The 55,912-nt window shown below is 47.7% G+C and carries 66 protein-coding genes (1 of these 66 cut by a window edge); 11 read left to right on the top strand and 55 right to left on the bottom strand.

Going from position 1 to position 55,912, the window contains the following annotated elements; translation table 11 throughout:
• Positions 1-414: the final stretch of an alpha/beta hydrolase gene (locus tag B5X72_RS00330; protein ID WP_079714816.1), read on the top strand. 444 nt of this gene lie to the left of the window's left edge; the window shows 414 of its 858 coding nt (coding positions 445-858); the start codon falls outside the window, past its left edge; the stop codon is at positions 412-414.
• Here B5X72_RS00330 and B5X72_RS00325 read toward each other — a convergent pair.
• From B5X72_RS00325 to B5X72_RS00095, 47 genes are all read right to left on the bottom strand, one after another.
• Positions 404-724: a heavy metal-binding domain-containing protein gene (locus tag B5X72_RS00325; RefSeq protein WP_079714815.1), complete on the bottom strand. Its 321-nt coding sequence runs from the start codon at positions 722-724 to the stop codon at positions 404-406. The genes B5X72_RS00330 and B5X72_RS00325 overlap by 11 nt on opposite strands.
• Positions 725-777: 53 nt before the next feature.
• Positions 778-1,212 carry a PepSY-like domain-containing protein gene (locus tag B5X72_RS00320; RefSeq protein ID WP_079714814.1) on the bottom strand — a complete coding sequence of 145 codons (435 nt, stop codon included), beginning with the start codon at positions 1,210-1,212 and terminating at the stop codon, positions 778-780.
• Positions 1,213-1,289: 77 nt separating this feature from the next.
• Complete coding sequence (locus tag B5X72_RS00315; protein WP_079714813.1) at positions 1,290-2,354, bottom strand: M20 family metallo-hydrolase; 1,065 nt, start codon at positions 2,352-2,354, stop codon at positions 1,290-1,292.
• On the bottom strand, positions 2,347-3,150 hold the full coding sequence (gene proC / locus B5X72_RS00310; RefSeq protein ID WP_079715369.1) for a pyrroline-5-carboxylate reductase: 804 nt from the start codon (positions 3,148-3,150) through the stop codon (positions 2,347-2,349). The genes B5X72_RS00315 and proC overlap by 8 nt, the downstream gene beginning before the upstream one ends.
• A 41-nt stretch (positions 3,151-3,191) precedes the next feature.
• Positions 3,192-3,983 carry an acetylglutamate kinase gene (gene argB / locus B5X72_RS00305; protein WP_079714812.1) on the bottom strand — a complete coding sequence of 264 codons (792 nt, stop codon included), beginning with the start codon at positions 3,981-3,983 and terminating at the stop codon, positions 3,192-3,194.
• Positions 3,984-3,991: 8 nt separating this feature from the next.
• A complete protein-coding gene (locus B5X72_RS00300; RefSeq protein ID WP_079714811.1) occupies positions 3,992-4,966 on the bottom strand; it encodes a Rossmann-fold NAD(P)-binding domain-containing protein in 975 nt (324 codons plus the stop codon).
• 63 nt (positions 4,967-5,029) lie between these two features.
• Positions 5,030-6,166: an aspartate aminotransferase family protein gene (locus B5X72_RS00295; RefSeq protein WP_079714810.1), complete on the bottom strand. Its 1,137-nt coding sequence runs from the start codon at positions 6,164-6,166 to the stop codon at positions 5,030-5,032.
• A 104-nt stretch (positions 6,167-6,270) separates the two neighbouring features.
• Positions 6,271-6,888: a 50S ribosomal protein L17 gene (rplQ, locus tag B5X72_RS00290; RefSeq protein WP_079714809.1), complete on the bottom strand. Its 618-nt coding sequence runs from the start codon at positions 6,886-6,888 to the stop codon at positions 6,271-6,273.
• A 148-nt stretch (positions 6,889-7,036) separates the two neighbouring features.
• On the bottom strand, positions 7,037-8,029 hold the full coding sequence (locus B5X72_RS00285; protein WP_079714808.1) for a DNA-directed RNA polymerase subunit alpha: 993 nt from the start codon (positions 8,027-8,029) through the stop codon (positions 7,037-7,039).
• Positions 8,030-8,115: 86 nt separating this feature from the next.
• The gene (rpsD, locus tag B5X72_RS00280; RefSeq protein ID WP_079714807.1) at positions 8,116-8,724 is read right to left on the bottom strand and encodes a 30S ribosomal protein S4; all 609 of its coding nucleotides are present in this window, start codon (positions 8,722-8,724) and stop codon (positions 8,116-8,118) included.
• 61 nt (positions 8,725-8,785) lie between these two features.
• A complete protein-coding gene (rpsK, locus tag B5X72_RS00275) occupies positions 8,786-9,175 on the bottom strand; it encodes a 30S ribosomal protein S11 (RefSeq protein WP_079714806.1) in 390 nt (129 codons plus the stop codon).
• Positions 9,176-9,191: 16 nt separating this feature from the next.
• Complete coding sequence (gene rpsM / locus B5X72_RS00270; protein ID WP_079714805.1) at positions 9,192-9,569, bottom strand: 30S ribosomal protein S13; 378 nt, start codon at positions 9,567-9,569, stop codon at positions 9,192-9,194.
• Between the two features lie 105 nt (positions 9,570-9,674).
• Positions 9,675-9,791 carry a type B 50S ribosomal protein L36 gene (ykgO, locus tag B5X72_RS00265; RefSeq protein WP_013665024.1) on the bottom strand — a complete coding sequence of 39 codons (117 nt, stop codon included), beginning with the start codon at positions 9,789-9,791 and terminating at the stop codon, positions 9,675-9,677.
• 39 nt (positions 9,792-9,830) lie between these two features.
• The gene (gene infA, locus B5X72_RS00260) at positions 9,831-10,049 is read right to left on the bottom strand and encodes a translation initiation factor IF-1 (protein WP_013665023.1); all 219 of its coding nucleotides are present in this window, start codon (positions 10,047-10,049) and stop codon (positions 9,831-9,833) included.
• 72 nt (positions 10,050-10,121) lie between these two features.
• Positions 10,122-10,907 (bottom strand): type I methionyl aminopeptidase, encoded by a 786-nt coding sequence (gene map / locus B5X72_RS00255; RefSeq protein WP_079714804.1) that lies wholly within the window; start codon positions 10,905-10,907, stop codon positions 10,122-10,124.
• Between the two features lie 8 nt (positions 10,908-10,915).
• Positions 10,916-12,250: a preprotein translocase subunit SecY gene (secY, locus tag B5X72_RS00250; RefSeq protein WP_079714803.1), complete on the bottom strand. Its 1,335-nt coding sequence runs from the start codon at positions 12,248-12,250 to the stop codon at positions 10,916-10,918.
• Between the two features lie 3 nt (positions 12,251-12,253).
• Positions 12,254-12,700 (bottom strand): 50S ribosomal protein L15, encoded by a 447-nt coding sequence (gene rplO / locus B5X72_RS00245; RefSeq protein WP_079714802.1) that lies wholly within the window; start codon positions 12,698-12,700, stop codon positions 12,254-12,256.
• 59 nt (positions 12,701-12,759) lie between these two features.
• Positions 12,760-12,939: a 50S ribosomal protein L30 gene (gene rpmD / locus B5X72_RS00240; protein WP_079714801.1), complete on the bottom strand. Its 180-nt coding sequence runs from the start codon at positions 12,937-12,939 to the stop codon at positions 12,760-12,762.
• 5 nt (positions 12,940-12,944) lie between these two features.
• The gene (gene rpsE / locus B5X72_RS00235) at positions 12,945-13,463 is read right to left on the bottom strand and encodes a 30S ribosomal protein S5 (RefSeq protein WP_079714800.1); all 519 of its coding nucleotides are present in this window, start codon (positions 13,461-13,463) and stop codon (positions 12,945-12,947) included.
• Positions 13,464-13,475: 12 nt separating this feature from the next.
• Positions 13,476-13,829, bottom strand: a complete 354-nt coding sequence (gene rplR, locus B5X72_RS00230) for a 50S ribosomal protein L18 (RefSeq protein ID WP_079714799.1) — start codon at positions 13,827-13,829, stop codon at positions 13,476-13,478.
• Positions 13,830-13,837: 8 nt separating this feature from the next.
• Positions 13,838-14,395 (bottom strand): 50S ribosomal protein L6, encoded by a 558-nt coding sequence (gene rplF, locus B5X72_RS00225; protein WP_079714798.1) that lies wholly within the window; start codon positions 14,393-14,395, stop codon positions 13,838-13,840.
• An 18-nt stretch (positions 14,396-14,413) separates the two neighbouring features.
• Positions 14,414-14,812 carry a 30S ribosomal protein S8 gene (rpsH, locus tag B5X72_RS00220; RefSeq protein WP_079714797.1) on the bottom strand — a complete coding sequence of 133 codons (399 nt, stop codon included), beginning with the start codon at positions 14,810-14,812 and terminating at the stop codon, positions 14,414-14,416.
• A gap of 129 nt (positions 14,813-14,941) precedes the next feature.
• Complete coding sequence (rpsN, locus tag B5X72_RS00215) at positions 14,942-15,211, bottom strand: 30S ribosomal protein S14 (RefSeq protein WP_079714796.1); 270 nt, start codon at positions 15,209-15,211, stop codon at positions 14,942-14,944.
• Positions 15,204-15,773, bottom strand: a complete 570-nt coding sequence (gene rplE, locus B5X72_RS00210) for a 50S ribosomal protein L5 (protein WP_079714795.1) — start codon at positions 15,771-15,773, stop codon at positions 15,204-15,206. Before rplE ends, rpsN begins: the two co-directional genes overlap by 8 nt.
• Positions 15,773-16,123, bottom strand: a complete 351-nt coding sequence (gene rplX / locus B5X72_RS00205; RefSeq protein WP_079714794.1) for a 50S ribosomal protein L24 — start codon at positions 16,121-16,123, stop codon at positions 15,773-15,775. Before rplX ends, rplE begins: the two co-directional genes overlap by 1 nt.
• 2 nt (positions 16,124-16,125) lie before the next feature.
• Complete coding sequence (rplN, locus tag B5X72_RS00200) at positions 16,126-16,494, bottom strand: 50S ribosomal protein L14 (RefSeq protein WP_079714793.1); 369 nt, start codon at positions 16,492-16,494, stop codon at positions 16,126-16,128.
• Between the two features lies 1 nt (position 16,495).
• Complete coding sequence (gene rpsQ, locus B5X72_RS00195) at positions 16,496-16,750, bottom strand: 30S ribosomal protein S17 (RefSeq protein WP_079714792.1); 255 nt, start codon at positions 16,748-16,750, stop codon at positions 16,496-16,498.
• A gap of 14 nt (positions 16,751-16,764) precedes the next feature.
• Complete coding sequence (gene rpmC, locus B5X72_RS00190) at positions 16,765-16,998, bottom strand: 50S ribosomal protein L29 (protein WP_079714791.1); 234 nt, start codon at positions 16,996-16,998, stop codon at positions 16,765-16,767.
• A 118-nt stretch (positions 16,999-17,116) separates the two neighbouring features.
• Complete coding sequence (gene rplP / locus B5X72_RS00185; protein ID WP_079714790.1) at positions 17,117-17,533, bottom strand: 50S ribosomal protein L16; 417 nt, start codon at positions 17,531-17,533, stop codon at positions 17,117-17,119.
• Positions 17,534-17,593: 60 nt separating this feature from the next.
• Positions 17,594-18,442 carry a 30S ribosomal protein S3 gene (gene rpsC / locus B5X72_RS00180; RefSeq protein ID WP_079714789.1) on the bottom strand — a complete coding sequence of 283 codons (849 nt, stop codon included), beginning with the start codon at positions 18,440-18,442 and terminating at the stop codon, positions 17,594-17,596.
• Between the two features lie 11 nt (positions 18,443-18,453).
• Positions 18,454-18,888, bottom strand: a complete 435-nt coding sequence (gene rplV, locus B5X72_RS00175; protein ID WP_079714788.1) for a 50S ribosomal protein L22 — start codon at positions 18,886-18,888, stop codon at positions 18,454-18,456.
• Between the two features lie 7 nt (positions 18,889-18,895).
• A complete protein-coding gene (rpsS, locus tag B5X72_RS00170) occupies positions 18,896-19,162 on the bottom strand; it encodes a 30S ribosomal protein S19 (protein WP_002997495.1) in 267 nt (88 codons plus the stop codon).
• Positions 19,162-19,986 (bottom strand): 50S ribosomal protein L2, encoded by an 825-nt coding sequence (gene rplB, locus B5X72_RS00165; protein ID WP_079714787.1) that lies wholly within the window; start codon positions 19,984-19,986, stop codon positions 19,162-19,164. Before rplB ends, rpsS begins: the two co-directional genes overlap by 1 nt.
• Positions 19,987-19,992: 6 nt before the next feature.
• Positions 19,993-20,283, bottom strand: coding sequence for a 50S ribosomal protein L23 (rplW, locus tag B5X72_RS00160; RefSeq protein WP_079714786.1), 291 nt, complete (start codon positions 20,281-20,283; stop codon positions 19,993-19,995).
• A gap of 1 nt (position 20,284) precedes the next feature.
• The gene (gene rplD, locus B5X72_RS00155; RefSeq protein WP_079714785.1) at positions 20,285-20,914 is read right to left on the bottom strand and encodes a 50S ribosomal protein L4; all 630 of its coding nucleotides are present in this window, start codon (positions 20,912-20,914) and stop codon (positions 20,285-20,287) included.
• A gap of 4 nt (positions 20,915-20,918) precedes the next feature.
• Positions 20,919-21,536: a 50S ribosomal protein L3 gene (rplC, locus tag B5X72_RS00150; protein WP_079714784.1), complete on the bottom strand. Its 618-nt coding sequence runs from the start codon at positions 21,534-21,536 to the stop codon at positions 20,919-20,921.
• Between the two features lie 393 nt (positions 21,537-21,929).
• Positions 21,930-23,171 (bottom strand): glycoside hydrolase family 88 protein, encoded by a 1,242-nt coding sequence (locus B5X72_RS00145; RefSeq protein ID WP_079714783.1) that lies wholly within the window; start codon positions 23,169-23,171, stop codon positions 21,930-21,932.
• A 156-nt stretch (positions 23,172-23,327) separates the two neighbouring features.
• Positions 23,328-24,128: a YoaK family protein gene (locus tag B5X72_RS00140; protein ID WP_079714782.1), complete on the bottom strand. Its 801-nt coding sequence runs from the start codon at positions 24,126-24,128 to the stop codon at positions 23,328-23,330.
• A gap of 45 nt (positions 24,129-24,173) precedes the next feature.
• Positions 24,174-24,620 carry a lipocalin-like domain-containing protein gene (locus B5X72_RS00135; protein ID WP_079714781.1) on the bottom strand — a complete coding sequence of 149 codons (447 nt, stop codon included), beginning with the start codon at positions 24,618-24,620 and terminating at the stop codon, positions 24,174-24,176.
• Between the two features lie 18 nt (positions 24,621-24,638).
• Complete coding sequence (locus tag B5X72_RS00130) at positions 24,639-25,136, bottom strand: hypothetical protein (protein WP_079714780.1); 498 nt, start codon at positions 25,134-25,136, stop codon at positions 24,639-24,641.
• Positions 25,137-25,283: 147 nt separating this feature from the next.
• Positions 25,284-26,669 carry a HAMP domain-containing sensor histidine kinase gene (locus B5X72_RS00125; RefSeq protein WP_079714779.1) on the bottom strand — a complete coding sequence of 462 codons (1,386 nt, stop codon included), beginning with the start codon at positions 26,667-26,669 and terminating at the stop codon, positions 25,284-25,286.
• A 12-nt stretch (positions 26,670-26,681) separates the two neighbouring features.
• Entirely contained in the window at positions 26,682-27,380 is a 699-nt protein-coding gene (locus tag B5X72_RS00120; protein ID WP_079714778.1) for a response regulator transcription factor, read from the bottom strand.
• A gap of 125 nt (positions 27,381-27,505) precedes the next feature.
• Entirely contained in the window at positions 27,506-29,101 is a 1,596-nt protein-coding gene (locus B5X72_RS00115; RefSeq protein ID WP_079714777.1) for a solute:sodium symporter family transporter, read from the bottom strand.
• Between the two features lie 2 nt (positions 29,102-29,103).
• Complete coding sequence (locus B5X72_RS00110; RefSeq protein WP_079714776.1) at positions 29,104-30,141, bottom strand: LacI family DNA-binding transcriptional regulator; 1,038 nt, start codon at positions 30,139-30,141, stop codon at positions 29,104-29,106.
• Between the two features lie 209 nt (positions 30,142-30,350).
• A complete protein-coding gene (locus tag B5X72_RS00105; RefSeq protein WP_079715368.1) occupies positions 30,351-30,716 on the bottom strand; it encodes a CoA-binding protein in 366 nt (121 codons plus the stop codon).
• Positions 30,717-30,743: 27 nt separating this feature from the next.
• On the bottom strand, positions 30,744-31,952 hold the full coding sequence (locus tag B5X72_RS00100) for a serine hydrolase domain-containing protein (protein ID WP_079714775.1): 1,209 nt from the start codon (positions 31,950-31,952) through the stop codon (positions 30,744-30,746).
• Between the two features lie 288 nt (positions 31,953-32,240).
• Entirely contained in the window at positions 32,241-33,356 is a 1,116-nt protein-coding gene (locus B5X72_RS00095) for a putative sensor domain DACNV-containing protein (RefSeq protein ID WP_079714774.1), read from the bottom strand.
• Between the two features lie 172 nt (positions 33,357-33,528).
• On the opposite strand from B5X72_RS00095, the gene B5X72_RS00090 reads away from it, so the two are divergent.
• Positions 33,529-33,891 carry a phage holin family protein gene (locus B5X72_RS00090; RefSeq protein ID WP_317043084.1) on the top strand — a complete coding sequence of 121 codons (363 nt, stop codon included), beginning with the start codon at positions 33,529-33,531 and terminating at the stop codon, positions 33,889-33,891.
• Positions 33,892-33,977: 86 nt separating this feature from the next.
• Here B5X72_RS00090 and B5X72_RS00085 read toward each other — a convergent pair whose 3' ends face one another.
• From B5X72_RS00085 to B5X72_RS00070, 4 genes are all read right to left on the bottom strand, one after another.
• Entirely contained in the window at positions 33,978-34,727 is a 750-nt protein-coding gene (locus B5X72_RS00085; protein WP_079714773.1) for an SDR family NAD(P)-dependent oxidoreductase, read from the bottom strand.
• A gap of 87 nt (positions 34,728-34,814) precedes the next feature.
• Complete coding sequence (locus B5X72_RS00080) at positions 34,815-35,711, bottom strand: helix-turn-helix domain-containing protein (protein ID WP_245826766.1); 897 nt, start codon at positions 35,709-35,711, stop codon at positions 34,815-34,817.
• 21 nt (positions 35,712-35,732) lie between these two features.
• Positions 35,733-36,137 carry a DUF983 domain-containing protein gene (locus tag B5X72_RS00075; RefSeq protein ID WP_079714771.1) on the bottom strand — a complete coding sequence of 135 codons (405 nt, stop codon included), beginning with the start codon at positions 36,135-36,137 and terminating at the stop codon, positions 35,733-35,735.
• Between the two features lie 89 nt (positions 36,138-36,226).
• Positions 36,227-36,850 (bottom strand): DUF4159 domain-containing protein, encoded by a 624-nt coding sequence (locus B5X72_RS00070; RefSeq protein WP_079715366.1) that lies wholly within the window; start codon positions 36,848-36,850, stop codon positions 36,227-36,229.
• Between the two features lie 168 nt (positions 36,851-37,018).
• Between B5X72_RS00070 and B5X72_RS00065 the strand changes: the two genes are divergently transcribed.
• The 8 genes from B5X72_RS00065 (at position 37,019) to B5X72_RS00030 (ending at position 49,214) form a co-directional block, all read left to right on the top strand.
• On the top strand, positions 37,019-38,005 hold the full coding sequence (locus B5X72_RS00065; protein WP_317043096.1) for an AAA family ATPase: 987 nt from the start codon (positions 37,019-37,021) through the stop codon (positions 38,003-38,005).
• 14 nt (positions 38,006-38,019) lie between these two features.
• Positions 38,020-38,901: a DUF58 domain-containing protein gene (locus B5X72_RS00060; RefSeq protein WP_079714769.1), complete on the top strand. Its 882-nt coding sequence runs from the start codon at positions 38,020-38,022 to the stop codon at positions 38,899-38,901.
• A 1-nt stretch (position 38,902) separates the two neighbouring features.
• Positions 38,903-40,387: a BatA domain-containing protein gene (locus tag B5X72_RS00055; protein ID WP_217698067.1), complete on the top strand. Its 1,485-nt coding sequence runs from the start codon at positions 38,903-38,905 to the stop codon at positions 40,385-40,387.
• Positions 40,377-42,644: a DUF4175 domain-containing protein gene (locus B5X72_RS00050; protein WP_139378465.1), complete on the top strand. Its 2,268-nt coding sequence runs from the start codon at positions 40,377-40,379 to the stop codon at positions 42,642-42,644. Before B5X72_RS00055 ends, B5X72_RS00050 begins: the two co-directional genes overlap by 11 nt.
• A gap of 3 nt (positions 42,645-42,647) precedes the next feature.
• Positions 42,648-44,441 (top strand): hypothetical protein, encoded by a 1,794-nt coding sequence (locus tag B5X72_RS00045; protein ID WP_079714766.1) that lies wholly within the window; start codon positions 42,648-42,650, stop codon positions 44,439-44,441.
• 104 nt (positions 44,442-44,545) lie between these two features.
• Entirely contained in the window at positions 44,546-46,186 is a 1,641-nt protein-coding gene (locus B5X72_RS00040) for a TldD/PmbA family protein (RefSeq protein ID WP_079714765.1), read from the top strand.
• A gap of 69 nt (positions 46,187-46,255) precedes the next feature.
• Positions 46,256-47,893, top strand: coding sequence for a TldD/PmbA family protein (locus B5X72_RS00035; RefSeq protein ID WP_079714764.1), 1,638 nt, complete (start codon positions 46,256-46,258; stop codon positions 47,891-47,893).
• Positions 47,894-47,897: 4 nt separating this feature from the next.
• Entirely contained in the window at positions 47,898-49,214 is a 1,317-nt protein-coding gene (locus B5X72_RS00030) for a TldD/PmbA family protein (protein WP_079714763.1), read from the top strand.
• Between the two features lie 81 nt (positions 49,215-49,295).
• Here the strand turns inward: B5X72_RS00030 and nagB are convergent, their stop codons facing one another.
• Positions 49,296-51,224 carry a glucosamine-6-phosphate deaminase gene (nagB, locus tag B5X72_RS00025; protein ID WP_079714762.1) on the bottom strand — a complete coding sequence of 643 codons (1,929 nt, stop codon included), beginning with the start codon at positions 51,222-51,224 and terminating at the stop codon, positions 49,296-49,298.
• A 721-nt stretch (positions 51,225-51,945) separates the two neighbouring features.
• Here nagB and B5X72_RS00020 point away from each other — a divergent pair.
• Positions 51,946-53,364, top strand: a complete 1,419-nt coding sequence (locus tag B5X72_RS00020; RefSeq protein WP_079714761.1) for a Gfo/Idh/MocA family protein — start codon at positions 51,946-51,948, stop codon at positions 53,362-53,364.
• Between the two features lie 40 nt (positions 53,365-53,404).
• Here the strand turns inward: B5X72_RS00020 and B5X72_RS00015 are convergent, their stop codons facing one another.
• The 3 genes from B5X72_RS00015 to B5X72_RS00005 all read right to left on the bottom strand — a co-directional run.
• Positions 53,405-54,559: a methionine aminotransferase gene (locus B5X72_RS00015; protein ID WP_079714760.1), complete on the bottom strand. Its 1,155-nt coding sequence runs from the start codon at positions 54,557-54,559 to the stop codon at positions 53,405-53,407.
• A 54-nt stretch (positions 54,560-54,613) separates the two neighbouring features.
• The gene (locus tag B5X72_RS00010) at positions 54,614-54,967 is read right to left on the bottom strand and encodes a helix-turn-helix domain-containing protein (protein WP_079714759.1); all 354 of its coding nucleotides are present in this window, start codon (positions 54,965-54,967) and stop codon (positions 54,614-54,616) included.
• Positions 54,968-55,584: 617 nt separating this feature from the next.
• Positions 55,585-55,912 (bottom strand): IS66 family transposase (locus B5X72_RS00005; RefSeq protein ID WP_139378464.1); only part of this gene is annotated, 328 nt, incomplete at its 5' end.

Below are 55,912 nucleotides of genomic sequence, written 5' to 3'. Positions count from 1 at the left end.
GATTTACGAGTGGACACTACCCAACGGACACTTTTGGGACATTCATTTGGCGGCTATTTTGCACTTTTTGCATTGCTGCAGCAAACGCAAATGGGGCACCAGATCTTCTCAAACATCGTTTCAGCAAGCCCCTCGCTGTGGTACAATGATTTTTACCTTTATCAATTACCTGAAGAACTGGCCTCAGCTCATCCGAGGGAAAAACTGAATGTCATCATAACGGCCGGCGGACTAGAAAACGAAGAGTGGACGTTAAGCCCCTTACAGAAATTAACAGTGCTGTTTAATCACCAAAGCGTCCCGAACTTATATCTGAACGCATTTATTTATAATTTCCTAGACCACATGGATACCGGTCAGCTTAGTTTTATGAAGGGATTGCAACGTTTTTACAGTCCGGCCGTCACTCAATAATCACAGCCGTACCACTCGCTGTAACCATCAACATACTTCCACCGCTACCCACGGTTTCGTAATCCAAATCAACGCCGACCACTGCGTTGGCTCCCAGTGAAGCGGCATACTGTTGCATTTCATAAATTGCCGTTTCCTTTGCCTCGCGTAGTACCTTTTCATATGAACCCGACCGTCCGCCGACGATATCACGTATCCCGGCAAAAATATCCCTGAAGAAATTGGCGCCAATAATGGTTTCACCACTCACCAAACCGATATACTTTACTATCCGTTTTCCTTCTACCTGAGGTGTTGTCGTAACCAGCATAACTTTTCCGTTTTCAATTGGATGCCATGCAAAGGGAAAAGTTACATGCCTCGTCAGTCAATCCGTAGAAAGTTATCATCTTTGTCGAATTTCAACTCCATGCGATTAGAAAGCTTTATTTCCTGCCCGGCCCCATCCAGCTCCCAGCCCACAACAAAATCATCCGGATATGTGACGTTCACGTAGGCAAGTATTCTGTCGGGAATAACACTGTCGTGCAGTTTATTTGTTCCTTCCACACTTGTTATAGCGCCTTTTTTGTCGAAGTCAAGCTCAAACCCTTCATCGAGAAAGACTTGATATGTCGTTTTTAAATCGTCGCGCTCCTTTACTACCTGGATAATTTCATAATCTGGAAAATGCAGGGCTATGTAAGTCCGGGCGTTGGATGGAAGTTCGTCTGTCTCGATAACACGTTCCTTGTCGCAAGCGGTAAATGACACCAGTGTGATGCCTATGAGCATCGTCAGCTTAATTACTTTTTCCATGTTTGTTTTGTTTGATTTCAGACCAGACAACTTAAGGGCGGCCTACCCTTATACAAACGTGAAAAAATCTCGCCGGACTATCCGTTTACCACTTTATCAAGTATGGCGGTGTATAACCGAACGCCTTCTCCTATTTCATCCAGGTAGATAAACTCATCGGCCATATGTGAGCGCGCGGAGTCGCCAGGTCCGAGCTTAAGCGATGGAATATCCAGCAGTGCCTGATCACTGGTGGTCGGCGATCCGTACGTTTTGCGTCCAAACGCCAGGCCAGCCTGCACGACCGGATGTTCCTTGGGTATCGATGACGGTTTGAGCCGTACAGAACGTGGTTTTACTTCACATTTTACATGCTGACGGATGATATCGAGCACTTCTTCATTGCGATATGCATCCGTTACACGGATGTCCACCACAAATTCGCACGTAGCTGGTACCACGTTATGCTGCGACCCTGCATGAATCACGGTAACACTCATTTTAATCGGACCGAATTCCTCAGACTCCTTAGGGAAGCGGTAACTGATAAACCATTCGATGTCCTTAAGTGCTTTATAGATTGCGTTATCCCCTTCTTCGCGGGCTGCATGCCCGGCAGTGCCGTACGCGGTGCAATCCAGCACCATCAGTCCCCGTTCGGCTACAGCCAGTTGCATAAGCGTAGGCTCTCCTACAATCGCAAAATCCAATGGGCCCAAATCGGGAATGACCAGTTCCAGCCCGTTCGTACCCGATATTTCTTCCTCTGCTGTAGCAGCAAGGCAAAAGTTATAGTGGAGTCCCTCCTGCGGATAAAAATGGAGAAAGGTAGCTATCAACGAAACGAGGCAGCCACCTGCATCGTTACTTCCCAATCCGTATAACTTGCCATCCTCGATATCAGGCGAAAACGGGTTACGTGTGTAACCTGTATTCGGCTTTACTGTGTCGTGGTGGGAATTGAGCAAGATAGTCGGTTTTGCCGGATCAAAAAACTTATTATACGCCCATATATTGTTCATCTTCCGATAAGTGCGTACCCCCCGCTGCTGCAAAAACCGCGCTATGGTATCCCCCGTTTGGTTTTCTTCCTTACTAAACGAAGGGATACGGATGAGGTCACGAAGAAGATTGGTGCTATCGTGTATGAGCTTTTCAATCATTATACAGTCCTCCGGCCTTGAGTGCGGACAGTTTTATGCCTTTAATGAATGCAGAACTGAACCCATTGTGTTCCATCTCATTTAACCCGGCAATGGTACAGCCCTTAGGTGAGGTTACCTTGTCGATTTCACTTTCGGGATGGCTTTGCGTCTGCAACAATAAATCGGCAGCGCCTTTGGCAGTCTGGACAGCCATTTTCAGCGCATCGTGTGCGTGGAATCCGATTTCAACCCCCCCCTGTGAGGCTGCACGAATACTGCGAAGGAAAAAAGCGATACCACAGGCGCATAACGCAGTCGCGGACGTCATGAGATCTTCGTTAATGGTCACAACAGCCCCCACCGTTTCAAACAGCTGTTTCACCCGGTTGAGTTGTTCATCCGAGGCATTATCGGAAGCAATACAGGTCATCGATTGCCCAATAGCGATGGCGGTATTGGGCATAGCACGGATCACTTGCATGTTGTTGCCCAGCTTATCGCGCACGTCGGCACAGGTAACACCGGATACCACCGACACCACAATTTGCTTTTCCGGCGATACTGCTGGGGCAATCTCTTCCAATACTTTTTTGAGCTGTTGTGGCAGCACTGCCAAGACGATGACCTCGGCGTCATAAATGGCCACTTTATTGTTATCACTGACTTTAAACCCATTTGCGGCCTCCTCGCTTAGTGATTTGAGGCTCCGTCGCGTCAAGGTTATGTCGTCTGCTTTACAGTATGCCTTATTTACTAATCCACGGGCCAATGATAGGCCGATGTTACCGCTTCCAATAATGGTTATTTTGCTCATTTTCGTTAAAAAGTTATCAATTGTCCATTGCGGGGATACCATTACCTGATCATTCGCGTACCAAACTGTTGCTCACGCAGTAAGAGCACGTCATCGGCATGGCCGATGCACACCTCGGCTACCCCTTTAGCGATCGCCTCAAATGCGTTATGTAATTTCGGCACCATGCCATCGGCAATGATTCCTGATGATCTTAATTGTTCAAACTCCCCAGCCCGTATTTGAGGTATGACAGACGCCTCATCGTTGATATCACGAAGCACTCCCGGTTTTTCAAAGCAATACACCAATGAGGTTGTATATCGGTCAGACAGGGCCACAGCCAAGGCCGCAGCGATGGTATCAGCATTCGTGTTGAGCAGTTGCCCGTGCCCATCATGTGTAATCGCCGAAAAAACCGGAACAAAACCATGATCCAACAGTGTGGCTATCGCTTCTGCATCGACCGAATTGGGTAGAATATCCCCAACCAACCCATAATCTATCTCCTTCACCGGCCGCTTCACTGCTCTGATAGCGTTGCCATCGGCCCCGCTAAGCCCTATGGCATTGCACTTATGCGATTGCAGCTTAGCCACCAGCTGTTTATTTGTCAACCCAGCATATACCATCGTCACGATGCGCAACATGGCTTCATCCGTAATGCGGCGGCCGTCTACCAGCTTGGCCTCAACACCAAGATCGGCCGCAATCCGAGTTGCAATCTTTCCTCCTCCATGCACCAAAATCTTGTTTCCCTTCAAGTAAGAAAAGCGTTCAAGAAAGCGACTTAACCCTTCGGGATGGTCGATTATATTCCCCCCGATTTTAATTACCCATAATTTCGCGAGCATCGTATTACTTATTTATCCACCGATAATTGTTCGAGCATACGTTTCAATACCGCCTGGGCGGCCCATACGCGGTTACCGGCTTGCTGAATGACTATGGAATGCGGGCTATCTAATACTTCGCTGGCCAGCTCTACGTCCCGGCGCACGGGTAAACAATGCATAATCTTGGCCTGGTTGGTAAGCGCCAACCGGGAATGGTTCAGCATCCATTGACCGCTGACCGGATGGATTTTCCCATAATCTTCATAGGAGGACCAGTTCTTCACATAGACGAAGTCTGCATCAGCTAGTGCGTCATCCAGTACATGGGTGATTGTGGCACCATGGGTAAATTGCTCGGACAATGTATAGCCCGGCGGATGGGCAATCGTGAATTCCGCCATGCCTTCGCCCTGCGCCCTGCACATCCACTCGGCGAACGAATTAGGTACCGCCTGCGGCAAAGCTTTGACATGCGGCGCCCACGCCATCACAACCTTTGGCTTCCGGGATTGGTGCCAATTTTCTCGGATGGTGATAAGGTCGGTGAGGCTTTGCAAAGGGTGACGGGTGGCGCTCTCCAAGCTGACCACCGGCACACCGCTATAAGCGATAAACTTCTGGAATAAATCTTCACTATAATCGGCTTCCCGATCCTGTAGCTTCGGGAATGAACGTATGCCGAGAACGTCACAATACTGTCCCATTACAGCAGCCGCCTCGCGGATATGCTCTACGGTCGTACCATTCATAGCTATGCCATCTCTCGTTTCAAGCGCCCACCCGTCTTTATCCATATTCATAACCATGACATTCATCCCCAAATTGGCGGCTGCTTTCTGTGTACTTAGGCGTGTACGCAGGCTCGGGTTTAGGAAAACCAATCCCAATGTCTTATGCGTCCCCAATTGACCATATACAAAAGGATTGTTTTTTAAGCGCAACGCTTCATCTACAATGTCCGGGAGGTTGGCTACATCAGCCACCGAAAAAAACTGCTTCATCACACTATATTGAAATTGCCGGCCTTATGGCAGGCGAGTATATCAAAAATCGCTAATCTAACGCTAAAAATTTTTAAGCCGCTCGTCAAACGCTTCCAAAAAGCGGTCTGCATGTAGTTTACTCATACTCAAAGCCGGAAGCAGTCGAATCACATTTGGCTTGGCTTCGCCGGTGAAGATACGGTTTTTAACCAATAAATCCCGCTTGACCATATTCAGCTCGGCTGGCAGGTCAATACCAATCATCAGTCCCATGCCCCGCACTTCCTGTATGCGATCAAAGGCACGCAGCTCGTTGATTAAATATGCGCCCACGTCAGCAGCGTTCCGCATCAAGTCCTCCTGTTGCATCACCTCCAAGACGGCCAGTGCTGCAGCGCAAGCAAGGTGATTGCCGCCGAAGGTGGTACCCAACATGCCAAACCACGGTTTAATCTTCGGTGATATGGCAATAGCCCCAATGGGAAAACCATTGCCCATCCCTTTGGCCATGCTATAAATGTCTGCTTCAACCTCGGCATGATCATGAGCGTAGAAATTACCCGTGCGCCCATATCCGCATTGGACGGAATCCGCTATGAATACTGCGCCATATTCCTCGGTCAGCGCACGGATCTTCTTTAAAAACTGCGGAGAAGCCACCTGGATTCCACCAACCCCTTGGATCCCCTCAATGATAACCGAAGCTATTTCCTCGCCAAAGGCCGCGAACGCGCTTTCTAATGCTTCTTCATCATTAAACGGCAGAAAAACAACATTGCTCGTCTCATTTACGGGCGCAATAATCTTCGGATTGTCTGTCGCTGCCACAGCCAGCGAGGTACGTCCATGAAATGCGCCTTTGAAAGCGATGACCTTTTTTCGGCCATTGTGAAACGAAGCCAACTTCAGCGCATTTTCATTGGCCTCGGCGCCCGAATTGCATAGGAACAACTGAAAATCAGATTTGCCCGAAACGCTACCCAGCAAATCGGCCAGCTGCCGCTGCAGCGGTATCTCTATAGAATTCGAATAAAATCCAATTTGATTCAACTGCTCGGTGATTCGCCGGATGTAGTGGGGATGGGTGTGGCCGATGGAGATTACGGCATGGCCGCCATACAAATCAAGGTATTCATTTCCGTCGGCATCCCAGACGATGCTACCTTTCGCTTTGGTGACCGCAATGGGGTTAATTGGATATACGTCAAATAGGTTCATGCCTTATCAAAAGTAAAAATAGTATTCAATGTAGTTGGTTGCAATAAAAAACCCGTTTTTCGTAAACAAAAAACGGGTTCAACTCTTTACACCTGATTAATCGCTTAGTCCTCTTTCTTCTCGTCCTTTGGAGTTTCTTCCGTTTCAGCGGTGTTTTCTTGCGCATCGGTTGCTTCAGCAACCGGCTCTTCCGGCGTTGCAGGGGATTCAGCGTCAACTGGCTCAGCTACCACCTCTTCAGCAGTGCTTTCCGCCACCGACCCGGCAGCGGCTGCTTCGCTGGCTCCTGCTCCGGCCTTTTTCTTACCGCCGCGTCGTCGGGTAGACTTCCGCTCAGTAACAGCACCATCCTTCTTATATACCTCATTGTAGTCGACCAGTTCAATGAATGCCATTTCGGAGTTGTCTCCCAAACGGTTTTCCATCTTGATGATCCGTGTATAGCCCCCTGGGCGATTAGCTACCTTTTCAGATATCTCACGGAAAAGTATAGTCACAGCTTCCTTGTCTTGCAAGTAGCTGAACACTGTACGCCGTGAATGCGTCGTGTCGTTCTTGGATTTGGTGATTAAAGGTTCTACATATTGGCGCAAGGCTTTAGCCTTAGCCAATGTCGTAGTGATACGCTTGTGCCTAATCAGCGAAGTGGCCATGTTGGCTAACATCGCTTTACGATGGCTTGCTGTGCGGCCTAAGTGGTTGATTTTTTTTCCGTGTCTCATTTTTCTTTAAATTTGTGCATACCGTCCTTTTTTCGGAACAGAGATTATGGAACAAGGGCTAAAGACTATGCTGTTTTTCTTTGAACTTTGTTCCTTGGGTCTTTGCTCCCTTCAAGGGGAATTATGCAACAGGTCGCTAACTATTTATTTATTCTTCGTCAAGCTTGTATTTCGACAAATTCATTCCAAATGACAAGCCTTTAGATTTTACTAATTCCTGAATCTCGCTCAACGATTTTTTACCGAAGTTCCTAAACTTAAGCATATCCGCAACATCGTATGTTACCAACTCGGCAAGTGTGCGGATGTCGGCCGCTTTTAAGCAGTTGAGTGCACGCACAGACAAGTCGAGATCCACCAGCTCTGTTTTCAGAATCTTGCGCATGTGCAGGATCTCTTCGTCTACCACCTTCGTTTCCTCCTTAGCCTGCGACTCAAGCAGCATATTTTCATCTGAGAACAACATAAAGTGCTGAATGAGAATTTTGGCAGCCTCCTTTAATGCATCTTCCGGATGAATGGAACCGTCTGTCGATATATCCAACAACAATTTCTCGTAGTCTGTCTTTTGCTCGACCCGGTAGTTTTCGATGGTATATTTTACATTCTTTATCGGCGTGAAAATAGAATCCACAGCAATAAGGCCAACTGGACCGTCAACTACTTTATTTTCTTCAGCATTGACATATCCCCGCCCTTTTGCTACATTGAGTTCTAATTCGAGGGTTACAGAGCTTTCCATATTGCAGATTACCAAATCCGGATTCAATACGGTAAAGTTGTTGGAAAAATTCGTGATATCTCCGGCTGTTAATTGATCTTGCCCATTAACAACCATAAAGATTTTTTCAGAGTCACCCATCTCCCCAGTTTTCTTGAAACGGACCTGCTTAAGGTTCAAAATGATCTCGGTAACGTCTTCCACGACACCCTTTATGGTAGAAAACTCGTGCGATACACCTGAGAAACGAACCGACGTAATTGCATATCCTTCAAGTGAGGACAATAGAATACGGCGTAAAGCATTACCGATGGTCACACCGAAACCCGGCTCTAATGGACGAAATTCAAACGTGCCATCGAAATCCGTTGATTTCTGCATGATAACTTTATCAGGTCTTTGAAATGCTAAGATTGCCATTTACTTATTCTTAATGTTTGTTTACAAAAATTGCTAAACCGCAGGATAGCATAACCCAAAAAGGCTATGCTATCCTCACGTGTTACTTATTTGGAGTACAACTCGACAATTAAGTTTTCCTTGATATTCTCAGGAATCTCAGCGCGTTCCGGATAATTTAGGAATTTGCCGGTCAACTCATTAGCGTCCCACTCCAACCAGCTAAATTTATTTAGCTTACGGCCGGCGACAGCGTTTGCTATCGCTTCAAGGGATTTCGAGCGCTCACGTACCGCAATGACATCTCCTGGGCGAAGGCTGTATGACGGAATATTGACCACCTCGCCGTTTACCGTAATATGCTTGTGGCTCACCAGTTGGCGAGCAGCCGAACGCGTTGCGGCTATACCCAACCGGTACACCGTATTATCCAAACGAGCTTCAAGAAGCTTTAAGAATACTTCACCGGTGATGCCATGTTTAGAAGATGCCTTGGCGAATAAGTTGGCAAACTGACGCTCCAATATACCGTAGGTATATTTCGCTTTTTGCTTCTCAAGCAATTGCACCGCATATTCGGATTGCTTTCCTCTCCGCTTTGAAACCCCGTGCTGGCCGGGAGGGTAGTTTTTACGTTCTAATGCTTTGTCAGGCCCGAAAATAGGTTCTCTAAATTTCCGGGCAATTTTGGACTTTGGTCCTGTATATCTCGCCATATAGTTGTTGGTTTTAAAGTATCATTCAGCCTGTAGCTGAAGAATCTTAGCTTTAAAAAAATTATACTCGTCTACGTTTCGGGGGGCGGCATCCGTTGTGGGGCAGCGGCGTGATGTCTTTGATAGACGTCACCTCAATACCCGAGTTTTGCAACGTCCGAATGGCCGACTCGCGTCCTGCACCCGGCCCTTTCACAAAAACTTCTACCTTACGCAACCCTAAATCGTGCGCTACCTTGCCGCAATCAGAAGCTGCCTGAGAAGCTGCATAAGGGGTGTTTTTCTTAGAACCCTTAAAGCCCATTTTGCCTGCGCTCGACCACGATATGGTCTGCCCTTGGTTGTTAGTAAGCGTAACGATAATATTATTAAAAGTAGCGTTGATATGCGCCTGACCAACCGGCTCAATGACAACAATACGCTTCTTGCTTACCTTTTTAGTCTTAGCCATTGTCTCTTCTCAATTATTATTTAGTAGCTTTTTTCTTATTTGCGACAGTCTTACGCTTCCCTTTGCGGGTACGTGAGTTGTTCTTTGTACGTTGGCCACGAACCGGCAGGTGCTTACGGTGACGAAGGCCACGGTAACAACCGATATCCATCAGGCGTTTAATGTTCAGCTGCACTTCCGAGCGAAGAGCACCTTCCACCTTGATCTCATCGTTGATAACGGTGCGGATAGCCGTCAACTGATCGTCATCCCAATCCTGCACCTTGACATCGAAATCGATGCCTGCCTTTGTCAAAATACGCTGCGCCGTCGAACGGCCAATCCCGTAAATGTATGTGAGGCCTATTTCTCCTCTTTTGTTTTTAGGTAAATCTATACCTGCGATCCGTGCCATATTTTATTTAGTGATTTACGATTTTAGATTTTAGATTTTAGATTGGTGACCTACTACCTATCTTTGTTGGCAATCGTAAATCCAAAATCTAAAACCTAAGATTTCCTATCCCTGACGTTGTTTAAACTTGGGGTTCTTTTTATTAATTACAAATACCTTTCCTTTGCGACGGATAATCTTGCAATCCGCACTACGCTTTTTAATGGATGCTCTGACTTTCATGATCTTATGTTACTGATTAAGCGGCGTCCCTTCCGCTTTTTATTTATATCGATACGTAATTCTTCCTTTGGTCAAATCGTAGGGAGACATTTCCAACTTCACGCGATCCCCCGGCAATATCTTAATGTAATGCATCCGCATTTTTCCCGAGATATGGGCAATAATTTCGTGCCCATTTTCCAACTCCACGCGAAACATGGCGTTTGATAGCGCTTCTTTAATGACTCCGTCTTGCTCGATTGAGGCTTGTTTAGCCATATAGTCTTGATTATTATCCAATTATACCCCTGCACAAACAGGGATGCAAAGATAAGCAAAAAAAACTGAATGTCAACCCTTTTTATTCAAAACTTCTTCAATATAAGCAAAAGTGGTTAGGACATCGGGTACCCCCTTACGTATAGCCACCATATGCTCATAATGTGCCGACGGCTTGCCATCGGCTGTACTCACCGTCCATCCATCATCCCAAAACTTTACCCCAGCCTTACCCATATTGATCATGGGCTCAATACAGATCACAAGCCCCTCTTCAAGTTTTGTCCCTGTGCCGCGTTTGCCATAGTTGGGAATCTCTGGCTTTTCATGAAGCTTGTATCCGACCCCATGGCCAACAAGCTCGCGAACAATACCATAGCCGTATTGACTAACATGCTCCTGCACGGTATAAGCCACGTCTCCGACCCGCTTGCCGGCTACAGCTTGTTTGATGGCTAGATTTAGCGACTCCAATGTCACACGAAGAAGCCGATCTACCTCCGGCGCCACTTCGCCTACCGCGAACGTGTATGCTGAATCACTGATAAAGTTGTTTAATTCGACACCACCATCTACCGAAACGATATCGCCTTCCCGAAGTTCGTAATCGCTCGGGATGCCATGGACAACCTGGTCATTGACCGAGATACATAATGAGTTGGGAAATCCATTATAGTTTAGAAAAGCCGGGCGCCCGCCATGATCATGGATATAATCATAAGCCAATTTATCCAAAGCCAATGTCGTAATCCCTGGCCTAATTTCCCTGGCGATTTCACCAAGCAACTGCGAAAGCACAGTAGCTGACTTTCGCAGTTGCTCAACATCTTCGGCCGACTTATAATATACTTTAGACATGCTAAAGACTATATTACCGATTGGGTGGGTCCCGATGCCACAGGAGTGCGTCCTTTTATGCGGCCGGTCTTCATCAATCCGTCATAATGACGCATCAACAGATGACTTTCGATTTGTTGCAGCGTATCAAGGACAACCCCCACCAAAATGAGCAGGGATGTACCACCGTAAAAATGGGCGAATTGATTATTCACGCCAAAAAGACTTGCTATTGCTGGTAAGATGGCGATGATAGCCAAAAAAATCGCACCAGGTAACGTGATTTTAGATATCACGCTATCAATGTAGAAGTTGGTCGCTTGCCCTGGCTTTACACCCGGGATAAAACCGCCATTCTTCTTCATGTCTTCCGACATCTGCTGCGGATTGACCATGATTGCCGTGTAGAAAAACGTAAATGCAATAATCAAGACAGCAAACGTTACATTATACGCTACCGAAGTATAATTGCTGAGCGACGTCAGGAAAGAAGATTGCAGGTCCGGAAAAAACTGGCTAAGGCTCATGGGTACAAACATGATGGCCTGCGCAAAAATAATCGGCATTACGCCGGCTGCATTCACTTTCAACGGTATATACTGCCTGACACCACCGTACTGCTTATTACCAACAATTTTCTTGGCATACTGTACGGGTATCTTGCGTACGCCCTGCACAATGAGGATAGTAAAAATCACAACGAAAAACAAGGCTACAAACTCCAGTAACAATGGAATCGGGCCTCCGCCACCAGTACTCATCCGGGAAAACCACTCGGCGGTAATACCGCTTGGCAATTGGGCAATGATGCCCGTCATGATGATCAATGAAATACCATTGCCGATACCTTTGTCGGTAATCCGCTCGCCCAACCACATAACGAACAACGTACCTGCCGTCAGTACAAAAGCCGATAGGATAGTAAACATCGGATCAGCTATCATCTTAGCACCACCGTCAATCTGGGTACGTACATAAGCAATAGACTGTACCAACGTAATAGCCAACGTAAGGTAGCGGGTGATCTGATTCATCTTCTTCCGCCCACTCTCACCCTCCTTTTGCATTTTTTGAAAATAGGGTACAGCTATCCCGAGTAATTGAACCACGATGGACGCCGAAATGTAGGGCATTACCCCCAATGCAAATATTGCTGATCGGGAAAATGAACCACCAGCAAACATGTCGAGCAAACCGAGCAACCCTTCTTTTGCTTCGTGCTGAAGTGCAGCGGGGTTGACGCCAGGCAACACGATGTGGCATCCAACACGATAGATCAAGAGAAACAAAATCGTATTCAAGATACGCGTCCTCAGATCATCGATCTTCCAAATATTGGTCAAGGTTGTGATTAACTTCTTCATGTATTAAAGTTTTACAATCGAGCCCCCTGCAGCTTCAATCGCTTGTTGTGCTGTGGCTGAAAATGCATGCGCCTTTACTTCTATCTTAGACGTCAATTCTCCCCTACCCAGAATTTTCACCAAATCATTCTTGGAAACCAATCCATGCGATTTAAGTGTTTCAAAGTCTATGGTAGCCAAGTTAAATTTCTCGACCAATCCCTGCAACACGTCTAAGTTAATCCCAACATACGCTACCCGATTAGGGTTTTTAAAACCAAATTTAGGTACCCGGCGCTGTAATGGCATTTGACCGCCTTCGAAACCGATTTTCGTGCTATGTCCAGCACGGGATTGCGCTCCTTTATGGCCACGTGTAGACGTACCGCCACGACCAGAACCTGTACCACGGCCTATACGCTTCCTGCTTTTGATTGATCCTTCTGCGGGTTTTAGATTACTTAAATTCATCTTTCTGATATTATGTTATACCTTCGCTTTCACTATACAGGTATAACGATTAAACGTAATTATACTTCCTCTATTGCGATAAGGTGATTCACCTTCCGCACCATACCGATGATAGCGGGCGTAGCCTCTACTTCGACAGAATGGTTGATTTTGCGTAGCCCCAACGCCTTCATGGTCTGCTTTTGGCGCTCGCTTCTATCAATGATACTCTTAATCTGGGTAATTCTGATCTTTGCCATGACAGTTATCCGTTAAATACTTTATTCAAATCAACGCCGCGTTGTTGAGCCACCGTATAAGCGTCACGCATCTTCAACAGTGCATCGATAGTTGCTTTTACCACGTTATGCGGGTTGGACGAACCCAGCGATTTGGCCAATACGTCGGTTACGCCGGCACTTTCCAAAACAGCACGCATAGCGCCACCGGCCAATACGCCCGTACCATGTACGGCAGGCTTAATCAAGACATTGCCACCGGAAAACTTTCCGTATTGTTCGTGAGGCACGGTACCTTTGATAATAGGCACCTTGATTAAGTTCTTCTTGGCATCATCGATCCCTTTGGTAATGGCTTCTGTAACCTCCTTGGCTTTCCCAAGGCCATAGCCGACTACACCGTTTTCATCACCTACAACGACAATCGCTGAAAAGCTAAACGTACGGCCGCCTTTCGTTACTTTCGCCACCCGTTGGATACTGACCAAGCGATCCTTCAATTCGATTTCGCTCGATTTAACTCGTTTTATATTGCTTAATGACATGTTCTCGATTGATTAAAAATCCAAACCTGCTTCACGGGCACCCTCGGCAAGCGACTTCACCCGGCCATGGTACAGATATCCGTTACGGTCAAAAACTACTTTATTAATTCCGGCGGCCAATGCCTTCTCAGCGATCAGCTTTCCAACAGCCTTGGATTGCTCCACTTTGTTGCCTGATGCCGAAAAATCCTTAGCCAAGGATGACGCGGAAACCAATGTTACTCCAGCTTGGTCGTCAATCACTTGTGCATAAATGCCTTTATTACTCCTATATACAGACAAGCGTGGGCGCTCAGGTGATCCGGATAAGTGCTTTCTAATCCCCTTTTTGATACGATCCCTACGCGATACTTTTTTTTCTGCCATGATTGTTACTATTTTTTAGCTGCAGATTTTCCTGCTTTTCTCCGCAACTGCTCGCCAACAAACTTAATACCTTTTCCTTTATATGGTTCCGGTGCACGCAATGAGCGGATTTTCGCGGCTACCTGTCCCAACAATTGTTTGTCTATAGACTCCAATGTAATGGTCGGGTTTTTCCCCTTCTCAGCTGTTGTCGTCACCTTTACCTCCTTGGGGAGAATCAGTACAACTTGGTGAGAAAATCCGAGCGTAAGATCAAGGGTCGATCCTTGCGCATTGGCCCGATAACCAACCCCTACCAGTTCCTGTGTAGTCTTATATCCATCGGTAACGCCAACAACCATGTTATTCAACAGGGAACGATACAGGCCGTGAAGGGCTTTATGCCTTTTCTGATCCGTAGGGCGCTTTACCAACAATTGACCGTCCTCCTGCGTTACGGTAATATCCTTATCCACCTGCTGGCTCAATTCACCCTTCGGCCCTTTTACCGTTACCAAGTTTTTATCTGATACAGTAATCGTCACCCCAGCGGGAATGGCGATAGGTGCTTTTCCAATTCTTGACATCTTGTGTGTTCCTCCTGATTAATATACGTAACATAAAACCTCGCCGCCGACATTCTGAAGACGGGCTTCCTTGTCGGTCATTACGCCTTTGGACGTAGAAAGAATGGCGATTCCCAATCCATTCAACACACGTGGCATGGTATCCACTCCTGCATATTTTCTCAGGCCGGGTTTGCTCACACGTTTCAAGGTGCGGATAGCCGGAACTTTACTCACCGGGTGATACTTCAATGCGATTTTGATAGTACCCTGTACGGTGTCTTCATCGAATTTGTAATTCGCGATGTAACCTTTATCGAAGAGCACTTTCGTAATCTCCTTCTTAAGGTTCGATGCAGGAATTTCAACAACCCTGTGGTTGGCCTTAATGGCATTCCTTACTCGGGTAAGGTAATCCGCTATTGGATCTGTATTCATTTATTGTATTATTGTGACAACGGTTTCCTTCGGCCACCATGGCTTCCGGACCTATTATCGGTTAAAAATTCTAATTTGCACTTCTCGGTTCGCCGTATCGACTATCCGTTACCGACCATTGACCATCAATTACCAGGAAGCCTTCTTCACTCCTGGAATCTTCCCTGCCACCGCCATTTCACGGAAAGTCACCCGTGAAATGCCGAACTGGCGCATATAGCCTCTTGGACGCCCCGTCAATTTGCAGCGGTTGTGCAAACGGACAGGTGACGCGTTCTTTGGCAACTTATCAAGCGCAGCATAATCACCTGCAGCCTTTAATGCTGCACGCTTTTCCGCATACTTTGCTACCAATTTAGCGCGTTTTATCTCGCGTGCTTTAATTCCCTCTTTAGCCATTAGTTACTGTATTTTGATTTTTGAATGGTAATCCAAACTGCTTCAACAACTCCAGTGCTTCCACATCGGTCTTTGCACTGGTTACAAAGGTAATATCCATTCCCTGAATTTTATTGATCTTATCGATATCAATCTCTGGGAAAATAATCTGCTCGGTAATACCCAACGTATAGTTACCCCGGCCGTCAAAGCCCTTATCGTTGATGCCCCTGAAATCACGAATACGCGGAAGCGCTACAGCGATCAACCGATCCAGGAACTCATACATCTTGCTGTCGCGAAGCGTCACCCGTACGCCTATCGGCATTCCTTTGCGGAGCTTAAAATTTGAAACGTCTTTTTTCGAGCGCGTTGCAACAGCCTTCTGACCCGTAATGATGGTCATTTCATTGATTGCGTTATCAATCAACTTTTTATCGGCAGTTGCTGCACCGATGCCTTGGCTCACAGCGATTTTCTCGAGTTTCGGCACCTGCATGACGCTTTTATATTGAAATTTTTCTTTCAGCGTGGTACGGATTTCATCCTTGTACTTCGCTTTTAATCTTGGTACATATGCCATTAGTCAATCACCTCCCCTGATTTTTTCGCTATGCGAACGATTTTCTTCTTACCATTTACTTCAGTCACTTTACGCCCAATACGAGTTGGTTTACCACTTTTGGGGTCGATATAAGCGAGATTGGAAATGTGGATAGGCGCTTCCTTCTCGATAATGCCTCCGTTAGGGTTAGCAGCGCTGGGTTTGGCGTGTTTCTTTACCATATTCACTCCTTCAACGATAGCTCTGTTCTCGGCTATCAGTACTTCCAACACCTTCCCTTGGGATCCTTTGGAATTGCCAGAGATGACTTTCACCAAATCCCCAGTACGGATTTTAATCTTATGTGTCGATGTCTTTGTCTGTCCCATGATTATAATACCTCCGGTGCTAATGATACAATTTTCATGAACTGCTTTTCACGCAATTCCCGAGCTACCGGGCCGAAGATACGTGTTCCGCGGGGTTCATCCTGATTATTCAACAATACGGCAGCATTGTCGTCAAAACGGATATAAGACCCATCCTTACGGCGGACTTCTTTTTTCGTCCTTACGACTACTGCTTTGGAAACCGTTCCTTTCTTCACGTTTCCAGAGGGCAAAGCACTTTTTACGGTAACAACGATCTTGTCGCCAATTGATGCATAACGCTTGCCGGTACCGCCCAACACACGGATGACTAATACTTCCTTAGCCCCGCTGTTGTCGGCCACATTAAGTCTTGATTCCTGTTGTACCATGTTACTTAGCCCTTTCTAAAATTTCTACTAAACGCCAATTTTTGGTCTTGCTCAGCGGACGCGTTTCCATAATCAACACCGTGTCGCCGATACCGCAGGTATTGTTTTCGTCGTGAGCTTTAAATTTGGTAGTCTTTTTTACGAACTTGCCATAGATAGGGTGCTTCACTTTACGCTCCACAGCCACCACGATGGATTTGTCCATTTTGTTACTCACTACCAAGCCGATCCTTGTTTTTCTTAAATTTCTTTCCATTTCGACTTTGATTTTTATGCCTCAGCGGCTGTTTCATTAGCTTCGCTGGCCGCTTTCTCGGCCTTCTTGCGTTTCGTCAACTCGGTCATCAAGCGCGCGATAGTCTTACGCGTATACTTGATCCGGTTGGGATTTTCTATCGCCGAAACAGCATGTGCAAACTTCAATTTGGTGAGGGCAGCCTTCTCTTCAGCGATTTTGGCCACTAAGTCCTCTGTTGACAATTCTACGATCTCTGAATTTTTCATTTCTATCTATTATTTTACTGGATGCCTCCATCAGCGTACTTCCACGGTTGGACCCCATGGCGGCTTGCCGGTAACGGCGGCAAAACCAATGGCAGACAGCGCCAGTGTGCGTTTATGTTTATACGTAGTCCCTACGTATCACAAACTTCGTTTGTACGGGCAGTTTCTGTGCAGCAAGGCGCAATGCCTCTTTGGCTACTTCCAAAGGCACACCCTCTGCTTCAAACAGCATACGTCCGGGACGCACTACCGCTACCCAATATTCCGGAGCACCTTTACCTTTACCCATCCGCACCTCGGCCGGCTTCTTGGTTACAGGCTTGTCCGGGAACACGCGGATCCACACTTGGCCTTCACGTTTCATGTAACGGGTTACCGCAATACGCGCCGCTTCAATCTGGCGACTGGTAATCCACGCGGGCTCCATTGATTTGATACCGAAAGAGCCGAAAGCCAACTCCGACCCGCGGGTTGCGTTGCCTTTCATGCGGCCTTTCTGCATCTTCCTGAACTTTGTTCTTTTTGGCTGTAACATGTTCGTATCTTAATTAACACTGCGCTTGGCAGTTGCTATCTAAAAATCTAAAAAACTAACTTAACCTCTCCTTTGACCGCCCCGGTTTCCTCCGCTACGTTGTTGGCCAGGTGCCCCGCCACGACGTTGATCACCGCGACGTTGTTCACCACCACCACGGCGCTGATCACCTCCGCGACGCTCACCGCCACCACGGCGGTTATCACCGCGGAATTCACCCGCTCCGCCATCTGCGCGTTGTTTTACGCCTGATGTCTGCCCTACGTTAGGCGATAAATCCCGCTTGCCATAAACCTCACCTTTACATATCCACACCTTCACGCCGATTTTCCCGTAAGTGGTCAATGCTTCCACCAATGCATAATCGATATCTGCGCGGAATGTATGCAAGGGAATACGTCCTTCCTTATATTGTTCGGTCCGGGCCATTTCAGCCCCTCCTAAACGTCCGGAACACATGATTTTTATGCCCTCAGCGCCCATGCGCATTGTAGATGCAATGGCAGTTTTCATCGCGCGGCGGAAAGAAATACGCGCTTCAAGTTGTTTAGCGACCCCTTCGGCCACCAACTGAGCTTCCAATTCCGGACGTTTAATCTCAAAAATATTGATTTGAACATCCTTCTTCGTCAGCTTCTTCAGCTCTTCCTTGATCTTATCAACCTCCTGCCCACCTTTGCCAATCACGATCCCTGGACGAGCCGTATGGATAGTCACTGTAATGCGTTTCAATGTACGCTCGATAACTATCTTGGCTACCCCGCCCTTGGCGATACGAACCGACAGGTATTTCCTGATCTTCTCGTCTTCAACTAATTTATCGGAATAGTTCTTGCCCCCGAACCAATTGGAATCCCAGCCTTTGATGATTCCTAATCTGTTACCTATTGGATTTGCTTTTTGTCCCATTACTTGATAAATTAGTTTTGTGCTACGTTATTCTTGCTGTCTATCACCAAGGTAACGTGGTTCGAACGTTTACGAATGCGGTATCCCCGGCCTTGCGGTGCTGGACGCAGCCTTTTCAATTGCCGCCCACCATCTACGAAAGCTTCTTTTACATATAAGCCGCTTTCTTCCACAGACTTATCTTCATTCTTTGCTTCCCAGTTTTTAATGGCTGAGAGCAGCAGCTTTTCCACACGGATAGCCGCTTCTTTGTTGGTATGCTTCAAAATGTATAAAGCATGTTCCACCTTTTCGCCACGGATAAGATCAACGACCAAGCGCATTTTGCGCGGCGAGGTAGGGCAGTTTACTAATTTGGCAGTAGAAGCTCCTCCTACCTGAGCCTTTTCCTGCTCTTTGCGCTGTTTAATGATAACAGACTTTTTTAGTTTTCGTGTTGCTTCCATTGCCTAATTATTTTTTCTTTTCTGCGTGGCCCCTGAACGTACGCGTAGGCGCAAATTCACCAAGCTTATGACCTACCATATTTTCCGTTACGTACACGGGAATGAATTTATTGCCGTTGTGCACTGCGAAGGTATGGCCAACAAAATCAGGTGATATCATCGATCTACGAGACCAAGTCTTGATTACTGATTTCTTATTTGTTTCGTTCATAGAAAGAACTTTTCTTTCTAAGTTGTGGTCGATATAAGGACCTTTTTTAATTGAGCGAGCCATTATTTCTTCCTTCTCTCAATGATGTAACGATTCGATGTTTTCTTCTTGCTACGCGTTTTATATCCCTTAGCCAATAAGCCTTTGCGTGAGCGCGGATGCCCACCGGACGCACGGCCCTCGCCACCGCCCATCGGGTGATCGACTGGGTTCATCGCCACGCCACGAACCCTTGGGCGACGGCCCAGCCAGCGTTTCCGGCCTGCTTTACCCAATACCTCGTTGGCCTTTTCGGCGTTAGATACCGAACCGATAGTAGCCAAGCAAGTAGCTAATATCATGCGGCTTTCGCCTGAGGGCAGTTTAATAATGGCGTACTTGCCATCGCGGGCAGAAAGCTGGGCATAGGTGCCAGCACTGCGGGCTATGGTGCCGCCCTGTCCTGGGTTCAATTCAATATTATGAATGATAGAACCCAAGGGAATGTTTTGCAATGGCAAGGTGTTGCCGATTTCGGGAGCAACTGCATCGCCTGACACAAGCATCTGCCCCACTTTCAATCCTTCCGGCGCAATAATATAGCGCTTCTCACCATCGACGTAGTGCAACAACGCAATACGTGCGGAACGGTTTGGATCATATTCTATCGTGGCAACTTTTGCGGGGATATCTTTCTTATCGCGTTTAAAATCTATCAATCGGTATGCTTTTTTATGTCCCCCACCGATGTAACGCATAGTCATTTTACCGGAATTATTCCTACCCCCCGACTTCTTGATTTTTACGACCAATGACTTCTCAGGTACATTGGTGGTGATATCTGAATAGTCTCCTCCTACACGGAAGCGAGTACCAGGGGTAACCGGTTTGAATCTTTTAACTGCCATTTTTAATTATATCGTACTGTAAAAGTCAATCGTTTCGCCATCTTTAATGGTGATGATGGCTTTCTTGTATTTCGGGGTCCTTCCGGATACAAACCCAGCCTTTGTGTAGCGGTTTTTTGCTTTACCAGCCACAACTATCGTATTCACCGCGACTACCGTCACGCCGAACATCTGCTCTACTGCTTGTTTGATTTGTATCTTATTTGCCCTATGGTCCACTTTGAAAGCATAGCGATTCAGCTTTTCTGTGAGCAATGATGCTTTCTCGGTCAATACGGGTTTCTTGATAATTTCCATATTACTTGGCAAATGCCTCCTCCAAGGTTTTAACAGAAGCCGTGGTCAACAAAAGCTTGCCAGCATTCAGCACATCGTAAGTGTTCAGCTCATGAGCAGTGATTACTTTTGCTTTTTTCAGATTTCTGCTTGATAAATAAACGTTGTTATCTTGCGCGGGTAAAACCAACAAAGTTTTTTCGTTAGCGATATTCAAGCTGTTTACCAAGTTTATATAGTTTTTGGTCTTGATGGAATCGAAATTCACCTCATCCAATACTACGACGTTATTCTCCTTGGCTTTGTAGCTCAACGCGGATTTACGCGCCAATGCCTTCAGCTTTTTATTAAGTTTAAAGCTATAGTCGCGGGGCTGTGGGCCGAAGATACGACCACCGCCGTTAAACAACGGGGATTTGATGCTACCTGCACGGGCTCCTCCCGTACCTTTTTGTTTGTGTAGCTTGCGCGTAGAACCTGCGATTTCATTCCGTTGCTTGGACTTGTGCGTACCTTGACGCTGGTTAGCGAGGTATTGCTTTACATCCAAGTAAATCGCATGGTCGTTGGGTTCCACCCCAAACACCGATTCAGGAAGTTGCACCTTGGCACCTGTTTCTTTACCTGATATATTTAAAACGTTAACTTCCATCTCCTTATTTATCTACGATTACGTAAGAACCTTTTGCCCCAGGGATCGAACCACTGACTACGATAAGGTTTTGTTCTTCATAAACCTTCAATACCTGCAGGTTTTGAACCTTCACGCGGTCACCTCCTGTACGGCCAGCCATACGCATGCCCTTGAATACCCGCGACGGCCATGATGAAGCACCTAATGAACCGGGAGCACGCAAGCGGTTGTGCTGACCGTGGGTAGCCCCACCGACGCCACCAAAACCGTGACGTTTCATGACGCCCTGAAAACCTTTTCCTTTGGAGGTACCGACTACATCTACGTATTCGCCTTCTTCAAAAATGGAAACGGTAACCACGTCACCCAACGTCTTTTCATCGGGGAAGGTTTTAAATTCTACCAATTTACGCTTAGGCGTAGTCTTCGCTTTAGCGAAGTGCCCTTTCAAAGCGGCTGTTGTGTTCTTCTCCTTTGCTTCATCGAAAGCAAGTTGAATAGCGGAATAGCCATCTTTTTCTTCCGTGCGTATCTGCGTTACCACGCACGGGCCAGCTTCGATCACCGTACAGGGAATATTCTTCCCGTCAGCGTCATAAATGCTGGTCATTCCTACTTTTTTTCCAATAATTCCTGACATGTTTCTATTAATCTATTAACGTCCATCGAAGCAGTAGGGCTTCGCTCAAGACATACCATCCCCTCAAAAGGGACGGCAAAGATAGGAAACTTACTTTAAGTATCAAATAGTTAGTGAATTATTTTTTTATTTTTCCAGCAAGGTGCCGCTGGCCCCGTGTTCGGCCTCCCCATAGCCCGCTTCTCTGGCCGCCATCCGTGCTTACCTGCTACCGCTCCGGCTATGCCCCTGTCTCCGCTTCAGCAGAAAATACACCAGCAAGGTACTGCCGGGCACGGTGCCTGTACACACAGCGCAGCAGTCAGTGAGCGGATAAAGCAGACAGCGAACGAGACAGCGAACGCACAAGCGCCATCACCGTTTAGCGGAATAAGCGCTTTCCGGTCGCTGCCTTCAATCAAAAAGCGGTTTACCTTCCAGCAGCCGCTTATACCTAATCAATGCCTCAATATAGTAATAATCGGCATAGGTGAGCGGCACATCGATTTCGCTGTCATGCGGAATAGACCCTACGCTGTGCTTCAGGATAAATCCGCCATTGGTACCCTGTTCTGCCTTATAGGGCGCGGCCGACAGGCTTTTCAGCATCTTTTCAGCCGCGTCAAGGTACCGGGCGCTGATTTCCCCCTGCGTATAGGTGTGCAGTTCCAGCAAGGCCGAAGCCAGGATGGAAGCCGTAGACGCATCACGGTTAGTTTTATAACGGCTTGCATAAGGACTGTCATCAGGTAGGTCAGGCGCATTGAAATCCCAATAGGGGATCAAATCTTCCGGCATATTGGGATGGTCCAGGATAAAGGCGGCTATGTTATTGGCAAAATCCAAGTATGTTGGTTCGCCCGTCTCACGGTACATCATCGTGTAGCCGTAGAGCCCCCAAGCCTGTCCGCGTGCCCATGCAGATTCGTCATAAGCACCCTGGGCTGTCTTCTTACCCACAATGCTGCCGTCTTTCGGATTATAGTCAATCACATGATAAGAACTGTAGTCCGGACGATAGTGGTTTTTCATCGTTGTATTGGCATGGGTTATTGCAATGTCACGGTATTGGCGGTCGCCGCTCAACTCGGACGCCTGTGTAAGCAGCTCCAAGTTCATCATGTTGTCAATGATGACGGGATAGGTCCACCCCTCCCATGAGCGAATCGCTTTCACGGTAGGGTTGTAACGGCTTATCAACGATTTGGCTCCCGTGAGCAACACCTCGTTGTAAGCAGCGGTATCACGAGTAAGCCTCAATGCATTGCCAAAACTGCAATACAACATAAAACCCAGATCATGGGTACCTTTATTGTACTTTTCCTTTTCGAGTATACGCAACTTATCTTTCGCCAAGAGAAGCAAACGCTCATCACCGGAATGCTCATAAAGGTATAGCAATGAGCCGGGATAAAACCCCGAGGTCCACCATTTTGTATCCGATGTCACGCTTGTATCACCCTGAAAGGTACGCGGCATGCGTTCTGCCGGTACCCCATCCGCCAACACCGCCATCTGCGCGATGGCTTCATCAAGTTGTTCGTCTATAAAGGCCGCACTGAGTTGCAGTTCATCCTGACGTGCTGCGGATTTACACCCCCATACCATGAGTACCGAACCCATGGCCAGTAGAAAAAAGGTTGATAAGTATTTCATGACATCATTACGTTTATAATAGTAGCCGACCTAACGCGGTGTCCAAAAATAAGTTTTTGCATTAAAACGCGCAAACGTTTACGATCGCCTGCTTTCAAAAAAAAAGAGGCGTGGATAATCGTTCCAACGCCTCAATTTTTTTTGTCATATTGGATCCTATTCCAAATCTTCTACAGGTGCCCCGACCAACCGCTCACGGGCATCCTGGGCTTGTACCTGCTTACATTTCTTCCTGCTCGAATTCCAATAGTAACGTACCACCCTAATTTTGTAGGCATCATGGCCGATGACAACAACCAAAAATGCGCTGATGACATAAAACAGTTTAAATCCGATGTGAAAATAGGCGATCCCGGCGACGATCGCACCGGTAATGTAAGCGGCTGTAATAGCCGACAACAACCAAGCCCGCTTCTTAAGGACAGGGTTAGACCGAAACTCCCGTTTCGTAAACATAGAAAACAAAATACCCAAATCAGTCGTCGTACCGGTCAAGTGTGTTGTTTTCACAGCGAAATTGGAGATACTTGCGGTAAGCCCATTTTGGAGCCCCATCGCAAAGAGCAGAAAGGCAAGCAATAGTTCTGTCTCCGCCAGGGTTTCCCGGTAATAAAATTGCCCGTAAAAACCTACCACAAGCAAACAAAGTATTTCAAGCGAAATAGGCAGCGAGTGGGCGAAATACTTATTCCGTTTGTTGAAATGTATAACCATGAAGTTGGCTACGAAGCCGCCCATGAAAAAAAGGAATATCCAGGCAAAAACTATCGCTGTCTGGTACCAATTGCCTTTCACGAACTCGGCCGCCAGTATCGCATAGTATCCGGTCACGTTAGAGCTAAAGGAAAGGAATAGCAACAACGAGACGACATTGACCATCCCTGCCGAGAATGCGGTAAGTGTACCTAATTTAATATTATCTCCCTGTGTCCTGCTATTGCTGAATTTCCGAAGCATAGTAATACCGATTTTCTATTAACACATAATAATTTAAATATTGGTCTATAACCGATCGAATGTCAGTTTGGCCAGCCCCTTCACCTGTGTATCCAACTCAAAGTTTAGCACTAACTGGTCGTCAGCTAACTGTGAAAGATCGTACTGCTCCTTGTGTCCGTCGTTATATTTGATTTCCAATATATTTCCACGCCCTTTTATAGCCCACCTGATCGTCTCTTCCTCTCCGTCACTCTTCTGGAGCCTCAGTCGCCCGTTCGGCAAAAAGGACCATATCTCCGCTTTATGGAGAACCAACCCGTCCCGAAGGGTTTCCTGCATGTTTACTTTTTCCTCGTCTCCTACTTTATTGAGCCGCTCATACACCCAGCCGGTTTCCTTCCATTGGCCAAGGATGAGCCTCTCCGGGTTAGGGGCCGAACGTATCAGCCAGGTAAATCCCATGAGGATGAACGCAAACACGCTTATATAAACTACCAATAACCGTTTCATCTTTCATTACCTTTTTAACTAAGCTGTGGCTTCATTATAAAATATCTCTGCCAGGCTTCCCTTCTCTGGCAACACAACTTCCATGTTCCAATCAACCGAAATCACCGGTTTTCCACATTTCCGGATATAGGGAAGTACATTCACGCTTTTTTTATTTGACGTACGTAGCCGATACCTTCCGGGGACGTATATCTCATCTATCCGGTTACCCAGTAAATAACCATCAAACGCAGCCTGGGACGAACCGTTGAATAAATCAACGCGCATGGAATTAATACCCGAGGCATATTTGTTCCTTATAACCCCGCAAGCCTCATCGAAATGCCGATTACTCAGCGATTCGAGCATTTTTGCTTTCGAATAAAAAAGCAAATCGGTAATTGAGTCCGACATTTGGACCCCATGCAACAGAATAATGTTGTATCGGCATTCATAAGGCCTGTCATTCAACACCGATTTAACAACATTCAGTGATTCAATAGTGAAATCCGTCGGGATTAAGACATTTTTTTCCATTGCTTTTTGATTTTAATAGACAATTTCATCCAACTCGCCAACAAAAGTACCTCACAGGTATTAGACAGGCTTAAAACAGCCATTAAAACACCATTAGAAATTACCTACAGAAATTAAAAAGAGATGAGAAAAGGAAAAATAGAAAGGCTATTCATCGATCCGGCGCCATGCCGGAATGGTCAGTTGAACGGTTGTGCCACCGCCTTGAAGGGAAGATACGCTTATTTTTCCTTGATGCATTTTTATGATATTTCTTGTCAATGGCAATCCAATGCCGTAACCCGCATAGTTTTTGGTGTTGGATGCACGGAAAAATGGATCATAAATGTATTTTAACTCGTCTGCGGGTATACCGATACCCTTATCCTTCACGACAATGACTACGTGGTCATCAGAAGCCCCCAAAGAAACATTTACCTTCTGATTATCCGAATATTTACATGCATTTGCGATAATATTGGCCAGCGCAAGGTGCAACAGTTGCTCATTGCCTTTGATCATTAGCTTCATTGGATCCTCTGGCAATAAGCTCGTATCGATATGCAGGTTGCACTTGGGGTTTAGCTTCTCCACTGTATTCTTAACATCCCAAATCAACTGATCAATACGCAAACGTTCGAACCGCTGTATTTTGCCATTGAATCCGGTTTGTGCGAGAGACAGCAGCGCATTGGTCTTTGCGTCCAGTTTTTCTGCCTCTTCAAGCATTACCTTTATCGATGTTTTGTACTCCTCCGGCGTCCTGTCCTTAGACAGCGCTACGTCTGCTTCGCCGATGATCGCCGTAAGGGGCGTGCGCAATTCGTGCGATGCGTTGCTGATAAAATTATTCTGTGTTTCAAAAGCCGTTTCAATCCGGTTGAGCATATCATTGAACGTGTGAATCAATTCGTCCATCTCATCGTTACTGTTGCGGCTATCCAGCCTAAGATGCAGGTTTTCCGAGCTGATTTGCTGGACCTTTTCAGTAATCTCCCGCAATGGCTTGAAGATATATTTCGAATAATATACAGCGATGAAAAGCGACACACAGAACGCGATAATAATGGCCGCTACCAATGTCTTTTTTAAGTAAGCTACAAAACTTTCTTCAAAGTAATCCTGTGCTTGGGAAACAATGACGTAGTTCCCTTGCTTACTGGGATAAACCACGGCCACATAAAACAGCTGTTTATCCTGATAACGGGCACCACCCTCATTGAGCGCCGTTTCAAAAAACGACAGAGGTATACCTAAACTATCGGCTTCATTTTTAAAGTCTTTATTCTTTTCGATTTTGAAAAAGTAATCCTGCTCATGCATCAGCTTCTCTGAAAACACGCTTCTCAGATCGTCAAGCCCTCGCTGATCTTTATCCAATTCCATTTTGCCAGCCGCCACGGCACGGATCTCCAATACGTCATAGTAATAATCATGCAAAAAACCCGGTATAGCGAAGTAGACCCACCCACTGAACAACATGATGATCGCCAGGAATGCTACAATGAGCATTACCGCTATCTTGGTCTGGGTATTCATCAGGCTCTTTCTCATAATCGTGACGGGTTAGGGTTCTCGCAACACGTATCCCATGCCGATAACCGTGTGTATGAGTTTCCGGCCAGGCACCTTATCGATTTTTTTTCTAAGGTAATTTACATAAACATCCACGACATTCGTGCCCATATCAAAATTAACGCCCCACACGTTTTCCAATATGTCGGCACGCGACAACACTTTGTTTTTGTGTTTCAGGAAGAAAAGCATCATACGGTATTCCGTTGTGGTTAGCGAAATCGGCTCTTCATTGCGGGTCAATGTCTTCGTATAGTCATTGAGAACGAGGTCTGCCACGCGATAAATATAATCGTCCTGCGGATCCGCCGCTGTACCTCCCGCATGAGCAGCACGTCGCAGGAGTGAACGTACGCGGGCCACTAACTCAATGAATTTAAACGGTTTGACAAGGTAATCGTCGGCTCCGGCCTCCAACCCCATTACCACGTTTTCGGATGTGCCCAGCGCCGTCAAAAAGAGTATAGGAATGTGTGCATCCTCTTCTCGAATGGATTTGCAAACCGCTATGCCATTGGTATCCGGCAACATCACATCCAAAATGATTAAATCAAACGCGGTCGACCGGACCATCTGGAGGCCTGTCTTGCCATCAAAGGCCACGCTGACCTCGAACCCTTCTTCTGAAAGCCCTTTATTTATAAATGAAACAACGTGTGCCTCATCTTCAATCACCATGATTCTTTTCATCGCCTAGCCATTAATTAGCTTTCTGCCTCAAAAATATCAAATTAACTCACATAGGCAAAGGGACTTACTTTATAAGTAGCAAATTGGCCATGTCATACCTCGGCGCATCAACCTCGGAAAGTTGCCTATACATTTCCCAATAAAAGATATATGGCCAATGTGACGATGACAAGCACAACAGCGAAGGGCCGCGTATACCGCCACTCCTCCATGGGCACTGCTGTGCTACCAGTTTCCCCCGCTATTGGCTTTGCAGGATAAAACCTTGATATACCCAGCATCACTGCCATATTCAACAGAAATTCGATACCCCAAATGTGCACAAAATGCAGATTCACCTCGAAAATGAAGGTGCAACTCACATAAAACACCAAGCCGGTAAACAAGGCGGTTTTGGCTCCCTGTGCTGATATACTTTTGAAGAAGAATCCGCCAATCATAATGGACGCTATGGGGATAAAAAAGATTCCATTAAGCTCCTGTAAAAGCTGATAGAGCCCTTCAGGTGCATCCGCCACGAACGGAGCGGCCGTTATGGATGTAGCGGCAAGCAAGGTTGCTACCAAACGCCCCATTTTTACCAACCTCTTTTCTTCCGCATCTTTTTTAATGAGTTGTTGGTAGATATCGATACTGAAAATTGTAGAAGCGCTGTTGAGTACAGCATTAAACGTGCTCAACACAGCCCCTACAATCACGGCAGCAAAAAGCCCCCATAAGGGCATTGGCAGGACGTGCTTGACCAATTCGGGATACACCATGTCTTGGTTGTCATAATAAGCGTCATGAAAATAGTAATACCCGATGACACCCGGCAACACAATGATGAACGGCACCAGTATCTTCAACAATCCGGTATAAAGCAACCCCCGCTGTGCTTCTTTCAGGTTCTTTGCGCCCAATGCCCGCTGTACGATCGTCTGGTTCATGCACCAAAAATAAAGTTGATTGATTATCAATCCCGTAAAAAGTGTGCTAAACGGCAAAACAGAATCTTCTTTACCAATGACATTAAATTTAGCCGGACTGTACTCAAAAACCTTTGTCACCCCTTGTAACGGATTCCCCTCGCCGATATACACCAGTGCAAGCACCGGTATCAGCAAGCCCCCGAACAACAAGCCATACCCGTAAATGACGTCTGAGACCGAGACGGCCTTTAATCCGCCAATAATGGCATATGCAGCCCCTAGACACCCCACGATCACTACCGTAACCCAAAGCCCGGTCCCCCGGTCTACGCCAAGGATACCCGAAATATTAAAAATACTCTCCAGGTTAATCGCGCCCGTATACAAAACGATGGGCAGCAAGGTCACGGCAAACGAGACTAACAGAAACAATGCAATCAGTGAGCGGGTGCCCTTGTCGAATCGCCGCTCAAGATATTCCGGTATTGTGGTCAGCCCCATGCTCAAATATCGCGGCACAAAGTAAACCGCCGCGACAATCAGCGCAAGGGCCGAGGTGACCTCCCAGGCAATGATGACAAATCCATTTTTATACGCCGAACCGTTCATGCCTATCAAGTGCTCCGTCGAGATGTTCGTCATGATCATCGATGCGGCGATCACACCGCCCGTCAGGCTTCGTCCACCTAAAAAGTAACCGTCTTTTGTGCTCAGATTGTCATTGCGCATGCGGATCCAAGCGTAAATCCCCACAAAAAGGGTGAATCCAACAAAGCTTGATGCAGCAATAATAGTTGAAGATAAAGGCATAGTCAGGTGGTCATCCTCCGCACTAAGTCTACCGGACATATCAAGGGTTCGCCGATGGTGTTGGGTGAGGGCGTATGGCGGTGCTGGAGGGCATTGATAAGTGTTTCGGCTACTTTGTCTGCCATGTCATTGGGGTATTGCTCGATAGAAGTGATTGCCGGTGTAATAATCGCTGCCCGCGGGTCATTGGAATAACCGACGATTTTCAGTTCGTCCGGGATGGCAATACCTCGTTCTCTGGCAAACGCTACCGCCGCAATGGCCGTCGTATCGTTTGCAGCGAATAAGCCGTCTGGAATGATATCGCCCTCAAACAGTTTACGTAAGCTGTCCCATGCATTTTCAGCGGTTAGTTCGTGATAATATATCCACTCCTGGCGCAATGGTATGTGGTGTTTTGCAAGGGAATCAACAAAACCACGTGTACGCTCTTGATAAATGCTGCACGATAGCGGCCCACTGATGTAAGCGATGCGTTGGCACCCCGCTTGTATCAAATGATTACCAGCCAGCAATCCACCACGATAGTCATCCCCTTTAATTACATAAGCTTCGGTACGGCGTGTCGGCACGCGATCATAAAAGACCAAAGGTATGCCTTGCCGTAAAAAACCGTCAAAGTGAGCAATATTTTCGGTATAAAGCGTAAGCGATACCACTAACGCATCGACTCTCGCAGAATACAAGGTGTTTGCCAATTCTTTTTCTACACTCACCGAATCATTGGACTGGCAAATCATCAAATTGTATCCAGCAGCCTGCAACTGCCGTTGCAGCGAGGTAATAAAAAAAACGTGAAAGTACATCGATATACGCGGCACAATAAGCCCGATGATATTCGAACGGCGATTACGCAGGGAGGAAGCCATGCTATTATGGCGGTACCCCATTTCCTTCGCCATTTCTTTCACGCGCGCGCGTGTCGCTTCGCTGATGCGTAAATTGTTATTGAGCGCCCTGGATACGGTCGCCGGAGATATTCCAAGCGCTTTAGCGATATCAACGATGCTATTTTCCGACTTCGGCTTTTTGGGTGTCATGGTTTTACAACAAATTCAAAACAACATTAATTTCATGGAAAATGCAAACGGCGGCGCACGGTTTGCTGTCAAAGCGACGAAAAGCTTACGTATTTAAGACAAACGCCCGTTGCATAAACTCAGGATACCGCGCTTTCACATTTCCGCTGTCTATCGTTTGGTCGTTGTTTCGGATAGGTTATGAATAAGGCTCAGATGCGCCGTATCCTTCAATATTGGCCTGTACTTAGCAGTACCAGCGTACAGGCTCGAATCGTATCGATTCCCTGTTCTTTGGCCAATACCTCCAACTCCGAATTCTCGGTACCCGGATTAAAAATAATCCGTTTTGGGTTCGTTTTAAGGATGTAATCGTAATATTGAGGTTGACGCTGCGGACCGACGTATAGCGTGATGGTGTGGACATCAGGCAGTACATCACCCGCAAGCTGTATGGGTGCGCCTGCTACTTCTCCTTGCTTAATGCCGATATTGACGATAGCATGGCCCCCGGCTACCAACCTGTGGGCCGCCAAATAGGCGTACCGTGCAGGGTTATCGGTCGCGCCGAGGATAAGTGTTTTCTTTGATGCCATTACAAGTCGTTTGGTAAACGTCATCAATCATTGGGCCATAAATTCGCCGGTGGCAGAATACGCCGCTTGGCGAATCACCGGCATGTCAAGAATTTGATACAACTCGTCCAGATGAAGTAAGCTGCCATTGGCAAGATTTGTGAGCAATACTATCGTGATATCTTCCTTTAAGTCGCGGATATACAGGTTGCGGAACCCATGCCACCAGCCGGTGTGATACACGACTTTGTGATCTCCCGGATCAAAGGTACGCCATCCATAGCCGTAGTTAAAAAGCTCTTTTGTGGGCTTGCTATAACCAGCATAGGCCGAATCTAACGTCTCTTGCTCAAGCAGGCGCCCCTCCCGCAATGCTCTATCAAACAGGAATAAGTCTTGAACCGTACTATAGATACCTTTGTCTCCCACGGGGCCATCCTGGAAATTCTGTACCACAGAGCGCCTCCACACGCGGTCATGCCCAACAACGTCAGTGGGGATCTTTTCGTATACCGCTTTCGAATACACGGCAGTGTTTTTCATACCCGCCGGGGAAAACACATTTTTCTGCATGTACACCGCGAAATCCTCGCCCGTCACCTTTTCGACGATAGCCGCTAAAATCATGTAGTTGGTGTTGTTGTAGAAAAAACGTCCATCCGGCTTGCCGTATCGATCCGGTTTGTGCTTGGCCAATAAATTCATGACATCGATGTTGGACATGCCCTTGTGTTTATCCGGCCAAATCTCCGTCTGATCAGTAAAGTAAAGGTAATTACTAAGCCCCGAACGATGGGTAAGCAGTTGCTTAATCGTGACATCTGGGTAGGGAAAGTCGGGGAAAAATTCGTCGACCGTCTGCTCGAGCTTAATTTTACCTTTTTCCCAAAGTTTGAGCACACCCGTTGCCGTCAAGGGCTTAGATACAGACGCCAGTTCGAATTGGGAGGTGATTTTCAGGCTGTCCTTCATTAAATAGTCCGCCCATCCAAACGTATTTTGGTAAAGAATTTTCCCTTTTTTAGCTATCAGCACATTGCCGTTAAACCCGGACCGCCTATGCAGTCGCTGCATAAAAGCATCGAGGCGCGGATCGGCTTGTGTGCTATCATAGACCAGTGCCAGGCTATCTTTTTCATGTTGCTTTCGCTCTGCTTTAATTCGCTTCTTTTCTGTTGATGTGCAAGCACCTAAAACAGTTATTAGGAGCGCAAAAATGGTAATATAATGAATCAACGGCTTTCCTGTAATCTTCATTCGGCAGCTTATGCAGGTTTCATTCAAATCATACTGACGTGTACATCACATCAATCAAACACTTCGCCAGGTTGGTTATCAGGAGGCAATGAAGCTGGCAAGAGCAGCGGGATATTTCGCCTGCTGCTTGTCTTCAGTGGCATCCGATAAATCGCTTAGCTCAATTCATGTCTTTCCGTGAATGGTTCACTCATTCAAGTTTCATGGCGCGAAGGTATCGCAATTGACTTGCAATGGCAAGTGCTTTTGTCTTAATTAACGGCCGTTCAACAGAATTATTACGATGCTTTACATCAACAAGGTATCTATGCGGTGGCCGTGCACCATTTGCTGCTTTTCGGACCATACAAATACGGTAAAAGTCCCGTCCTGTGAGGCCACCATGGCCAGTGCATCATGCTGATCATGCACGAATTGGGCAGCGGCCAGATGCCGGGTCCCGCCGATATTGGTGGCGTCCAGCAGTTGAACGGTACTTTCCTCTACCGGCTCCGTAATCATCAATTGCGTTACCGGTAGCGAGTGCGGAGAACGCGCCACCTTTGCACCGAAAGCCAGCAAACAGTGATCTTGGGTAATCACCGTAGCGCCATCAATGGCTGAATACCCCCCTACGGCCCGAATCATTTTGCGTAAGGTGTCTGTAAAGCGATGACCAGGTGATGGATCACGATCATCGGGAGGCAACATCATGTGAGGCTCCACCAAATAGTTTATCGGCTTGACAATCGAATGCAGCCACGCTGAACTGTTCGGGGGCACCACCAAAAGCAGTGCACCTCGCCCGTGGCTGCGCATCGCCAATGCCAGCTGAATTAATATGTTTTCCGACCGCGCTGACGAAGAGTCGGATAGCCCCAATAAAGAAGAAAGCATGCCCGGGCAATCCGTCAACCCCCAATGGTTATCGTCGACAACTTTAATCTGATTGCCTTTTAATACCGCTACATTGATAAACTTACCCGTACCGTCATGATGTTTCTGTTTCACGACCAATAATCCAGCCTCGACCACTTCCACCACCATGCAATGCGCAGGCACATCATGGGTTGTGCCCCAGATATAAAAATTGTCGCCGTCCAGCCATATGCCCAGGTGAATCCCCGGCTGCACGACAGCGGGGGACAGCTTGACGAGGTTGTGCGGGGTAAAGCGTTGTTGATGGTGAAAAACCAAACTGCTGCCCGCCATATCCGGTGGCACAAAGGCCAGCGATATCTTCGGTTCATACCCTTCTTCCCTCCGGAGGCTCGCCCAAAATGCGGTATCAATCAAGCTTTCAACAACCTGTGCATCCGGTGTATGTTTTATCCCCGCGCCAGCACTATTCGCCTGCTTTGAAAAATGTGCGGCTATCCGATGTGATACGATCTTTGCCGCCAAATACGTAGGTTCTGAAATCATTTTTATTATTCGCCAAACAATTTCGTTGGTACTTTACTTTATGAGTTATATTAGCAAACTTAGGTAAACTATATGGACATGCGAAATATATATGAACAGCCACGTGCAAAAGAAAGCTCATGAAGCATTGCCACGCTTAATGACAGATCGAAAACAATAAAAACAAACAGTTATGATGCGATTTATCATTAATATATTATTGACGGGTTTAGCTATTTTCTTAGCGGCCTTGATCCTCCCGGAGTCCGCGGTCCGTATTGCTGGATTCGGCTGGGCGATCTTGGCGGGGCTCATTATCGGTTTTGTGAATGCGACCATCGGCACAATGCTCCGGATTTTCACACTCCCGCTCAACTTGCTCACACTGGGACTCATTTCTTTTATCATAACGGTATTGATGGTCCAACTTACCAGTTATTTTATGGGCAGCAAATTTGACGTGGCCAATTTTTGGTGGGCGGCGGTATTCGCGATTATCGTGGCCTTGATTGAGCTGCTCTTCAACAGTATCTTTGGCTCGAAAGATAGCGACTGACAAAATTATGGTGCCCAAAAGCGATCGTTACTTGATCACGGATGGGCACCAGGTTATGTATAATAATAAAGGTTAACGTAGCTAAGTCATTGGGCCAGGTAGCCACCGTCCACAGCGTAATACGCACCGTTCACGAAGGAAGCCTTGTCGGTACTTAACCAAAGCACCAGCTCTGCGACTTCGCTGGCCTCACCCAGCCGACCAGCGGGATGTTTGGAAACCAGCCAATTGATGGTGTCGTCGTCCATGTCTTTCAATAGCGGCGTATTAATAAACGCAGGGCCTACAGCGTTGGCCCGGATGCCCCCGGCTGCATACTCCAGCGCGATGTTTTTGGTGAGGCCGACGACGCCATGCTTAGCGGCCACATACGCGGCCGAGTTTGCAAACCCTACCTGCCCCAAGATAGAGGCCATATTGACGATAACACCTCCACCAGCTTGCAATAAAGCCGGTATTTGATAGCGGCAGCCATAGAATACGCCCGAGAGGTTGATGGCAATAACCTTATCCCATCCTTCTATGGGATATTCGCCCGTAGGCCCGGAAGGCCCGCCGATACCCGCATTGTTACATGCAATGTGCAGCGCGCCGTATTGTTCAACAGCTTGTTCAACCAAGCGCTCATTATCATCGGGCTTAGCGGTATCCGCGACAATAAAAAACGCGTCCCCTCCAGCATCTTTAATCAGTTTTACCGTTTCCTCGCCACCCCCTACGCTGATATCAGAGACAACCACTTTTGCACCTTCCCGCGCATACGCCTGCGCCACGGCACGGCCAATGCCAGACGCTGCTCCCGTGACGACGGCTACTTTATCCGTTAATGTTCCCATAGTCAATTTCTTTTGTTGGTTTTGATATAACAAAGATAGGGACGTTTTGGTTGGCGAAAAGTGACGACGGTCAGGCGCAAAAATGAGTTAGCCAAAATCAGCAGTCAATGCCTTGCGGAAAGCCTCTGGTGTAGTGCGGGTGTATTTCTTAAAGAACTTGGTGAAATAGGAATTATCTTTAAAATTAAGCGTGTCAGCTACCGCGGCAACAGAAAGCTCGGGATTCACCAGTAATCGCTTAGCTTCCAAAATGATACGTTCACGAATCACTTCGCCAGCTGACTGCCCTAATAGATCGGAACAAATCGCGTTGAGGTGATTGGGCGTGATATACAGTAATGCAGCGTAGTCCTTGGGCAAGCGCAAGGATGCAAAGTGCTTATCCACAAGCTTCTGGAAATTCCGGAGGAGGGTTGCATTATACGAAAGCGGCGCTGGCTTGGCGGGCTCCTGCAACGTGGCCAGCTCCAAGAATAACGTCAAGGCACGAACACGCAATTGGTCGATTCGCAACGTATCAAGGGAAGAGGCCAACGACACCATCTCATCGAACAAGGCGGTCACCCCCGTGCGCATGGATACAGGGATGTCCAGTACAGCCTGTTGTGCCTGACCGCGAAAAAAAGCAAACTCCTCCAAATAATCAGGCCGCAATAAAAATGATTGAAAGAATGAGGCTGTAAAATTGAGCACATATCCATCTACATTTCCCCGAAAATCCCAATGATGCACTTGCCCCGGAATCATCGCATATAATTGAAACGGACGCACTTCAAATCGATGAAAATCAATCGTATGACAGCCACTTCCCGCTGTGAAATACACCATATGGTAAAAGCTATGTCGATGGGGTACATGAAGCTTATGATGCATGTCGATATACGGAGCGAATGGCTGCACCAAAACATCGGGTTGAAAAGTCCCTAAACCCGCAATGTGGTATACCGGATAGCCCTGTTGTGCCATAGGTTGTAAGTATAGCATTTTTCCGCGGGTTTATGACGTTCATTTTTTGTTTTCCGGCTGGTACTGGAGCCCCGGTGTGAGCCAATGTAACAAAATGACCCGCGAATACCGGTAATTAAAAGGTGCGAACACCAGTGCTGTGGCAAATGCCACGATCAGGTAAAGCCAGGGGCCGTCCATATATCCGGTAAGGAAATAAGTACCCACACAAGCTGTCACCAGCTCGGCTACAGCCATGGCATAACTCACAAACATGGCGACATAAAAGTAACCTGGTTCGCGTTCAAAACGCAAACCGCAATGCGGGCAGGTTTCGTTCATCTTTTGCACCTTCAACCCATAAGCTTTGCCCGTAAATATATTTCCTTGACGGCAACGAGGGCATTTGGCATGCGCCACGGCCTTAAACGATGTCATCGTGTCCATTGGTTTTGTTGTATTCATGATGACACAAAGGTATTCTCGTGTAGCGATACGCTTTGGTAATATGTCACCGAATAATGGTACTTTTTACGGAATCGCAACCACGATAATCAGGCGCCCAGGGCATACACAACAATATTCACGGCAAACTGCGTATTGTCTTTGGCCAGAAAACGTTTATTTCGGAAGTCATAGTCCCACTCACAACCATAATCCTTATTGCTGTACAATACGCCGATTTTTCCATTGACCTCGATGGCTTTCAAGTAGTCATGCACCAAATCGTCTCCCCAGCCATTGAGTTCGAAAGAACTCGTAGGCGGTCCTTTTTCAAACGTAAAGAATGATGAATAAAGTGGGTGATCATTGGGGACTTTTTTCATCGCATCCGCACCGAAGAGCACACGCATCTGCTCCTCAAATGATCGGGCGAATAACCCGTCTATATCATGATTACAATCGTCGGCAAAGACAAAACCGCCGAGTTCAACATACTGCTTGAAATGATTGGCTTCCTGTTGATTGAATTGCACCAGTTTATGACCACTTAAATAGCAGAACGGATAATTAAACAATTCGTCACTTGCCAGATCGACTACCTTCTCTTCCATAGATAGGGGTATCGTCGTATATTCCAGCAGCGAGTTCAGGACATTGGATGGCATCCGCTGATCGGTATCCCAATCGCCGGATTGGTACTTCAGCCGCACAAACGTAAACGTTGATCGTAACATCCATCTAAAATAGCATGCTATATCCAAAAAACAATCCGTTTTCAGCCCTTTTATTGTAATTTTCTTGATAAGCATGCGCATACTGTTTTATTTTGACCAAAATTGGCTTTATATTGAGCATGTTTTCCCAAAACGGGTATTTTTTACTTTAATGCTGTTGCTTTGAACGTGTCAGAAACCATGGTAACGGAGTTGGTCTCCAGACTCTCCTTATTGAAAAAAGAAATCCAGAAGGTCATCGTAGGGCAAGATGACGTCATTGATGAAATTCTCGTGGCCTTGATGGCAGGGGGGCATTGCCTGTTGGAAGGCGTACCCGGCCTGGCCAAAACGCTACTGGTGCGGACGATGGCCCAAGCACTTGACCTGCCTTTCCGGCGCATCCAGTTTACACCAGATTTGATGCCAGCAGACATCATCGGCACCGAAATACTGGAAGAGGATAAAGAAACCGGCAAACGTCACTTTAAATTTATCAATGGCCCTTTATTTGCCAACATCATTCTCGCGGACGAGATCAACCGTACCCCGCCGAAAACGCAATCCGCATTGCTGGAGGCTATGCAGGAATTTGAAGTAACTTATGCCGGCAAAACGTATCCCCTCGACAAGCCTTTTTTTATCCTTGCGACGCAAAATCCGATTGAGCAGGCAGGCACCTACCCACTTCCGGAAGCGCAGCTTGATCGATTCCTGCTTTACATCAAAATCGGCTATCCTTCCGCAAACGAAGAAATACAAATACTGCGCAATACCACCGGAACGAAAAAAGAACACGTGAAAAGCATCATCGGCGGTAGTGAGATACAGCATATACAACAATTGGTACGCGAAGTGGAAATCAGTGATCAGCTCGTCAAGTACGTCAGTGAATTCGTCCGGGCGACCCGCCCCGGCGATGGCGCACCGCCGTATGTCAACAAATGGGTGCAATGGGGTGCCGGCCCCAGGGCCGGGCAAGCACTTATACTGACAGCGAAAGCCCGGGCACTACTGCAAGGACGTTTTGCGGCTATTCCTGATGACATCAACCAGATGGCTTTTCCCGTCTTGAGGCATCGCGTGCTGATGAACTTCGCTGCGGAAAGTGAAAAAATAACCAGCGATGATTTAACAAAAGAACTGATTAACATATTGGGCAGCAAGCTTGCCTAACCGCATATAGCGTTATGATGAAACAGCTACCTGATACCAAAACGATGATAGCCATCAAAGATTTATCCTTGGCGGCCAAAACCATCGTGGACGGTTTTATGAGTGGCATAAACAGCAGCAGGCTCAAGGGAGAAGGAGTGAGTTTTAGTCAATACCGCAGCTATTTCCCCGGAGATGATCTGCGAAACCTGGATTGGAAAGTATTCGGACGTACAGGCCGGTATTACATCCGGCAGGCTGAAACGGAAAAGACCATTGCCGTGCATTTGATAGTAGATGCCAGCGCTTCCATGAATCACGACTGTGGCGGCTACCGCAAGATTCAGTACGCCGCGCAACTTGCCTCGGCCCTTGCACTACTTGCTTACCGCCAAGGTGACAAGGTAGGCCTTACCGTTTTCAATGGTGAAGGTGTTCAGCGCATTCCCTCAAAGCAGCATAGCCAACAACTACAACGCATCTACCATGTGCTGGGTAGCATGGAGGCCCAAGGCCGATTTGAAAATCTCGATCGGTATAAGCAATTGTACCAAGCTGCCGGAAGGGATCTGGTCGTGATCATCACCGACTTCTACGAACACCAAGATGAATTAACCAAACTGACGGCATTGCTTCACGCGCAACGACAGGAGGTAATCTTGCTTCACTTAATGGCTGAAAATGAGCTGGAGGGACGATTCAAGGGATATGATGCATTGGAAGACCTGGAGACCGGAGAAGTAATTATGCTCGGTCCGTCCGCAGCATTAGCACCGCAACCACTGAACAACTACTTGGCGGCGACCAAAAAGAAGCTACTCAACAACCAGGTTTATTATACGCTGGTCAATGCAAACGAGCTGCCTGCACAAGCATTAAGAGATTTTTTAGTCCGCAGAAATAAACAATCGCGATAACGTGTTGGTCGATTTTTTATACCCCCTTGGCTTTTTAGCAGCTGCCGGCATTATCATTCCGGTACTCATACACTTATGGCGCAAAGAACGGCGCAATATACTGCAAGTGGGCAGCACCAAGATTTTTGGCGATATTAAAAAAAACCGCATCAACCGCCTGAGGATCAAGAACTGGCCCCTATTGTTGCTGCGTTGCCTAATCATCCTCGTCCTATCTTGTTTATTGGCTGCTCCACATATCGACATGAGCAGGCCGAAAGCAAAGGAGACAGGATGGATATTACTGGGGGCGGCATACCCTGAAAAGCTTGGTGAACGCCAACGGGCCATGATCGATAGTCTGCTCAAAAAGGGGTATGGGGCACGAGCCTTTGAATCCGGATTTCGCGAAATCAGCATACAAGCAGCGGACACCATCGCCCAATCGGCAAATCCATTTGCGCTCGTCAATCGGTTGAATACGATCTTGCCGACTGGATTTCCCGTGGCAATTTTCAGCGACCTACAAATCAGCCGACTAACGGGTGATATGCCCTCGACCGCGGTTGATCTGACCTGGCATGCTTTTGAAAACCAGGATGAAACCCCCGTTCATTGGGCTGCACGGGCGTGGTTCACGGCATCTGACAGCATCGCGGCAATCGTCGCATCATCAAGTACCGAAGGCACCAACTTTGAACGGCTCGTTGTTCAGGCTGATGGCAGCGAACAAGGCCTTCGAGTGAAGGCAGAGCAAGGGCAGACTTTGGTGAAAACGGATGGCCAGTTGGAATGGGTACCCGTAAGCAATCGCAAAATGCGCATCCGGTTTGCCGTAGATACCCCCATACCTGATCAGCGCTACCTCAGCGCACTGTTGGCCGCATACCAACAAACGACAGATTTGCCGATGGAAATGGCGGCATACCAACCGGGGGAGCCGTGTGACATCCTGTTTGACTTTACGGAGGCCGGCCTTTCAGATACGCTTATGACCGTTTCAGTCATTTTTCGTTATGCGCCCGGATTGCCAGAGGAGCAGCAAAACAATTACATCGTGCCGGTAAATGGCCACTTGAACAGTCCGACAGCAAGAGTCTACAAGATGATTGTTGCCGAGGATAACCAGGCGCCGGTCTGGCAGGATGCATATGGCAGACCTTTGCTAACCGTAAGTAGGCAACACGGATATACACTTTTCCGCTGTTACACCCGGTTTAATCCACAATGGACGGATCTAATCTGGTCGGAAGCTTTTATAAACGGCATGATTCCTATCTTGGTCAACGCAAATGAACCGCTCCTTATCAATAGTTTCCATACGTATCCTCAGGACAAACGGCTACTGGCTGGCAGCGTTTCGTTACCTTATCGCACAACGACCGTCCGTGATGCGGGCCGTGTAGCAAGCCAGGCAAACGCGGTACCTTATTTGATCTGGATAGCGTTATTGGCCTTTGCTGCGGAGCGAATCATGACCTATAAGTCGAAACCAAATGATGAATAATACAGAAGGCTTAAAATGGGTACTAAAACGTAAGCAGCATTGGCTGGCCTACCAACTTGCGGCCAAGCTATGTTATGCTATTGCGGCTACATTGGTGATCGGTGCAGTCGTACTGTGTTTTATGCAGCCGCCACTTTGGGTATATCCACTGATATGCGGCATATTATTCTCAAGCCTGGTACATTTCGCTGGAATCGCCAAAATACGCGACAGCCAGATTGCCGACATGCTTGACATCCGTTTCCCTCAGTTGGAGCACAGTACGTCGCTGCTATTGCGGTCGCCCGAGTCCCTGGGCATGCTTCAACGGTTACAGCTTCACCGGCTCTATAAGTCCGTATCCAGTTTGCCGATTCGTGAGTTTGTCAGCTACCGCATACTGAGTAAACCCGCCGGAACCCTAATGGCCGCGGCCATCACCTACTTCATCGTCTCACAATACGTGGCACCTCATTTGAACAGTGGCCAGGCAGACCGTCCACTACAGACCGTCACAAGCCCCAGGGATCCACTCAACTTGCCCCCAGCGATAACCGCAGCGCAAATAAGCATTGTACCGCCAACCTATACCGGTTTGCCGGAAAGCCAACAACATGATTTGGACATTACTGCTCCCGTTGGTTCTACCATTGGCTTACGCATCGCCACCTCCAGCAGCGTCCGCGAAATGGCCATGTTGCTTGATGGGAAAACCATACTCAATATGCACCCCCTTAGCACAGACAGCCTCCAATGGAAGGTCGATTTCAAGCCGCGCAAAAGCGGCTTTTACCAGCTGTCGCTGGATGGCGAGCTGTCCACTCTTTATCCGCTGGAGCTAATTGCCGACCTGCCGGTTGCCATCCGGGTAAGTAGCCCCGAGCAACACACCGTAATCGACTTCGGTTTTCCGGAAGCCGTCAAGCTACAAGCTTCACTGCAAGACGACTACGCAATCCACGGAGCACATATCATGGCTACGGTATCCACGGGCAAAGGGGAAGGCGTGAGCTTCAAATCACATGAAATACCACTCAACGCCGCAGTAAGAGGCAAAAAAGACGCAACAATCGCGCAGACGATTGATCTGAAGAAGTTAGGCATGGGACCAGGCGATGAACTTTATTTTTATATGAAAGCCAGCGACAACGCAGGGCAGGAGAGCCGATCCGATGTATTTGTAGTCGTCTTGCAAGACACGGCTGAACTCTTCAGCATGTCGGGTATGGTGAGCGGCGTCGATCTCGTACCCGAATACTTCAGAAGCCAGCGGCAAATCATTATCGACACGGAAAAGCTCATTGCCGAAATGGACTCGCTCTCCACGCCAGAAGCCCACAACCGAAGCAATAACCTGGGCATTGACCAACAGCTCCTACGCCTGCGGTATGGGCAATTCCTGGGCGAAGAGGCCGAAGATGCCATCGGAGGCCACATAGGCCATGATCATGGCGATGGCGAAAGCCACAGCCATGGGCACCTGCCAAAAGAAGAAGTGGTAAGTCACGCCAAAATCCGGGATTGGAAAAACCACGATCCGAACCATGAAGGCCATGAAGAACATGCAGCAGCGTTTCAAGAGGAACAGCCTTCGGAAGTGCCCGTCAGCGTGGAAGCACTGATCGCCGAAATGTCCCATCAGCACGACCGCGCTGAGGATGCCACCTTTTTTGATGCCGAACAAAAGGCCCACCTTAAAGCAACGCTTACGGAAATGTGGAACACCGAATTACGCCTGCGCACCTACAAGCCCCGAGAAGCCTTACCCTATGCCTATAAGGCCCTTCGCTTGTTAAAAGAACTGCAACAGAAGTCGAGGGTTTACGTGGGTAAAGCGCCTACTAAAACAACGCCGTTGAATCCCGAAAAGCGTCTTACCGGAGAGCTGCTGGAAATCACAGGCGGAAAACAGCATTATAAAGCACCGGCCACACCGGACCGGTTGACGATGCAACAGCAACTGAAACGTGCGCTCGCCTATCTCTCCAACCTCAAAGCTACCCAACAATTGGATGAAGCCGGCCGTCAACTCCTCGTTGAAGCAGAACGTAGCATCATGGATGCAGCCAGCCTGGAGCCTACCCGATACCTTACCGCACTTAAGGCGATACGGCTGCTGGAAGAACATGACGGAAAGAATAGCCTGGCCGAAATTCAGTTGGTTGAAAAAGCCATCCACGAGTTGCTGCCAACGCTTCAGCAACAGCCACAAAAAAAGGGCTTTGCAAGTGAAGGGGCTATTTATCAGCTTTATTTCGAGCAATTAACCATGAATTAAACTATGATGTTGCTCCACGCACTTTTTATTGTTTTTGCACTTGTCCTGTTTTGCTACATCGTCGTGAATGAACGGCGGTCAAAAAGCCGGGTGCCGTACCTCGTCAGGTGCACCGCCGGACTATTGGCAATAGGGGCGCTCACGGGACTGCTATTTCCACTGAGCTATCCATCAAGCTGGTCCTTCTCCCCTAACTCCGATGAACTGGCAATCTTTACTCGGGGAACCCCGGAAACTGCTATCGATATTTCAGTGAGAAACAGCGATGCCGTCACCACAGACAGCATAATCGCTCGCAAATTCCAGATTCCGCTTATTGAAGATTGGGAGGCTTTTCTTCAGCAATATCCCCACACGCCATTTGCCGTCCATGGGTTTGGCCTTACTCCGTATCAATTAAAGGCACTTGACGGCCATCCGATACGTTACCATGCGCCCGAGCGGCCCCACGGATTCATTTTCGGTGAGTGGCCACTGCAACTACCGGCTTCTACGCCGCTTGTCATGCACGGACAATACAACAACCCCTCGGAACAAGAAGCCAAAGTCATCCTATTAAGTGCCGCCCAACCTGTCGATTCCGCGATTATACCACCGCAAAGCACTCACCCATTTACGCTCACTTGCCACCCCAAACAACTGGGGAACAACCTTTTCAGCGTGCTGGCGATAGCTGGACAAGATACCCTGCAACACGAGAAACTACCGGTGACCATTAGGCCCTCGCAACCACTGCATGTGGTGATGCTGGCCGCCTCGCCTTCTTTTGAGTATAAATTCCTGACCAATTGGTTTCAGCAACTGCATTATGGTACGGCCTTCAGGGCCCGCATTTCTACTGGCAAATTTTCGTTCAGCTACAGCGAAGCATCCTCGACATCGCTGGCATACCCACTTGGTGAGTCTACATTCAAGCACACGGACCTATTGATAGCCGATGAAGCCGAATTGGCTGCATGTTCCCGGCATGAACAACAAGTGATAGCCGAAGCCGTCCGCTCGGGGATGGGCCTCCTCCTGTTTATCCATGACGGAAAAACCAGCTCACTGCTGGGCAAACAATTCCGAGCTTCCGCCATTTCAACGAAACATGAGCAAGGTGTCACCATGCGATCTGCAGCCAAAAAGGATTACCCCCGGTTACCGGTTAGCGCCCTCAGCACGATTCAAATCAATCCATCCCAACGCCCCCTACTATACCATAACGAGCAAGTCGTTGCGGCCTCACAGCTTTATGGCAAAGGATTCGTCACGGCGATGACTATCAGCAACAGTTACATTTGGTGGCTAAGGAATCAACAGGCAAGCTATGCCCAATTTTGGTCATTTCTCCTCGACAACACCGCTGCTGGCCGCCGGCAAAACCCGCATTATGTGCAAACGCCGCGTTTTCCAACAGCCCATAAACGGACGGACCTGTCGCTACAACATCCAGACACCCCAATTAGTATAGACGGAACGGCATACCCGCTACTGCAGCATGAGTCTTTACCCGACTTCTTCCAGCTATCATTTTGGCCTCGGCGCACCGGATGGCATTCCATGGAGGTCCCACAAGGCGATAGTACATGGTTTTATGTATATGATAATTCCGATTGGCAAGCGGCAAAAGACTTTGCCGCAATGCAAGCCATGGAATCTTTCGTGACAGAAAACAGCAAAAAACGCCCTGAAGAAGCCAGAAACAAATCCAGATTAAAAAACGAGGTACCGAAATGGCTATTTTTTCTCTTATTTCTAATAGCAGCAAGCATATTGTGGTACGCTTCAAGACAATATAACCAAAATGTTATGTAAATCTTGCAGATTTTGCATTTACAAACCTTATTTTGGTTTCATAATTTAACAGGTGCGGACTACACACGCTTTTTTCTGTCAACACCCTAATAAACAGTACTAAATTGAAAAGAAAAGATTTCCTGAAATTATCGGGTCTGAGCTTTGGAGCTTACCTTTTAGCGGATTTACCTGCTTTTGCAAAGGTCATCGATCCGCAAGCAGCCTTGGATCGCATCGATACGTCGCTCAAAAAGGAGTTGGCCGATGTGGCACTCAACGTAGCCAAAAGCAAGGGCGCCACTTATGCAGATGTACGCATTGGGCGTTACCTCAACCAGACGATTGCGACGCAGGAAAAGCGGGTACGCGGACTGCAAAGTACGGAGTCCTATGGTGTAGGCATTCGAGTCATCGCGGACGGCTGCTGGGGGTTTGCAGCGACAGACAAAGTGGATAAAGACAACATCGCACAAGCGACGGCCCTGGCAATTGCCATCGCCAAAGGCAATGCACGCTTCATGGCTGAACCTGTCCAGTTGGCTCCCCAAAAGGGATTAGGGGAGCAGACATGGGCGACACCGATCGAAAAAAATCCTTTTGAGGTACCCGTGGGCGAAAAAGTCGAACTCCTGCTCGCTGCCAATCAATCCGCATTGGACGGTGGAGCCAATTTTGTCACATCCAACCTGTTCATGATCAATGAGCAGAAATATTTCGCCAGTACGGATGGCTCGTATATTGACCAAGACATCCACCGAATATGGCCAACGTTTACCGTCACGGCCATTGACCGCTCGTCCGGCAAGTTTGAAACCCGCGATAGTTTAAGTGCCCCCATGGGGATGGGCTATGAGTACCTTACGCCTGGTACACCCTACAAGATCGATGGCGTACCCGTAACACTTTACAAAGATCGGTACGATATCCTCGCCGACGCCGCCACGGCCGCCCAGCATGCCAAGGAAAAAATCGGGGCGAAGTCCGTAGCCCCCGGCAAGTATGACCTGGTATTAGATCCATTGCATCTCGGGCTTACTATTCATGAGTCGGTAGGCCACTCTACCGAACTTGACCGCGTATTGGGATACGAGGCTAACTATGCCGGCACAAGCTTCCTGACACTTGACAAATGGGAAGCTAAAAATTTTAACTTCGGCAATGAACTCGTAAATGTGGTGGCCGACCGTACACAGCTCGGCTCCCTGGGTGCCGTAGGATATGATGACGAGGGAGTCCCCGCCGGAAAATGGGACGTTATCAAAGACGGCATATTGGTCAACTACCAAACCATCCGCGATCAGGCCCACATCTTAGGCCTTGATGCTTCGCAAGGCTGCTGCTACGCCGATAGCTGGAACAGCATCCAATTCCAGCGCATGCCGAACATTTCATTACTACCCAACAAAAAAAGCCGCAAAGTGGCAGACATCATTAAAAATGTAGAAAAAGGCATTTATATTGTAGGACGCGGCTCCTATTCCATCGACCAGCAACGGTACAACTTCCAATTTGGCGGACAGCTGTTCTATGAAATCAGCAACGGAAGAATCGTGGGCATGCTGAAAGACGTCGCCTATCAAGCCAATACGCAGGAGTTCTGGAATGCCATGGCCGACATTGCCGATGAAGAAGACTATCGCCTGTTTGGGACGTTTTTCGACGGCAAGGGGCAGCCCTCTCAGGTCAGCGCGGTGTCGCATGGGTCGTCAACCGCCCATTTTAAGGGTATCAATGTCATTAATACCGGCCGAGCCATTGGATAAGTCACCCCAAAGAAGTGCGAAGTATCCAAAATGCCGTAAAAACAAATTGTCATATCAAACTATTAACGGATGAAAAGAAAAGATTTCCTCTATTACACCTCAATGGGCATGGGGGCATTGTTTATGCCCAAAATGGGCTTATTTGCCCGCCCCATCGACCCCTTGGAAGCCCTGATGGAGCGAGCAGATGCCCAGACCAAGAAGGCACTGGCAGATGCCGCATTGAATGAGGCCACCGCACAAGGCGCTACCTACGCTGATGTACGCATCGGCCGTTACCTCAACCAATTTGTCTTTACCCGCGAAAAACAGGTACAGGGCGTTGCCAATACGGAGTCGTATGGCGTAGGAATCCGCGTCATCGTAAATGGCTGCTGGGGTTTTGCCGCCACCAACAATATGACGAAGGAAGACATCGCAAAAACCGCCGGCCAAGCCGTTGCTATCGCAAAAGCAAACGCAAAGATACAGGGCAGCCCGGTTGTCTTAGCTCCACAACAAGGTTATGGCGAAGTCAGTTGGCAGACCCCTATTGAAACCAATGCCTTTGAAGTGCCTATCAAAGAGAAGGTAGATTTGCTGCTACAGGTCAATAGCGTAGCCATGGAAAATGGCGCTAATTTTGTCAGCTCCCGCATAGCGGCCATCAATGAGCAGAAATATTTTGCTTCCACGGACGGATCGTATATCGACCAAGACATCCACCGCATCTATCCAAGTTTCAACGTGACCGTCATTGACCGTGCCTCAGGCAAGTTTCAAACGCGAAATGCGCTAAGCTCGCCAATGGGGATGGGCTATGAATACCTAAACGCCCGCCCGGAAGACAAAGTAGCAGGCGTGGTCACACGTTATAAGAAGCGGTACGACATTCTGGAAGACGTAAAGGCTGCCGCCCAGAACGCGACAGAGAAAATCAAAGCCAAATCCGTTGAACCCGGCAAATACGACGTTGTGCTTGACCCCTCGCATCTATGGCTTACTATTCATGAGTCGGTGGGGCACTCCACCGAACTTGACCGCGTATTGGGCTATGAGGCCAACTATGCAGGCACGAGTTTCTTGACGATGGATAAGCTGAATTCCAAAAATTTCAACTTTGGCAACGAATTGGTCAATGTTATAGCCGACAAAACCGAAGTTGGTTCCCTTGGTGCGGTGGGTTACGATGACGAAGGCGTGAAATGCAAAAAATGGGATCTGATTAAGGATGGCGTTCTGGTCAACTTCCAGGCCACCCGCGATCAAGTGCATATTCTCGGTGAAAACGAATCACACGGCTGCAGCTATAGCCAGGGCTGGGAGGATGTGCAGTTTCAGCGCATGCCCAATGTATCATTGCAGCCCGGCAAAACGAAGTTATCTGTTGACGATCTGATCAAAGATGTGGAAAAAGGGATTTACATTATTGGCGATGGTAGTTTTTCTATAGACCAACAGCGATATAACTTCCAGTTCGGCGGACAGCTATTTTATGAAATCAGCAATGGTAAAATCGTGGGCATGCTCAATGATGTGGCTTACCAATCCAATACACAGGAATTTTGGAATTCGTGTGCAGGCATCTGCGACGAATCGGATTACCGACTCGGTGGTGCATTTAATGACGGCAAAGGCCAGCCTTCGCAGAGCAATGCCGTATCCCACGGCAGTGCGACCACACGGTTCAATGGAGTTAATGTAATCAATACAGCAAGAAATATTTAATACAATGGCAATTTTAAGCAAAGAAGAAGCACAGGCTATATTAACCAAGGTACTGAGTTTTTCCACGGCCGACGAATGCGTAGCCTCACTGAGCGGTAACGACGAAGGGAATATCCGCTATGCCAACAACGCAGTTTCAACCGCTGGCGCGGCGAGCACCATGAGCCTCTCGGTAAGTTCGGTATATGGTAAAAAAGTAGGTTCGGCAAGTATCAATGAATTTGATGACGCCTCGCTGAAGAAGGCCGTCGAACGTTCGGAAGAATTGGCCCGGCTATCCCCTGAGAATCCAGAATATATGCCGATGTTGGGTCCCCAGACCTATGATGAATCATTGACCTACGTAGCGAATACTGCAGCCATTGACCCGGCCCGTCGGGCAGACATGGTCGGTCAAAGCATCCAAGTCTCCAAGGATGAACAGTTAGAAGCCGCCGGGTTTCTAAACAACAACACCGGCTTTCGGGCAATGATGAATTCAAAGGGACTTTATGCCTACAACCGGAGTACCAACGTGTCTTTTTCCGTTACCATACGCAACCAGGAAGGCACCGGATCGGGCTATACCAGCAATAGTTTCAACGACGTAGACAAGCTGGACACCCTAAAAATGAGCAAGGTGGCTGCCCAAAAAGCCAAGACATCCGCCGGCGCAAAGGCCATCGAACCCGGTAAGTATACCGTCATACTCGAGCCTTTGGCGGCGAGTGATCTGGTAAGCTGGATATTACGCGGATTCGATGCCCGAAGTGCCGACGAAGGAAGGAGCTTCATGAGCAAGAAAGGGGGCGGGACACGGCTCGGCGAACAGCTTTTCGACGAACGCATCAGCATTTACTCCGATCCGTTAAATCCCGAACTACCTTTGCCAACATGGGACAGCGATGGGCTTCCCCTGAAAAAGACAACCTGGGTGGAAAACGGTATTGTAAAAAATCTGTCGTACTCGCGATATTGGGCTGCCCAAAAAGGGGTAGACCCACTTCCATCGAGTTGGGGGATGATCATCCCGGGAGGCAACTCTTCGCTGGAAGAAATGATCAAAAGCACGGAGCGTGGCATCCTGGTCACCAGATTCTGGTACATCCGATCGGTAGATCCACAGAGCCTGTTACTTACCGGACTCACCCGCGACGGTACGTTCTATATTGAAAATGGAGCCATTCAATTTCCGATAAAAAACTTCCGATTCAATGAGAGCCCAATCATTATGCTTAACAACGTCGAGGACTTAGGCAAGACCGAGCGCTCAGGCAATATCATGGTACCCCCCATGAAAATCAGAGACTTCACGTTTACTTCGTTGTCTGACGCGATCTAAAAAGCGTTAAAAAAAGAGGCCGTCTGGAGCAATTTCCAGACGGCCATTTTCAGTTAAAAGCCTTTGCCTGTGGCTTCTCTGTTAGTCATCTTCAAATTTCCACCGTACAAACGCTTCTATCGCTTCATATTCAGCCATTCCCAGGCCGTCGTATAATTTGGCGGTTTCCCGTGTACGTTCCTCAGCACGCACCCAAAATTCACGCGCGTCGTCGCCGGGAAACACGGGTACATCTTTTTGCGACTGGTGCTTGAAAATCGCATACCGTTTGCGCAACACTTCTTGTGGCGAAAGCGGCACAGCCATTTCAATCTCGTGGATCTCAAATTCGTGCCAAGCTCCGCGGTACAGCCATACCCAGCAGTCTCTTGTCCACGCCTCTGTTTTACGCAGCCGTTTCATTGCCTCATGGATGATATCAAAGCACACTTTATGGGTACCATGCGGATCTGCGAAATCACCAGCGGCAAAAATCTGATGAGGTTTTACACGTTGCAACAGTTCCATTGTCTGTTGAATATCGTCTTCATAAACCAAGTTTTTACTGTATTTTCCGCGATCGTAGAATGGTAAATTCAGAAAATGGATGTTTTCATCGGGGAGGCCTGCAAACCGGGCACCGGCAATAGCCTCTCCCTTGCGAATAAGCCCTTTGACAGTAAGCAATTCCGGCGTATCGATTTGGTTGGGTTTTTTGCCTTGGATGAATTGCCGTGCATCCTTATACAGGCTCTCCAATTTTTGCGTGTCGATACCCTGCGATTTGGCAAAATCCGTTGCAAATTCGATAAACCGCAAGGCGTCATCATCCCAAACCGCCGTGTTTCCGGACGTCTGGTAAGCCACATGCACCTCATGTCCTTGGTCTGCCAGGCGGATGAACGTACCCCCCATGGAGATTACGTCATCATCCGGATGTGGCGAAAAGATAATGGAACGCTTCTTCGCCGGATCACGCCGTTCGGGCCGTTGGCTGTCGTCAGCGTTCGGTTTTCCTCCGGGCCATCCCGTAATGGTATGCTGCAATTGGTTGAAAATATCGATGTTAATGTTGTAAACAGGGCCCTTTTCTGTTGCCAATTGAGCCATACCGTTGTTATTGTAGTCGTCTTCGGTAAGCTTCAGCACGGGTTTTTTAAGTGTCTGCGAAAGCCAAACAACTGCTTTTTTAATGGTCTTCCGGTCCCATTCACAGTCCTTAACCAGCCAAGGAGTATCGAAGCGAGTCAGTTGGGAGGCCGCATCCTTGTCGAGTACAAACTCAACGCTATCGGACAATTGCAGATAGGTAGCAGGGACATCGGACGAAATTTCGCCTTCGACAGCTTTCTTTACGATTTCGGCCTTTTTCTCATTCCATGCCATCAGGATAATTTCCCGGGCCTTGAAAATAGTGCCGATACCCATGGTGATGGCTTTGGTGGGTACATTTTCCTTACCGCCGAAATCGCGGGAGGCATCACGACGTGTTAAATCATCGAGCGTAACCAATCGCGTGCCGGAATTGGGAGCAGAACCCGGTTCGTTGAATCCGATATGACCTGTACGGCCGATACCAAGTATCTGCAGATCGAGGCCACCCAATTCCGTAATCTTCTGCTCGTAAGCCAAGCAATAATCATGGATAGCCTCCATAGGCAATGTGCCATCGGGAATGTGTACATTGGCCCGGTCAATATCAACATGATCAAAGAGGTGCCTGTTCATGAACGTCACATAGCTCTGTTCCGAATCGGGCAACATGGGGTAGTACTCGTCAAGGTTGAAGGTAATGACGTTTTTGAAACTGAGCCCTTCTTCCCGATGCAGGCGTACCAACTCTGCATATACTTTTACAGGGGTTGCACCTGTAGCAAGGCCAAGGATGGCCTGCTCACCTTTTTCTTGTTTGCCGCGGATAAGGTCGGCAATACGCTTGGCCACGGCCAACGAAGCCGTGGTCGGATTGGAGTAAACACTTACGGGTACTTTCTCGAAGCGTGTTTCTTCCAGTAAATTTAATCTCGCCATTTTAGGAATTACGTATAAGGTGAGACGCAAAACTAATGATAAATGACTATACGTCGCGTAGATTTTTTGCAAATAATTGCTTTTTTTAGATGGACAACGTTATGCAATCGTGTGCGTCGGTTGATCTGCCCCCGGAACGCACATTGTCATCAATGCCGCGCCAGGTAATGCTTATAAAATTTCGAATCTTACCAGAACATCCACCGGATTGACCACCGGTAGCCGCTGAAGATAGGAATTGAACGGTATTCCGTTACAGATCCGCTACCTTTACCGTACCCATCGGTTACTATACGGGTAAGAAAAGGGTAAAGAATCGGTATGGAATCGGTATGGAAAGGGTAAAGAAACGGTAAAGAAAGGGTATAGAAGGGGTATAGAAGGGGTAAAGAAACGGTATAGAATCGGTATGGAAAGGGTAAAGAAACGGTAAAGAAAGGGTAAAGAAAGAGTATAGAAGGGGTAAAGAAACGGTATGGAATCGGTAAAGAAAGGGTATAGCAAGTGTAAACCAGGAGTAAGCGAGGGATAGACGAAAGGTAAGCAAACGGTAGCCGATCGGTAAACCACAATAGCCTTCGGAAGCGGAGGGGATTGCTAAAAAAAGAACTATTGACGGATAACGCATTTTAAACAAACGGTTGCGTTGACTTAACGCTTTGATTACTCGACTAACCGTCCTATACTTGCTTATAAAAATTGTTACTACCCAATTGCTGTTATGAAATACAACCGTAGAAGCTTCCTTAAAAACGCTACCTTGCTTTCTGGAGCCGTAGCAACGCTACCGGCCGTGACGGGCGAAGCAAATGCAAAGAACTTACAGCCATCATCTTATCAACAGATGCGACCCCAGCGCTTTAACATGAGCGGATACGCCGCACCCAAGATCGACGAGGTACGCATCGGCTTTATCGGTTTAGGAATGCGTGGCCCCGGTGCTGTGCAACGCATATCGCACATCGACGGCGTGGAAATCAAAGCGCTCTGTGACAAGGATCCCAATCGGGTTGAAAAAACACAGGCTATACTGGAAAAAGCGGGGCTCCCGAAAGGCAAGGCCTACAGTGGGGAAGAGGGCTGGAAAGACATGGTGGCCAACGAGGAACTCGATCTCGTGTATATCTGTACCCCCTGGCACCTGCATACCCCGATGGCGGTCTACGCCATGCAACACGGTAAACACGTGGCGTGCGAAGTACCCATAGCGGTCACCCTTGACGAGTGCTGGGAGCTCGTGGAAACCTCCGAAAAAACAAGGCGGCATTGCATGATGCTGGAAAACTGCTGCTATGATTTCTTTGAAATGCTCACCCTCAATATGGCTCGAAACGGCTTATTCGGCGAAATTATTCATGCTGAAGGTGCATACATCCATGATTTACTGGAACTGAACTTTGACAAAAACGGCTATGCCGATATGTGGCGGCTACGGATGAATGCCACGCACAACGGAAACCTATATCCCACCCACGGCCTTGGCCCTATTGCCCAATGCCTCGATATCAATAGAGGCGACAAGATGGACTATTTGGTCTCGCTTTCGACCAATGACTTCATAATGGCGCAAACCGCTGAGGAAAAAGCCAAAGAAGACAGATTTTTCCAACCTTTTGTAGGCGCGAACTACCGTGGAAACATGAACACGACCTTAATCAAGACCGCTAAGGGAAAGTCCATTATGGTACAACATGACGTCAGCTCACCGCGTCCCTACTCGCGTATTCACCTCATCAGCGGGACCAAGGGCGTAGCGTCCAAATGGCCGTCACCTGAGCGCATTGCTTTTGGCCATGATTGGCTTAAAGAACACGAATTGCAGGACTTGTATAATCGGTACACACCGCCCCTCATCAAACATGTTGGCGAGGTAGCCAAGCAAATAGGCGGACACGGGGGAATGGATTTCGTTATGGACTGGCGGTTGATCGATTGCCTGCGAAACGGCCTGCCGCTGGACCAAGACGTTTACGACGGCGCGCTATGGAGCAGTATCTTTCCGTTGAGCGAACAGTCCGTAACCAACCGATCAGGCTCACTCGATATACCGGATTTCACACGTGGGGCGTGGGAGACCAACCAACCGGTGAACCTCACGTTAGATGGCGGTGCCACTACGGGTGTACGGCAAATCAACTAACGGCGGTACAATCGGACGGTGAAAAATGCCCACCATAGCTTTACAACTGTGAGACACGGGCAAGGCGGTCGGCAGCTTGCGCCATTGTCTCGGATTGTTTAGCAAAACAAATCCGGACAAGTCGTTGATTGGTCTCCTGGCTGTAAAACGACGAAACCGGGATCGTGGCTACCTGATACTGCTTGGTCAGCTCCTGACAGAAGACATGCTCAGGCAAATCACTGATGGACGAATAATCAGCCAGGAGGAAATAGGTGCCTTGGCAAGGCAGCACCCCAAAGCGAGTTGCCTGAAGCGCGTCAAGCATAAGGTCGCGCTTCTGCTGAAAGAACGCGCCAAGACCAAGGTACTCATCCTTGAGATGCAAAAAGCCCGCCAGTGCATGCTGGACAGGTGTATTTACGCTGAACACATTGAACTGGTGCACCTTACGGAATTCCCTGGTAAGAGTTTCTGGCGCAATGCAGTACCCAACTTTCCAGCCTGTGGAATGGTATAGTTTACCGAAAGAGGCTACGATGAAAGCCCGCTTACGAAGTTCAGCATCATGCATAACACTGCGATGCGTAATCCCATCATACACGATATGCTCATACACTTCATCACTCAGCACAAAACAATGCCGATTTTGGACGATACGGGAAAGCTGCTCGAAATCAGCGCCTGTCAACACACGCGCGGTAGGATTATTGGGAGAATTGATAATAATCAGTCGCGTCCTGGGCGTCATTAGTTCCCCGACTGCTTTCCAGTCGATCGCAAAATCAGGGGCAAGTAAGGCAACAGGCCTGGGTATGCCGCCAAACACCCTGACACTGGGTGCGTAAGCATCGTAGGCCGGCTCGAACAGAATCACTTCATCACCGGGATGTATTACGGCCGCCATTGCGGTAAAAAGCGCCTGGGTTGCTCCAGCCGTGATAGTAATTTCGGTCTCAGGATGGTAAGCCACGCCGATTGTCGCTTCCACCTTGGCACTTATTTGCTCGCGGAGCGCCATTACCCCTGCCATGGGAGCATATTGATTTTGCCCGCTCCGCATCGCCCGTTCCACCAATGAAATGAGCTTTGGCGAGCAGTCGAAATCCGGAAAGCCCTGTGAAAGATTGATCGCCTTATGCTCTGCGGCCAGTTGCGACATTCGGGTAAAAATCGAAGTACTGGTATCGGGCAATTTAGATCGAAGGAAGTTCATTAATCAATGGTAAACAACATGGTGCAAGGTTAAACATTTTCACTGAACCTTCCGTCATATGACCCGATGTTCTCGTAGCATTTCCTGATAAAAGCGAATGCTATCTTCCAATTGCGCGATGTACGCCTCTTTATCATGGATAATTTTGTGGTATAATGCTTTTTCCTCACTGATAAATTTGGCGACGTCCATATCGGCCGTTTCTTCATCGGTTAACAGTTTAGGCAGGCCAACATCCAGCACCTGGGCTATCTGGCCAAGCCGATCAATATCTATACGGGTAACGCCACCTTCTATATTCTGATAAGTCTTCAATGCGATATGCAATGCTTCCGCCATATCCGTTTGTGAGAACCCGCGTGCCTTCCGGAGTCTTCTAATATTAGCTAAAATACCCGTTTGTACCATAACTGCTTTTTTTGGGCATAGAATCTGCGCATTTGCCGCAGGATTTATGCGTTTTTTCCCTTACATGAACCTGTTATCTTTGTTGCAATGCAAAAGTATATTTTTTTATTAAAAAAGACTACCAAATAAGTAGATATTTTTTGCCGGACGGCAACGGGAAAATAAAGAGGTTTGTTTGTTGTTTAGTTGAAGGCGGTGGATGGAAACATCCGCCGTTCTTAAAAAAATGCCTTATAAATCGAAACGACTACTATTTACACAAGATATGACCCAATAAAAACAGCAGTTAATCAGTAAAAAAAGCATAATACAATAATAATAAAATAAAAATGTAATTTTTTTTTTACTTAAAAATCATTTTTTTATTATAAAATTGCACATACAAACACATTTTATAACGTAAATCACACATTATCGCTACATTTTATACAAACACACATGCCATATCGAACAAAAAACAACCCGACAAACTTTCGGTAAAGTCATTTTGCATCTAAATCAAAACACCGCAACGAACAGCAGCATGTTTTTCGAAGCAAACCGAACGTTTCAACTCATATAAGGGCTTAATAACTTTATTCGAATTGTAAGCTGTTATTTAGTATCCGCCCTATGAACTACATGTTTGATTTTTGAACTATCTTTTTATAGTTCTGCGGGTATAAGTCTTTGAGGTTTTTGTGGTTGATGGACATGATGTTTTCCAGCGTGTATTTGAGCCATTGGAAGGGGTTGACCTCATGTTTCCTGCAGATGGCGAAGAAGGAATAGATCATGGCTGCCCGCTGCGCCGCTTCGTGGCTTCCGGCGAACAGGTAATTTTTCCGGCCAAGGGCAACCCCACGAAGCGCATTTTCGCATAGGTTATTATCTATCTGCAGGTTCCCGTCATACAGGTAAGCCGACAGCCCGTCCCATCTGGCATAGGCGTAAGCCATGGCTTTG

This window comes from Parapedobacter luteus (assembly GCF_900168055.1).
Taxonomy (GTDB): domain Bacteria; phylum Bacteroidota; class Bacteroidia; order Sphingobacteriales; family Sphingobacteriaceae; genus Parapedobacter; species Parapedobacter luteus.
Note: the sequence above shows the minus strand (reverse complement) of the source record. Positions and strands in the feature narration are given on the sequence as shown.

What these genes read in the sequence shown, in the direction of transcription:
- rpsM (WP_079714805.1), bottom strand. Translation starts at nt 9,569, where the DNA reads ATGGCACGGATCGCAGGTATAGATTTACCTAAAAACAAAAGAGGAGAA.
- rplW (WP_079714786.1), bottom strand. Translation starts at nt 20,283, where the DNA reads ATGGAAATTATCAAGAAACCCGTATTGACCGAGAAAGCATCATTGCTC.
- rplE (WP_079714795.1), bottom strand. Translation starts at nt 15,773, where the DNA reads ATGGCATATGTACCAAGATTAAAAGCGAAGTACAAGGATGAAATCCGT.
- B5X72_RS00115 (WP_079714777.1), bottom strand. Translation starts at nt 29,101, where the DNA reads ATGCCTTTATCTTCAACTATTATTGCTGCATCAAGCTTTGTTGGATTC.
- rpmD (WP_079714801.1), bottom strand. Translation starts at nt 12,939, where the DNA reads ATGGCAAAGATCAGAATTACCCAGATTAAGAGTATCATTGATAGAAGC.
- rpsC (WP_079714789.1), bottom strand. Translation starts at nt 18,442, where the DNA reads ATGGGACAAAAAGCAAATCCAATAGGTAACAGATTAGGAATCATCAAA.
- B5X72_RS00130 (WP_079714780.1), bottom strand. Translation starts at nt 25,136, where the DNA reads ATGGAAAAAAATGTCTTAATCCCGACGGATTTCACTATTGAATCACTG.
- B5X72_RS00125 (WP_079714779.1), bottom strand. Translation starts at nt 26,669, where the DNA reads ATGAGAAAGAGCCTGATGAATACCCAGACCAAGATAGCGGTAATGCTC.
- B5X72_RS00145 (WP_079714783.1), bottom strand. Translation starts at nt 23,171, where the DNA reads ATGAAATACTTATCAACCTTTTTTCTACTGGCCATGGGTTCGGTACTC.
- B5X72_RS00035 (WP_079714764.1), top strand. Translation starts at nt 46,256, where the DNA reads ATGAAAAGAAAAGATTTCCTCTATTACACCTCAATGGGCATGGGGGCA.
- B5X72_RS00050 (WP_139378465.1), top strand. Translation starts at nt 40,377, where the DNA reads ATGATGAATAATACAGAAGGCTTAAAATGGGTACTAAAACGTAAGCAG.
- B5X72_RS00325 (WP_079714815.1), bottom strand. Translation starts at nt 724, where the DNA reads ATGCTGGTTACGACAACACCTCAGGTAGAAGGAAAACGGATAGTAAAG.
- secY (WP_079714803.1), bottom strand. Translation starts at nt 12,250, where the DNA reads ATGAAGAAGTTAATCACAACCTTGACCAATATTTGGAAGATCGATGAT.
- rplP (WP_079714790.1), bottom strand. Translation starts at nt 17,533, where the DNA reads ATGTTACAGCCAAAAAGAACAAAGTTCAGGAAGATGCAGAAAGGCCGC.
- proC (WP_079715369.1), bottom strand. Translation starts at nt 3,150, where the DNA reads ATGAGCAAAATAACCATTATTGGAAGCGGTAACATCGGCCTATCATTG.
- B5X72_RS00085 (WP_079714773.1), bottom strand. Translation starts at nt 34,727, where the DNA reads ATGGGAACATTAACGGATAAAGTAGCCGTCGTCACGGGAGCAGCGTCT.
- B5X72_RS00110 (WP_079714776.1), bottom strand. Translation starts at nt 30,141, where the DNA reads ATGACACCCAAAAAGCCGAAGTCGGAAAATAGCATCGTTGATATCGCT.
- rpsQ (WP_079714792.1), bottom strand. Translation starts at nt 16,750, where the DNA reads ATGGAAAGAAATTTAAGAAAAACAAGGATCGGCTTGGTAGTGAGTAAC.
- rpsH (WP_079714797.1), bottom strand. Translation starts at nt 14,812, where the DNA reads ATGAATACAGATCCAATAGCGGATTACCTTACCCGAGTAAGGAATGCC.
- map (WP_079714804.1), bottom strand. Translation starts at nt 10,907, where the DNA reads ATGTCTAAAGTATATTATAAGTCGGCCGAAGATGTTGAGCAACTGCGA.
- rplB (WP_079714787.1), bottom strand. Translation starts at nt 19,986, where the DNA reads ATGGCAGTTAAAAGATTCAAACCGGTTACCCCTGGTACTCGCTTCCGT.
- rplV (WP_079714788.1), bottom strand. Translation starts at nt 18,888, where the DNA reads ATGGAAGCAACACGAAAACTAAAAAAGTCTGTTATCATTAAACAGCGC.
- B5X72_RS00030 (WP_079714763.1), top strand. Translation starts at nt 47,898, where the DNA reads ATGGCAATTTTAAGCAAAGAAGAAGCACAGGCTATATTAACCAAGGTA.
- nagB (WP_079714762.1), bottom strand. Translation starts at nt 51,224, where the DNA reads ATGGCGAGATTAAATTTACTGGAAGAAACACGCTTCGAGAAAGTACCC.
- B5X72_RS00060 (WP_079714769.1), top strand. Translation starts at nt 38,020, where the DNA reads ATGATGAAACAGCTACCTGATACCAAAACGATGATAGCCATCAAAGAT.
- B5X72_RS00045 (WP_079714766.1), top strand. Translation starts at nt 42,648, where the DNA reads ATGATGTTGCTCCACGCACTTTTTATTGTTTTTGCACTTGTCCTGTTT.
- rplD (WP_079714785.1), bottom strand. Translation starts at nt 20,914, where the DNA reads ATGGAAGTTAACGTTTTAAATATATCAGGTAAAGAAACAGGTGCCAAG.
- ykgO (WP_013665024.1), bottom strand. Translation starts at nt 9,791, where the DNA reads ATGAAAGTCAGAGCATCCATTAAAAAGCGTAGTGCGGATTGCAAGATT.
- B5X72_RS00070 (WP_079715366.1), bottom strand. Translation starts at nt 36,850, where the DNA reads ATGTTACGATCAACGTTTACGTTTGTGCGGCTGAAGTACCAATCCGGC.
- rplC (WP_079714784.1), bottom strand. Translation starts at nt 21,536, where the DNA reads ATGTCAGGAATTATTGGAAAAAAAGTAGGAATGACCAGCATTTATGAC.
- rplQ (WP_079714809.1), bottom strand. Translation starts at nt 6,888, where the DNA reads ATGAGACACGGAAAAAAAATCAACCACTTAGGCCGCACAGCAAGCCAT.
- rpsK (WP_079714806.1), bottom strand. Translation starts at nt 9,175, where the DNA reads ATGGCTAAGACTAAAAAGGTAAGCAAGAAGCGTATTGTTGTCATTGAG.
- argB (WP_079714812.1), bottom strand. Translation starts at nt 3,983, where the DNA reads ATGCTCGCGAAATTATGGGTAATTAAAATCGGGGGGAATATAATCGAC.
- B5X72_RS00285 (WP_079714808.1), bottom strand. Translation starts at nt 8,029, where the DNA reads ATGGCAATCTTAGCATTTCAAAGACCTGATAAAGTTATCATGCAGAAA.
- B5X72_RS00120 (WP_079714778.1), bottom strand. Translation starts at nt 27,380, where the DNA reads ATGAAAAGAATCATGGTGATTGAAGATGAGGCACACGTTGTTTCATTT.
- infA (WP_013665023.1), bottom strand. Translation starts at nt 10,049, where the DNA reads ATGGCTAAACAAGCCTCAATCGAGCAAGACGGAGTCATTAAAGAAGCG.
- B5X72_RS00020 (WP_079714761.1), top strand. Translation starts at nt 51,946, where the DNA reads ATGAAATACAACCGTAGAAGCTTCCTTAAAAACGCTACCTTGCTTTCT.
- B5X72_RS00300 (WP_079714811.1), bottom strand. Translation starts at nt 4,966, where the DNA reads ATGAAGCAGTTTTTTTCGGTGGCTGATGTAGCCAACCTCCCGGACATT.
- rpmC (WP_079714791.1), bottom strand. Translation starts at nt 16,998, where the DNA reads ATGAAAAATTCAGAGATCGTAGAATTGTCAACAGAGGACTTAGTGGCC.
- B5X72_RS00075 (WP_079714771.1), bottom strand. Translation starts at nt 36,137, where the DNA reads ATGAATACAACAAAACCAATGGACACGATGACATCGTTTAAGGCCGTG.
- rplR (WP_079714799.1), bottom strand. Translation starts at nt 13,829, where the DNA reads ATGGCAGAAAAAAAAGTATCGCGTAGGGATCGTATCAAAAAGGGGATT.
- B5X72_RS00295 (WP_079714810.1), bottom strand. Translation starts at nt 6,166, where the DNA reads ATGAACCTATTTGACGTATATCCAATTAACCCCATTGCGGTCACCAAA.
- rpsN (WP_079714796.1), bottom strand. Translation starts at nt 15,211, where the DNA reads ATGGCTAAAGAGGGAATTAAAGCACGCGAGATAAAACGCGCTAAATTG.
- B5X72_RS00135 (WP_079714781.1), bottom strand. Translation starts at nt 24,620, where the DNA reads ATGAAACGGTTATTGGTAGTTTATATAAGCGTGTTTGCGTTCATCCTC.
- rplO (WP_079714802.1), bottom strand. Translation starts at nt 12,700, where the DNA reads ATGAATTTAAGTAATCTAAAACCCGCAGAAGGATCAATCAAAAGCAGG.
- rpsD (WP_079714807.1), bottom strand. Translation starts at nt 8,724, where the DNA reads ATGGCGAGATATACAGGACCAAAGTCCAAAATTGCCCGGAAATTTAGA.
- B5X72_RS00080 (WP_245826766.1), bottom strand. Translation starts at nt 35,711, where the DNA reads ATGCTATACTTACAACCTATGGCACAACAGGGCTATCCGGTATACCAC.
- B5X72_RS00315 (WP_079714813.1), bottom strand. Translation starts at nt 2,354, where the DNA reads ATGATTGAAAAGCTCATACACGATAGCACCAATCTTCTTCGTGACCTC.
- B5X72_RS00320 (WP_079714814.1), bottom strand. Translation starts at nt 1,212, where the DNA reads ATGGAAAAAGTAATTAAGCTGACGATGCTCATAGGCATCACACTGGTG.
- B5X72_RS00140 (WP_079714782.1), bottom strand. Translation starts at nt 24,128, where the DNA reads ATGCTTCGGAAATTCAGCAATAGCAGGACACAGGGAGATAATATTAAA.
- rplF (WP_079714798.1), bottom strand. Translation starts at nt 14,395, where the DNA reads ATGTCAAGAATTGGAAAAGCACCTATCGCCATTCCCGCTGGGGTGACG.
- B5X72_RS00100 (WP_079714775.1), bottom strand. Translation starts at nt 31,952, where the DNA reads ATGAAGATTACAGGAAAGCCGTTGATTCATTATATTACCATTTTTGCG.
- B5X72_RS00090 (WP_317043084.1), top strand. Translation starts at nt 33,529, where the DNA reads ATGATGCGATTTATCATTAATATATTATTGACGGGTTTAGCTATTTTC.
- B5X72_RS00015 (WP_079714760.1), bottom strand. Translation starts at nt 54,559, where the DNA reads ATGAACTTCCTTCGATCTAAATTGCCCGATACCAGTACTTCGATTTTT.
- rpsE (WP_079714800.1), bottom strand. Translation starts at nt 13,463, where the DNA reads ATGTCATTAAGCAATATAAAACGAGTTAAATCGAGCGAAATCGAATTG.
- B5X72_RS00105 (WP_079715368.1), bottom strand. Translation starts at nt 30,716, where the DNA reads ATGGCATCAAAGAAAACACTTATCCTCGGCGCGACCGATAACCCTGCA.
- rplN (WP_079714793.1), bottom strand. Translation starts at nt 16,494, where the DNA reads ATGGTACAACAGGAATCAAGACTTAATGTGGCCGACAACAGCGGGGCT.
- B5X72_RS00010 (WP_079714759.1), bottom strand. Translation starts at nt 54,967, where the DNA reads ATGGTACAAACGGGTATTTTAGCTAATATTAGAAGACTCCGGAAGGCA.
- rplX (WP_079714794.1), bottom strand. Translation starts at nt 16,123, where the DNA reads ATGGGACAGACAAAGACATCGACACATAAGATTAAAATCCGTACTGGG.
- rpsS (WP_002997495.1), bottom strand. Translation starts at nt 19,162, where the DNA reads ATGGCTCGCTCAATTAAAAAAGGTCCTTATATCGACCACAACTTAGAA.
- B5X72_RS00095 (WP_079714774.1), bottom strand. Translation starts at nt 33,356, where the DNA reads ATGATTTCAGAACCTACGTATTTGGCGGCAAAGATCGTATCACATCGG.